At 41.3% G+C, this 57,671-nt stretch carries 51 protein-coding genes and 2 tRNA genes (1 of these 53 running past the window's edge); 30 read left to right on the top strand and 23 right to left on the bottom strand.

The genetic code is table 11. The features are described 5' to 3' along the window. Window positions 1-750 carry the 5' portion of a putative porin gene (locus CYK47_RS08090; protein ID WP_122900623.1) on the bottom strand. 39 nt of this gene lie to the left of the window's left edge, so the window shows 750 of its 789 coding nt (coding positions 1-750); its start codon is at window positions 748-750; its stop codon lies off the left edge, out of view. Between the two features lie 385 nt (window positions 751-1,135). On the opposite strand from CYK47_RS08090, the gene prfB reads away from it, so the two are divergent. From prfB to CYK47_RS08060, 6 genes are all read left to right on the top strand, one after another. Beyond that, a protein-coding gene (prfB, locus tag CYK47_RS08085; protein WP_122900621.1) for a peptide chain release factor 2 occupies window positions 1,136-2,231 on the top strand; the annotation gives its coding sequence in 2 pieces (ribosomal slippage) (window positions 1,136-1,207 and window positions 1,209-2,231; 1,095 coding nt in all). A gap of 131 nt (window positions 2,232-2,362) precedes the next feature. Next, complete coding sequence (locus tag CYK47_RS08080) at window positions 2,363-2,662, top strand: ArsR/SmtB family transcription factor (protein WP_122900620.1); 300 nt, start codon at window positions 2,363-2,365, stop codon at window positions 2,660-2,662. Between the two features lie 19 nt (window positions 2,663-2,681). Next, window positions 2,682-3,746, top strand: coding sequence for an alkene reductase (locus tag CYK47_RS08075; protein WP_122900617.1), 1,065 nt, complete (start codon window positions 2,682-2,684; stop codon window positions 3,744-3,746). Between the two features lie 282 nt (window positions 3,747-4,028). After that, window positions 4,029-5,099, top strand: a complete 1,071-nt coding sequence (locus CYK47_RS08070) for an alkene reductase (RefSeq protein WP_122900615.1) — start codon at window positions 4,029-4,031, stop codon at window positions 5,097-5,099. Between the two features lie 126 nt (window positions 5,100-5,225). Further along, a complete protein-coding gene (locus CYK47_RS08065; protein ID WP_122900613.1) occupies window positions 5,226-6,506 on the top strand; it encodes a 3-deoxy-D-manno-octulosonic acid transferase in 1,281 nt (426 codons plus the stop codon). A 9-nt stretch (window positions 6,507-6,515) separates the two neighbouring features. Beyond that, window positions 6,516-7,226 carry a 16S rRNA (uracil(1498)-N(3))-methyltransferase gene (locus tag CYK47_RS08060; protein WP_122900611.1) on the top strand — a complete coding sequence of 237 codons (711 nt, stop codon included), beginning with the start codon at window positions 6,516-6,518 and terminating at the stop codon, window positions 7,224-7,226. On the opposite strand, the gene CYK47_RS08055 is transcribed toward CYK47_RS08060, so the two are convergent. Both CYK47_RS08055 and CYK47_RS08050 read right to left on the bottom strand, forming a co-directional pair. Beyond that, complete coding sequence (locus CYK47_RS08055) at window positions 7,212-8,177, bottom strand: mechanosensitive ion channel family protein (RefSeq protein ID WP_122900609.1); 966 nt, start codon at window positions 8,175-8,177, stop codon at window positions 7,212-7,214. The genes CYK47_RS08060 and CYK47_RS08055 overlap by 15 nt on opposite strands. Window positions 8,178-8,285: 108 nt before the next feature. Continuing rightward, window positions 8,286-8,846, bottom strand: a complete 561-nt coding sequence (locus tag CYK47_RS08050) for a DUF805 domain-containing protein (RefSeq protein ID WP_122900607.1) — start codon at window positions 8,844-8,846, stop codon at window positions 8,286-8,288. Between the two features lie 133 nt (window positions 8,847-8,979). Here CYK47_RS08050 and acs point away from each other — a divergent pair, with 133 nt between their 5' ends. Continuing rightward, complete coding sequence (gene acs / locus CYK47_RS08045; protein ID WP_122900605.1) at window positions 8,980-10,926, top strand: acetate--CoA ligase; 1,947 nt, start codon at window positions 8,980-8,982, stop codon at window positions 10,924-10,926. A 123-nt stretch (window positions 10,927-11,049) separates the two neighbouring features. Then, a complete protein-coding gene (locus CYK47_RS08040; protein ID WP_122900603.1) occupies window positions 11,050-12,228 on the top strand; it encodes an acyl-CoA dehydrogenase family protein in 1,179 nt (392 codons plus the stop codon). A 32-nt stretch (window positions 12,229-12,260) separates the two neighbouring features. Here CYK47_RS08040 and CYK47_RS08035 read toward each other — a convergent pair whose 3' ends face one another. From CYK47_RS08035 to msuE, 3 genes are all read right to left on the bottom strand, one after another. Next, window positions 12,261-12,917 carry a hypothetical protein gene (locus tag CYK47_RS08035; protein ID WP_122900601.1) on the bottom strand — a complete coding sequence of 219 codons (657 nt, stop codon included), beginning with the start codon at window positions 12,915-12,917 and terminating at the stop codon, window positions 12,261-12,263. Window positions 12,918-13,166: 249 nt separating this feature from the next. After that, complete coding sequence (sfnG, locus tag CYK47_RS08030) at window positions 13,167-14,252, bottom strand: dimethylsulfone monooxygenase SfnG (protein ID WP_122900599.1); 1,086 nt, start codon at window positions 14,250-14,252, stop codon at window positions 13,167-13,169. A 30-nt stretch (window positions 14,253-14,282) separates the two neighbouring features. Then, window positions 14,283-15,011 carry an FMN reductase gene (msuE, locus tag CYK47_RS08025; protein WP_122900597.1) on the bottom strand — a complete coding sequence of 243 codons (729 nt, stop codon included), beginning with the start codon at window positions 15,009-15,011 and terminating at the stop codon, window positions 14,283-14,285. A 373-nt stretch (window positions 15,012-15,384) separates the two neighbouring features. On the opposite strand from msuE, the gene CYK47_RS08020 reads away from it, so the two are divergent. Next, window positions 15,385-16,035, top strand: a complete 651-nt coding sequence (locus CYK47_RS08020; protein ID WP_122900595.1) for a response regulator — start codon at window positions 15,385-15,387, stop codon at window positions 16,033-16,035. A gap of 49 nt (window positions 16,036-16,084) precedes the next feature. On the opposite strand, the gene CYK47_RS08015 is transcribed toward CYK47_RS08020, so the two are convergent. Then, entirely contained in the window at window positions 16,085-19,576 is a 3,492-nt protein-coding gene (locus CYK47_RS08015; RefSeq protein ID WP_122900593.1) for a PAS domain-containing hybrid sensor histidine kinase/response regulator, read from the bottom strand. Window positions 19,577-19,758: 182 nt separating this feature from the next. Here CYK47_RS08015 and CYK47_RS08010 point away from each other — a divergent pair, with 182 nt between their 5' ends. Then, on the top strand, window positions 19,759-20,094 hold the full coding sequence (locus CYK47_RS08010; RefSeq protein ID WP_122900591.1) for a DUF485 domain-containing protein: 336 nt from the start codon (window positions 19,759-19,761) through the stop codon (window positions 20,092-20,094). Beyond that, entirely contained in the window at window positions 20,091-21,797 is a 1,707-nt protein-coding gene (locus tag CYK47_RS08005) for a cation acetate symporter (protein ID WP_122900589.1), read from the top strand. Before CYK47_RS08010 ends, CYK47_RS08005 begins: the two co-directional genes overlap by 4 nt. A gap of 73 nt (window positions 21,798-21,870) precedes the next feature. On the opposite strand, the gene CYK47_RS08000 is transcribed toward CYK47_RS08005, so the two are convergent. The 3 genes from CYK47_RS08000 to CYK47_RS07990 all read right to left on the bottom strand — a co-directional run bounded on the left by CYK47_RS08000 (window position 21,871) and on the right by CYK47_RS07990 (window position 23,611). Beyond that, window positions 21,871-22,137, bottom strand: a complete 267-nt coding sequence (locus CYK47_RS08000; protein WP_164709167.1) for a hypothetical protein — start codon at window positions 22,135-22,137, stop codon at window positions 21,871-21,873. Between the two features lie 85 nt (window positions 22,138-22,222). Beyond that, window positions 22,223-23,095, bottom strand: a complete 873-nt coding sequence (locus CYK47_RS07995; RefSeq protein WP_122900585.1) for a hypothetical protein — start codon at window positions 23,093-23,095, stop codon at window positions 22,223-22,225. Further along, window positions 23,096-23,611 (bottom strand): hypothetical protein, encoded by a 516-nt coding sequence (locus CYK47_RS07990; RefSeq protein ID WP_122900583.1) that lies wholly within the window; start codon window positions 23,609-23,611, stop codon window positions 23,096-23,098. Window positions 23,612-23,685: 74 nt separating this feature from the next. Between CYK47_RS07990 and CYK47_RS07985 the strand changes: the two genes are divergently transcribed. Beyond that, a complete protein-coding gene (locus CYK47_RS07985) occupies window positions 23,686-24,363 on the top strand; it encodes an ion channel (RefSeq protein ID WP_122900581.1) in 678 nt (225 codons plus the stop codon). Window positions 24,364-24,510: 147 nt separating this feature from the next. Next, a complete protein-coding gene (locus CYK47_RS07980; protein WP_122900579.1) occupies window positions 24,511-26,472 on the top strand; it encodes a glycine betaine transporter in 1,962 nt (653 codons plus the stop codon). Window positions 26,473-26,517: 45 nt separating this feature from the next. On the opposite strand, the gene omp33-36 is transcribed toward CYK47_RS07980, so the two are convergent. Then, window positions 26,518-27,408: a porin Omp33-36 gene (omp33-36, locus tag CYK47_RS07975; protein ID WP_122900577.1), complete on the bottom strand. Its 891-nt coding sequence runs from the start codon at window positions 27,406-27,408 to the stop codon at window positions 26,518-26,520. 1,385 nt (window positions 27,409-28,793) lie between these two features. Here omp33-36 and CYK47_RS07965 point away from each other — a divergent pair. Then, window positions 28,794-30,485 carry a GGDEF domain-containing protein gene (locus tag CYK47_RS07965; RefSeq protein ID WP_122900573.1) on the top strand — a complete coding sequence of 564 codons (1,692 nt, stop codon included), beginning with the start codon at window positions 28,794-28,796 and terminating at the stop codon, window positions 30,483-30,485. A 99-nt stretch (window positions 30,486-30,584) separates the two neighbouring features. After that, window positions 30,585-31,931, top strand: a complete 1,347-nt coding sequence (locus tag CYK47_RS07960; RefSeq protein WP_122900571.1) for an MFS transporter — start codon at window positions 30,585-30,587, stop codon at window positions 31,929-31,931. 80 nt (window positions 31,932-32,011) lie between these two features. On the opposite strand, the gene uvrA is transcribed toward CYK47_RS07960, so the two are convergent. Both uvrA and tenA read right to left on the bottom strand, forming a co-directional pair. Further along, window positions 32,012-34,843, bottom strand: a complete 2,832-nt coding sequence (gene uvrA / locus CYK47_RS07955; RefSeq protein ID WP_122900569.1) for an excinuclease ABC subunit UvrA — start codon at window positions 34,841-34,843, stop codon at window positions 32,012-32,014. 200 nt (window positions 34,844-35,043) lie between these two features. Further along, a complete protein-coding gene (gene tenA, locus CYK47_RS07950) occupies window positions 35,044-35,706 on the bottom strand; it encodes a thiaminase II (RefSeq protein WP_122900568.1) in 663 nt (220 codons plus the stop codon). Window positions 35,707-35,907: 201 nt separating this feature from the next. Between tenA and CYK47_RS07945 the strand changes: the two genes are divergently transcribed. The 4 genes from CYK47_RS07945 (at window position 35,908) to ahpC (ending at window position 39,852) form a co-directional block, all read left to right on the top strand. Beyond that, window positions 35,908-36,996 carry a DUF475 domain-containing protein gene (locus CYK47_RS07945; RefSeq protein WP_122900566.1) on the top strand — a complete coding sequence of 363 codons (1,089 nt, stop codon included), beginning with the start codon at window positions 35,908-35,910 and terminating at the stop codon, window positions 36,994-36,996. Window positions 36,997-37,107: 111 nt separating this feature from the next. Further along, complete coding sequence (locus CYK47_RS07940; protein WP_122900564.1) at window positions 37,108-38,472, top strand: MFS transporter; 1,365 nt, start codon at window positions 37,108-37,110, stop codon at window positions 38,470-38,472. 55 nt (window positions 38,473-38,527) lie between these two features. After that, window positions 38,528-39,124: a single-stranded DNA-binding protein gene (gene ssb, locus CYK47_RS07935; RefSeq protein WP_122900562.1), complete on the top strand. Its 597-nt coding sequence runs from the start codon at window positions 38,528-38,530 to the stop codon at window positions 39,122-39,124. Window positions 39,125-39,288: 164 nt separating this feature from the next. Next, window positions 39,289-39,852, top strand: coding sequence for an alkyl hydroperoxide reductase subunit C (gene ahpC, locus CYK47_RS07930; protein ID WP_122900560.1), 564 nt, complete (start codon window positions 39,289-39,291; stop codon window positions 39,850-39,852). 54 nt (window positions 39,853-39,906) lie between these two features. On the opposite strand, the gene CYK47_RS07925 is transcribed toward ahpC, so the two are convergent. Together CYK47_RS07925 and ycaC are read right to left on the bottom strand one after the other, a co-directional pair. After that, window positions 39,907-40,827: a LysR substrate-binding domain-containing protein gene (locus CYK47_RS07925; RefSeq protein WP_122900558.1), complete on the bottom strand. Its 921-nt coding sequence runs from the start codon at window positions 40,825-40,827 to the stop codon at window positions 39,907-39,909. 77 nt (window positions 40,828-40,904) lie between these two features. Continuing rightward, complete coding sequence (ycaC, locus tag CYK47_RS07920) at window positions 40,905-41,531, bottom strand: isochorismate family cysteine hydrolase YcaC (protein ID WP_122900556.1); 627 nt, start codon at window positions 41,529-41,531, stop codon at window positions 40,905-40,907. A 241-nt stretch (window positions 41,532-41,772) separates the two neighbouring features. Here ycaC and CYK47_RS07915 point away from each other — a divergent pair, with 241 nt between their 5' ends. From CYK47_RS07915 to CYK47_RS07905, 3 genes are all read left to right on the top strand, one after another. Continuing rightward, window positions 41,773-42,630 carry a pirin family protein gene (locus tag CYK47_RS07915; protein WP_122900554.1) on the top strand — a complete coding sequence of 286 codons (858 nt, stop codon included), beginning with the start codon at window positions 41,773-41,775 and terminating at the stop codon, window positions 42,628-42,630. Window positions 42,631-43,052: 422 nt separating this feature from the next. Next, complete coding sequence (locus CYK47_RS07910; RefSeq protein WP_122900553.1) at window positions 43,053-44,351, top strand: FAD-dependent oxidoreductase; 1,299 nt, start codon at window positions 43,053-43,055, stop codon at window positions 44,349-44,351. Between the two features lie 3 nt (window positions 44,352-44,354). Then, complete coding sequence (locus CYK47_RS07905; protein ID WP_122900551.1) at window positions 44,355-45,161, top strand: SAM-dependent methyltransferase; 807 nt, start codon at window positions 44,355-44,357, stop codon at window positions 45,159-45,161. 49 nt (window positions 45,162-45,210) lie between these two features. On the opposite strand, the gene CYK47_RS07900 is transcribed toward CYK47_RS07905, so the two are convergent. Together CYK47_RS07900 and CYK47_RS07895 are read right to left on the bottom strand one after the other, a co-directional pair. After that, window positions 45,211-45,286: transfer RNA gene (locus CYK47_RS07900), tRNA-Thr, on the bottom strand. Window positions 45,287-45,412: 126 nt separating this feature from the next. Then, entirely contained in the window at window positions 45,413-45,646 is a 234-nt protein-coding gene (locus tag CYK47_RS07895; protein ID WP_122900549.1) for a hypothetical protein, read from the bottom strand. 283 nt (window positions 45,647-45,929) lie between these two features. Between CYK47_RS07895 and CYK47_RS07890 the strand changes: the two genes are divergently transcribed. Continuing rightward, on the top strand, window positions 45,930-46,865 hold the full coding sequence (locus CYK47_RS07890; RefSeq protein WP_122900547.1) for a YDG/SRA domain-containing protein: 936 nt from the start codon (window positions 45,930-45,932) through the stop codon (window positions 46,863-46,865). 47 nt (window positions 46,866-46,912) lie between these two features. On the opposite strand, the gene CYK47_RS07885 is transcribed toward CYK47_RS07890, so the two are convergent. Continuing rightward, window positions 46,913-47,003: transfer RNA gene (locus CYK47_RS07885), tRNA-Ser, on the bottom strand. Window positions 47,004-47,124: 121 nt separating this feature from the next. On the opposite strand from CYK47_RS07885, the gene CYK47_RS07880 reads away from it, so the two are divergent. The 4 genes from CYK47_RS07880 (at window position 47,125) to CYK47_RS07865 (ending at window position 51,515) form a co-directional block, all read left to right on the top strand. Next, window positions 47,125-49,005: a potassium transporter Kup gene (locus CYK47_RS07880; protein ID WP_122900545.1), complete on the top strand. Its 1,881-nt coding sequence runs from the start codon at window positions 47,125-47,127 to the stop codon at window positions 49,003-49,005. A 113-nt stretch (window positions 49,006-49,118) separates the two neighbouring features. Beyond that, window positions 49,119-50,084 carry a DNA/RNA non-specific endonuclease gene (locus CYK47_RS07875; RefSeq protein ID WP_164709166.1) on the top strand — a complete coding sequence of 322 codons (966 nt, stop codon included), beginning with the start codon at window positions 49,119-49,121 and terminating at the stop codon, window positions 50,082-50,084. Window positions 50,085-50,177: 93 nt separating this feature from the next. After that, complete coding sequence (locus CYK47_RS07870) at window positions 50,178-51,218, top strand: DNA/RNA non-specific endonuclease (RefSeq protein WP_252150265.1); 1,041 nt, start codon at window positions 50,178-50,180, stop codon at window positions 51,216-51,218. A gap of 51 nt (window positions 51,219-51,269) precedes the next feature. Continuing rightward, the gene (locus tag CYK47_RS07865) at window positions 51,270-51,515 is read left to right on the top strand and encodes a hypothetical protein (protein ID WP_122900539.1); all 246 of its coding nucleotides are present in this window, start codon (window positions 51,270-51,272) and stop codon (window positions 51,513-51,515) included. Between the two features lie 40 nt (window positions 51,516-51,555). On the opposite strand, the gene aqpZ is transcribed toward CYK47_RS07865, so the two are convergent. Continuing rightward, window positions 51,556-52,245: an aquaporin Z gene (gene aqpZ / locus CYK47_RS07860; RefSeq protein ID WP_122900537.1), complete on the bottom strand. Its 690-nt coding sequence runs from the start codon at window positions 52,243-52,245 to the stop codon at window positions 51,556-51,558. Between the two features lie 161 nt (window positions 52,246-52,406). Then, a complete protein-coding gene (gene hisF / locus CYK47_RS07855) occupies window positions 52,407-53,165 on the bottom strand; it encodes an imidazole glycerol phosphate synthase subunit HisF (RefSeq protein WP_122900535.1) in 759 nt (252 codons plus the stop codon). 113 nt (window positions 53,166-53,278) lie between these two features. Between hisF and CYK47_RS07850 the strand changes: the two genes are divergently transcribed. Genes CYK47_RS07850 through CYK47_RS07840 form a run of 3 tightly spaced genes read left to right on the top strand, consistent with a single transcriptional unit; the run spans window position 53,279 to window position 55,269 of the window. Continuing rightward, window positions 53,279-54,229 carry a homoserine kinase gene (locus CYK47_RS07850; RefSeq protein ID WP_122900533.1) on the top strand — a complete coding sequence of 317 codons (951 nt, stop codon included), beginning with the start codon at window positions 53,279-53,281 and terminating at the stop codon, window positions 54,227-54,229. A gap of 18 nt (window positions 54,230-54,247) precedes the next feature. Next, window positions 54,248-54,862 carry a DUF1294 domain-containing protein gene (locus CYK47_RS07845; protein ID WP_122900532.1) on the top strand — a complete coding sequence of 205 codons (615 nt, stop codon included), beginning with the start codon at window positions 54,248-54,250 and terminating at the stop codon, window positions 54,860-54,862. Window positions 54,863-54,882: 20 nt separating this feature from the next. Further along, window positions 54,883-55,269 (top strand): DUF4870 family protein, encoded by a 387-nt coding sequence (locus CYK47_RS07840; protein ID WP_122900530.1) that lies wholly within the window; start codon window positions 54,883-54,885, stop codon window positions 55,267-55,269. 28 nt (window positions 55,270-55,297) lie between these two features. Here the strand turns inward: CYK47_RS07840 and CYK47_RS07835 are convergent, their stop codons facing one another. From CYK47_RS07835 to CYK47_RS07825, 3 genes are all read right to left on the bottom strand, one after another. Further along, entirely contained in the window at window positions 55,298-56,209 is a 912-nt protein-coding gene (locus tag CYK47_RS07835) for a DMT family transporter (RefSeq protein WP_122900528.1), read from the bottom strand. Between the two features lie 81 nt (window positions 56,210-56,290). Then, complete coding sequence (gene hisA, locus CYK47_RS07830; protein WP_122900526.1) at window positions 56,291-57,013, bottom strand: 1-(5-phosphoribosyl)-5-[(5-phosphoribosylamino)methylideneamino]imidazole-4-carboxamide isomerase; 723 nt, start codon at window positions 57,011-57,013, stop codon at window positions 56,291-56,293. A gap of 105 nt (window positions 57,014-57,118) precedes the next feature. After that, window positions 57,119-57,505, bottom strand: a complete 387-nt coding sequence (locus CYK47_RS07825) for a hypothetical protein (protein WP_122900524.1) — start codon at window positions 57,503-57,505, stop codon at window positions 57,119-57,121. Between the last annotated feature and the right edge of the window lie 166 nt (window positions 57,506-57,671).

Raw genomic sequence — 57,671 nt, 5'->3', positions numbered from 1 at the left:
GTCATTGTTATAGATTTCACCGAAACCTACACGACCTTCAACGCTCAGTTGTGGGTTAATAAATTTACGCGCTTTGATACCAAACTCACTTTCTTCTGCGAGATCATTATCGTAGTAATCTGCACCAATACTTAAAGTCTTGTCGATGTAGTAATCACCAGCGATACGGTATTCATCTAAATCACCAAATGCAGCACCTGCCTCTAAATTAATGTCTTTACCATTACTTAAAGTTGTTACGTATTTAGCACGTAATGTTGGGTCTGTGCCATCATGAATATCATTGTCGTAGCCTTTAAGACCTGCGGCAACTAATAAACCTGGGGCAAAGAAATAACCGACTTCAGCACCATAAGTAGTAGTATCATTTGAGAACTTACCTAGAGACGTTTTAAGTTCTGCTTCGGTACGTCCAACATTAGCACTCACATAAAAATCTGAATTAGGTACGAAGTACTCACCACCAATACCATATTTAGTGTATTCGCTCGCCCCAACATCATCGTAGCTGACTTGCGCATTGACGTTGCTCGCACGATCTAAATAAGCAGCTTCGGCAAGCGGTGCATTACGAGTTTGTACAGGGTTAAAGTAATACGTACCATTTAAACCGTAAGCTTCGCCTGAACTACCACGATCTGGATCGGTATAAGCGAATGAACCACCAACTTCAGCTTGATATGCATGCGCTGCAGTACCTGTTAAAGCCATTGTAGTCAGAAGCGCAGATGCAATTGCTAATTTTTTCATGGAATTCCTCCCCCTATAAACTGTCTTAAAATAATACATTTCTTGTTACAACTTTCAGTCTAGAGTAATTTCAAGTTTGGTCAATCACTGCAAAGTTACCGTTTTGTGACTTTGGTAATATTGTGTAAATTTTAATTAATAAGTTTTTGATTTTAAAAGACAGTATTTTTATCAGGCTTTTTATTGAGATATGTAAATATAGCAACTAAAGGGCAAAATCCGCTTAATTTTTGGCATATTTTCATCCCCAAATGATCCGTGTAAGCAAAATACTAAATTTACTTATGTGGCAAAGCAAACTGCTTGAATTGGCATTCAAAATCTAAATAAGCACTGTGATATAATATCGGGCTATTTAAAGCTTACATTTGTTTGAGAGACGAACGTGGAAATTAATCCTTATCTATTACAGCTAAAAGACTTAAGCGACCGTGGTCAAACACTACGGGGGTATCTTTGACTACGATCTAAAGAAAGAGCGTTTAGAAGAGGTTCTACGCGAGTTAGAAGATCCTGCAATTTGGAATGACCAAGACCGCGCCCAAGCGATGGCCAAAGAAAAAGGCGAACTCGAAAACGTCTTAAATGTTTTAGATGGCTTAAGCACTCAGCTTGAAGATGCGCAAGCGATGCTAGATTTAGCCGTGGAAGCAGACGAAGAGGAAATGCTTGCAGATGTACAAGCTGAGCTTGATTCAGCAGAAGCTGAACTGGCTAAACTTGAATTCCGCCGTATGTTTAGCAATCCAATGGATCCAAATCCATGTTATGTCGAGATTCAAGCGGGTTCGGGTGGTACAGAAGCGCAAGACTGGGCATCCATGCTACTGCGTATGTACTTACGTTGGATTGAGCGTCATGGTTTTAAAGCTGAAGTGATGGAAGAATCTGACGGTGACGTGGCAGGGATTAAGTCGGCAACCATCCGTGTAGAAGGTGAGTATGCTTACGGTTGGTTACGTACCGAATCAGGTGTACACCGCCTCGTACGTAAGTCACCATTTGACTCGGGTAACCGTCGTCATACTTCATTCTCTGCGGTATTTGTATCACCTGAAGTCGATGACAATATCGAAATTGATATTAACCCTGCTGATGTGCGTACCGATACCTACCGTGCGTCAGGCGCGGGTGGTCAGCACATTAACAAAACTGACTCTGCGGTTCGTTTAACCCACGCACCAACGGGTATTGTGGTGGCCTGTCAGAACCAACGTTCACAGCACGCCAACCGTGACCATGCGTGGAAACAATTACGTGCCAAACTCTATGAATTAGAAATGAAAAAACGTAATGAAGCTGCTCAAGCCTTAGAAGATACTAAATCTGATATTGGTTGGGGTAGCCAAATTCGTTCATACGTTTTGGATGATTCACGGATTAAAGACTTACGTACCAGTGTTGAAACATCAAACACGGGTGCAGTACTTGATGGTGATTTAGATAAATTTATTGAAGCCAGCTTAAAGCAAGGTTTATAAGTTTTAATAAAGGCCTCAGTTCGGGTTTTAGTTATTTATCGTAAAAAATAGATATTAATATCTAAAAAATACGATATATTAAGCTAAATGCTGAATGAGGCCTTTGTGCAATTTGAAGAGTGTCTATGTCTATGGATGTTGATTTAATCTTTAAAGCCTTAGCGAATCCTACGCGTCGGCAGATTCTAATGTGGCTCAAAAACCCTGCAGCATATTTGTCAGCAGAAGAGTGCGGTAACTTTGAACGTGGCGTATGTGCTGGACAAATTGAACGTCTAGGCAATGTGTCGCAATCGACAATGTCGAATCATTTATCCGTGCTACAGCAAGCAGGCTTAATCCAAGCACAAAAGCATGGTCAGTGGTCATATTTCTCCCGTAACGAAGCCTTAATTCAGCAATATATTGATCATTTACAACACTCGCTTTAATTCGAGTGATGAGGTAATTATGGCTGAACTCAATACTCCCTTAACCTTGGGCGAATTAAAACTTAAAAACCGTGTGGTGATGGCACCTTTAACGCGTAGTCGTGCCACTGCTGATCGTGTACCAACGCCAATGATGGCAGAATACTATGCCCAGCGTGCCAGCGCAGGTTTAATTATTGCAGAAGCAACTGTCATTTCAGAACAAGCCAATGGCTACTTAAATACCCCGGGCTTGTTTAACCAAGCACAGGTGGATGGGTGGAAGTTAGTCACCGATGCAGTGCATGCCAAAGGGGGATTAATCGTATCGCAATTATGGCATGTAGGGCGTGTATCACATCCTGATTTACTTGCAGGTGAAACCCCTGTTTCGGCAAGTTCTGTGCAACAAGCAGGACATGTCAGCTTATTACGCCCAAAACGCCCTTATGTGTTGCCACGTCCTTTACAAATTGCAGAAATTCACGCGATTACCGAGCAATATAAACAAGCGGCTATTTATGCCAAACAAGCAGGCTTTGATGGGGTTGAATTACATGCTGCCAATGGTTATTTAATTGACCAATTCTTACAAAGCAGCACCAATTTACGTGAAGATGAATACGGCGGCTCAATTGAAAATCGTGCCCGTTTCTTATTAGAAGTAGTAGATGCGTTAATTGAAGTTTGGGGTGCAGGTCGTGTCGGGGTACATCTAGCACCGCGTGGTGATGAGCATGATATGGGCGATGCGACTCCACGTGAAACATTTGGTTATGTCATGCAAGAATTGGGTAAACGTCAGATTGCATTTTTCTTTACCCGAGAATACTTGGCAGAAGATAGCATTTCTGAAGACATGAAAGCACGTGCGAATGGTGTGCCATATATTGCCAATATGCGTCTAAGCCGTGAGGATGCTATTGATTTATTAGCATCGGGCAAAGCCGATGCTGTATCTTTTGGTAAAGCCTATATTGCTAATCCAGATTTATACGAGCGTTTATTGGTAGATGCACCGTTAAATGAATTAAAGCTTGAAAATATGATTGGAACAGATGTAGCAGAAGGTTATATCGACTATCCAACACTCGAACAGATTTAAGCCTCAATTGCTTATTTCAGCGTCAAGCAATCGCTTGGCGCTTTTTTATGCCTGATTTTCATGATGTTGCATGGATTTATCCTCTAAACTGGTGGCCTGTTGCTAGATGCTATGTCAGAACACCCGCAGATGATTTTGATCCATTTGAGTTGGTATCGGTTGTTTATTAAATAGACATCATTCAGCATTGCAGTATTAATCTGCGCTAAATTTTAATTTTAGACAGATTTTTTATTTAAACACTTGATAATTTTTAACTTTAAAATCTTTCATGGGGGCAGCATGGCTGAACTTTCTTCTGCAATCACTTTTGGTGAATTGAATCTTAAAAACCGCGTGGTTATGGCACCATTAACACGTACTCGAGTGGCAGATGATTTAATCCCAACGCCAATGATGGCAGAGTACTATGCGCAGCGCGCCAGTGCTGGCTTGATTATCTCTGAGGCGATTATTGTCTCGCAGCAGGCAATTGATTATGCCAACACACCTGCGTTATTTACCGATGAGCAGATTGCGGGCTGGCAATGTGTAACCAAGGCTGTACATGATAAAGGCGGCTTAATTATGGCGCAGCTCTGGCATGTTGGTCGTATTTCACATCCGCATTTTCAAAGTGGCAATCTGCCTGTTTCTGCAAGTGATGTAAAACCCGCAGGTCAGTTAAGTCTGTTACGACCTAAGCAAGATTATGTCGCACCGCGTCCACTCACGATTGCTGAAATTAAAACCACCATTGCCGACTTTAAACAAGCTGCAATCCATGCCAAAGCAGCAGGCTTTGACGGGGTAGAGCTGCATGCTGCCAATGGTTATTTAGTTGACCAATTCTTACAAAGTAGCACTAACTTGCGCGACGATGAGTATGGCGGTTCAGTTGAAAATCGTGTGCGCTTTTTACTAGAAGTTGTCGATGCTTTAATTGAGGTTTGGGGTGCGGGTCGTGTAGGTGTACATTTAGCACCACGTTGTGATGAAAATGACATGGGCGATGCTGATCCAAAAGAAACCTTTGGTTATGCAGTAGAAGCGCTTGCGCAACGTAAGATTGCCTTTTTCTTTACCCGTGAATATTTGGCAGATGACAGTATCTCAGGTTATATGAAATCGCGTGCCAACGGTTTGCCATATATCGCCAATATGCGTTTAACCCGTCAAGATGCGATTGATTTACTGGCTTCCAATAAAGCCGATGCAGTGGCATTTGGTAAAGCTTATATTGCCAATCCTGACTTGTATGAGCGTTTAGTTGCAGATGCGGAGTTAAATGAGGTACAGCTCGATAAAATGATTGGTACAGATGTAGCAGAAGGTTATATCGACTATCCAACCTTACAACACGCAGAAGCTTAAATTGATATTCAAGCGTCAAGCAATCGCTTGGCGCTTTTATGCTTGGGGTAGATTGGGCTTTCTATTCTTCTGGCTGCTTCTCTGCTATATTCTGCGCTTTCCTTTATTGTTATTTGAGGCGAATTCTTGGCTACTCCGTTTTGGTATAACGCAGCGCTCACTTTGATTAAGCCGATCTATCGTGCCCGTATTAAAAAACGTGCCACTAGCCCAGAACAACTTCAGCAAGAATTAATCGAGCGCTTTGGACCATTCCAAGCACCTAAAAATAAGCAAGCCATTTGGTTTCATGTGGTGTCAGTTGGTGAGACCAATGCCGCGCAGCCCATTATCGAACATTATTTAAAGCACGGTCACGCAGTTTTGGTAACGAATACCACTAAAACTGGTCAGGCGCGTGCCAAAACTTTATTTTTAAAACCAGAATTTGAACACTTATTTCAAGCGGTGTATTTACCCGCAGATCAACGTGACTTAGTACGTGATTTTTACCAAAAATATCAACCTAAAATGTTGGCACTCATGGAAACTGAGCTATGGCCTAATTTAATTGATATTGCTCAAGAGTTTAAAGTGCCGTGCATCTTGCTCAATGCACGTTTATCGGCTAAATCGGCGCAAGGTTATGCCAAAGTTAAGCGTTTAACTCAAGGGATGCTTAATGGCTTAACTGTGCTATTAGCACAAGATCACGCGACTCAGCAGCGCTTTATTGAACTTGGAATCTCTGCAAAGCACACGCAAGTTTTGGGTAATGTTAAATTTGATATTAGTCCACCAAAACAGTTTTTAGATCAAGCTAAAAAGTTACGCGGTGATTGGCAATTACAAGCGCGTAAAATAATCACCCTTGCCAGTACCCATGCCCCAGAAGAGGCTGAATTATTGGCACATTTAGCACAGGCTTTAGCTCAAGACCCAGCTTTGCTATGTATTGTGGTACCGCGCCATCCTGAACGGTTTGATGAAGTCTTTGCTGCAAGTTGTGCTTTAGGTTTAAACACCCAGCGCCGTAGTTTGGGTGAAGAAATTCAAAACAATACTCAAGTTTATTTAGCGGATTCGATGGGTGAAATGTGGCTATGGTATGCCTTGAGCCAAGCTTGTTATGTAGGTGGATCTTTGAATCAACCAGGCGGTGGGCATAATATTCTAGAGCCAATTGCTTTAAATGTGCCAACGATTTTAGGGAGAAATTATTTTAATTTTCAAACGATTGTTGATGAATTTGTTGCGGTTAATGGTGTCAAAGTTGTGGCAGACTTTGAGGCTGCTACGACCACATTGTTGGCACTGATTGCCGATCAAACTCAAGCAGAGCAATTAAATCGCCATGCCCAGCAAGTGATGCATAATAACCAAGGTGCATTACACAAACATATTCAGATCATCGATCAATATTTATAAGGAAAACACATGAACATTGTTCTCCTTGATCCACGTCAAACCACGCATGAGATGTGGACGATTAGCAGTCAACGCCAAGTCACACATTTAAAAACGCATCTAGATGTGCAAGTAGGAGATACCTTAAAGGTTGGTGTGGCTGGAGCGCAGCGCTATTTAACCGAAGTCATTGAAGTGACTGAAAATATGATTCGAGTTAAAGCTTTACATGAAGAAAGCGTACCGCAAAAATTGCCTGTAACTTTGATTGTGGCATTACCACGTCCTAAAGTATTGCGGCGCCTGATTATGGATGCAGTCACGCTAGGTGTGGAAAAAATTATTTTAATTCATAGCTATCGCGTGGATAAAAGCTATTGGCAAACACCTTTTTTACAGCAAATTGAACATTATGTCACGTTGGGGTTAGAGCAGGCAGGAGATACTATTGCGCCACAAGTTGAATGCCATAAACGTTTTAAACCCTTTGTCGAAGATGTATTACCGAGCATCATTACACCAGAGAAACCTGCTTTTTTAGCACATCCTTATGTCAGCGAGGCAATGCCATCTGCGCTGAATCAGCCATGCAGTATTGTGATTGGCCCAGAGGGTGGTTTTATTCCGTATGAAGTGGACTTACTGATTAAAAACGGTTGCCAAGCAGCACACTTAGGCAACCGTATTATCCGTACCGAAACGGTCATTCCTTATTTGATTGGACGCTTATTTAGTAGTTGATTCTGCTGCCTGTTCACCGCGATAAACTTTAACTTCCTGTACAGGATAAGGAATAGAAATCCCGTGTTCAGCAAAGGCATGGATAACGCGTTGTTGTACGTCACTGATAGAGGCTGACATAGTGGTTTCTGAGGTATTCACCCACCAAGTCACGGTCAAGTTAACTGAGAAATCAGCCAAAGCATTGACGTTGACGCTAAAGCCAGGTTGACTCAAGATCGCTTGGTCTTTATCTAAAATCGCCAAGATCACATCTTTGGCTTTTTGAACATCATCTTCATAGCCAATACCCACCACAAATTGACAGCGACGACGTGGATAAGCGGTATTTACCGTCACAGGGCTGGTATAAACGGTGGCATTTGGGATCACAATACGACGACCATCAGGTGAGCGTAAGAATGTGGCGCGGATCTGAATATCTTCGACAGTTCCTTCCATCCCTGAAACAATAATGTCATCACCAATTTTAAATGGTTCACCCAGTAAAATTAAAATACCAGACAATAGGTTTTGGAAAATGTCTTTAAACGCAAAACCAATCGCAACCGAGCCAATCCCTAGGGCACTCATTAACTGACCTGGGGTAAAGCCTGGAATGGCAATCACCATAGCAATTAAAAAGCCAAAGAAGATAATAGCTGAGCTACCGACGCGGTTTAAGACCAAGACTAAGTTTTGTTTGGTATAGCTACGATCCGACAGCACCTTACGTATAAATAATTTAAACACCTTAGACAGCATATAAAATACTGTAAATACCACAAGCGCAATACAGATATACGGTAAGCGTTCCCAAAACAGGTTAATGAAATGGTCAATAGTCGAATAGGCTTCAAGCGATTTATCGGTATATTCAGCTACAGTTTTTGCGGTTTTGGCGGTTGCTTCTTGTAACAGCTCAGAGGTGCCCTGAGTTACCTCTTTTAAGGTATTTTCTTGTTCAGCCACACGTTTTCCAGTCGAAATTATTTTGTCATTATTGTGCCTGAAAAAGCTTAAAAACTTAATAATACTTGTGCGTTGACTGTGTAATTATGCCGCAGATTTAAGGCATTTTTAAAAGAAGCCGCTGCCTTTTTCCACAATCTCTTGGGTAGGTAAAATTGTGACACTTTGATCATAAAAACCCAGTAGCATGAATAGACTCAGCAGCATCAGTAATAGCATCAAGATACACAACCACGCTACTAATTTTTCCCAAAATGGTGTGACCCGAGCAGGTGCATACATATTACTTCTAGGATGACCTTTTTTTAACAATAAATAGCCATAAAAAAATAGATTGATGAATGGCATTAGGCTGAGCAACGACCACCAACCGCTGGCATTGACATCATGTAAACGACGAATAGTGATTACAAAAGCAAAATAGGTATACAGCACAAAAAACAGTAAACTAAAAAGATTATTTATGGTAGCTAAAAGGTAGGCTGCTGAATCGAGTGACCATGTGGCAAAATTAAATACACCCAAACTGAACAATAAGCCCAAACCAATACAACAACTTGCCCACCACAGCACAGCATGCCACGCAATAAAGCTTAAACGCCCAAAACGCCCTTGATAGCTTTTTAAACGCGGGGTTGCGGGGAATGGAGGTGTATCAAGAGGACTCATAACAGATTATTTTTAACCTAATTTGACAAATGATGCTTACGCATCTTAAACATAGCAAAATTATAAGAGTAAATGTTAGACAAGTAAAAAATCAGGGCGACGCGATGTTGCCATTCGATCAAGGAAGTTCGCTATGCAAGAAATTTATCCTGTTCCTGAACATCTCAAAAAAACAGCGCGTACCAATGAACAACAATATTTTGCGCGCTATCAACAGTCCATCACTGACCCAGAAGGATTCTGGCGTGAACAAGCCCTAAAACTTGATTGGATGAAGCCTTTTACGCAAGTCAAAAACACCAGTTTTAATAAAGATAGTTTTAAAATTGAGTGGTTTAGTGATGGTGAACTCAATGTCTCCTATAACTGTTTAGATCGGCATTTAAAAGAGCATCCACATAAACCTGCCATTATTTGGGAAGGGGATCATCCATCACGGCATAAAGTGATTTCCTTTGTGTCTTTACACGATGAAGTGTGTCGCTTTGCCAATGTATTAAAGAAAAATGGCATTCAAAAAGGCGACCGCGTCATGCTGTATATGCCGATGGTGCCAGAAGCTGCGATTGCGATGTTGGCCTGTAGTCGTATTGGCGCGGTGCATTGTGTGGTATTTGGCGGCTTTTCGCCAGATGCGCTGGCCAGTCGCATTGAAGATTGCCAAGCCAAAATGGTGATTACCGCAGATTCTGCTATGCGTGGTGGTAAACCGATTTACTTAAAAGCCAATGTGGATATCGCACTTGAGCAAGCCAATACCCAATCCATTGAACAAGTCATTGTGGTACATCGTACAGGCAATGCTATTCACATGCAGACCGGTCGTGATGTGTGGTATCACATTGAAATTATGCAGGTGAGTGATGATTGCCCGCCTGAACCCATGAACGCCGAAGACCCTTTATTTATTTTATATACCTCAGGTTCTACAGGTAAACCCAAAGGCGTATTGCATACCACTGGCGGCTATTTAACCTATGTCAATTGTACCTTCCGTGAAGTGTTTGATATTAAACAAGACGATGTGTTTTGGTGTACTGCAGATGTCGGCTGGATTACAGGGCATTCTTATGTTCTATATGGCCCTTTATCCAATGGTACTTCAACCGTGATGTATGAAGGCGTGCCGCAATATCCTTCTTGGGCGCGTACAGGACATATTGTTGATAAACATGATATTAGCATTTTATATACTGCACCCACAGCCATTCGCTCGATGATGCGTGAAGGTGATGCCTTTGTGCGTGAAAGTGACCGTAGTTCATTACGTCTGTTAGGTTCTGTAGGCGAACCGATTAACCCTGAAGCATGGAATTGGTATTACAACGTGGTGGGCGAAGGACGCTGCCCGATTGTAGATACGTGGTGGCAGACCGAAACCGGCGGTTTTATGATTAGTCCTCTACCTGGTGCTACAGCACTTAAACCAGGCTCAGCGACACGGCCATTTTTTGGTGTGCAACCCGCGATTGTAGATGCAGATGGCAATGAGTTAGCAGGTGAGGCAGAGGGTAACTTGATTATTAAAGACTCATGGCCAGGGCAAATGCGCGGTATTTGGGGTGATCCAGCACGTTTTATTGAAGCCTATTTTAGTACCTATGCCAATAGTTACTTTACTGGCGATGGCGCACGCCGTGACAAAGATGGCTATTACTGGATTACTGGACGAGTGGATGATGTACTCAATATTTCCGGGCATCGCTTGGGTACAGCAGAAGTAGAAAGTGCCTTGGTGGCGCATGAGGCAGTCGCAGAAGCTGCAGTTGTGGGAATGCCACATGAAATTAAAGGACAAGGTATTTGTACCTTTGTGACTTTACAGGCAGGTGTAGAAGCTACTAAGCAACTGCATGATGAGCTGATTCAATGGGTGCGTAAAATTTTAGGCCCAGTGGCCACACCTGATGCCCTGTATTGGGCGCCAGCCTTACCAAAAACCCGCTCGGGTAAAATCATGCGGCGTATTTTAAGAAAAATTGCTGCCAATGAACTCGATAGTTTAGGTGATACCTCTACATTAGCAGAGCCACAGGTGGTCGAAAATCTGATTCAAACTGTGTATCCCAATCGTAATTAATCTCATGATGCCGTTTACTTGCAAGCGGCATTTAATTTTTTCCCATAAGCACAGCAGGCATTTAGCTAAAGATGAGTTAGCAGTTCTGCTAAGCTAAAATTATCGGAACAATCTCTTATAATGATGAATATTGCACATAATCCACTCACCGATCCATTAAAAATTGCTAAAGATTTAGCCCAAGAATTTGCCCAAACAGCAGCCGAGCGCGACAAGCAAGGCGGCAACCCTAAACATGAACGTGACCTGATTCGTGCCAGTGGTTTGCTCACTTTGTCCATTAAGCAAGAATTTGGCGGACAAGGTGCAGATTGGGCAACGATTTTTAATAGCATTCAAATTATTGCCCGTGCGGATAGCTCATTGGCGCACGTTTATGGTTTTCATCATTTATTGATTGCCACGGTAGAATTATTCGCTCAAAAACAACAATATGAGCCGTGGTTTAAACAAACGGTGCAACAAAATTTATTTTGGGGCAATACCTTAAACCCGCTGGATCGTCGTACAAGTGCGACCCAAATTTCCGAAACAGAATATATTTTTCATGGTGATAAAAGCTTTTGCTCAGGCTCAATCGATTCGGATATGTTGTTGTGTTCAGCCTATAATCCAGAAGGTAAATTACTTATTGGCGTGATTCCAACCCAACGTAAAGGCGTGAGCTTTTTAGGTGATTGGAACAATATGGGGCAACGCCAAACCGACAGTGGTAGTAGCTATTTTGAAAACGTTAAAATTCATGTGAATGAATTGCTGCTCAACCCAGGCCCCTTGAGTACACCGTATTCAAGTTTACGCCCGCTCATTGCGCAGCTTATTTTTGTGCATATGTTCTTAGGTGTAGCTGAAGGTGCATTTAATACGGCCAAAGAAACCGTACAAGGCCAAAAAGCATGGTCAAAATCATTGGTAGAACATGCAGTGAATGATCCGTATACGCAACGCCATTTTGCTGAGTTTTATGTGCAACTTGAAAGTGTACGTTTATTGGCAAACAAGGCAGTAGCCGCTCTGCAACAGGCATGGGACATTGGTGAGGCTTTAACGCCAGAGCAACGTGGCGAAGTCTCAATTGCCATTGCAACAGCTAAAATTGCCGCGACCAATACCTCATTGGCGATTACCCAAAATATGTTCCAAGTTATGGGTGCGCGTGCCACGACCGCGCAACTGAATTTAGATCGTTTTTGGCGTAATGTACGGACGCAAACCCTGCATGATCCAATCGATTATAAATATCAAGAAGTGGGTGAATGGGTGTTAACCAATCAAGTGCCTCAGCCAAGTTTTTATGCTTAAATAAAAAGCCCGCAACTGCGGGCTTTTTTATATTAGGCTGCGCGAGCCAAGATTCCTTCTTGCCCCACAAAGTAATTGTCACTATTAGATAGATGCAATTGATACACAGGTAATACTAAGGTCTTTTTGTTAATGTTATGCCAATTTACGCTATTGAGCGACAGCGGCGCGGTGACTTTGGCAAACGAATATTGGTTGCTATTAGGTTGATGATGAATTAAACCCTCTGGAGAAATATAAATAAATTCATCATCTTGACCATTGAGTTGAATATCTTGGCTAAAGGTTGCGGCATTTAAACCAAAAGTTTGTTGTTTACGATTGCTGGCAGCAAAAACGGGTTTGGGTTGCCATAAGCTTAACGGTTGTTGGCTTAAATTATAGGTGTTACAACGGTATTCTTCACTTTCAAGCACTTTAATCCAATCGCTGTCGGCAAAAATTTGTTGCTCAGCAGTGGTAAATAGATAATGTACAGTGCATTGTTGGTCTGCTTGTTGTGCTAACAGGGTGCAACGGTAAATAGCTTGCACTGTTTTATCAATTTGCGTAATAGGCTTATAGCTGGTTTCACCTTGAGGTGAACGTGTTAAAACTAAATCACCAATTTGTAAGGCTTGAATAGGTTTTAAACCACATGGAGTATGCACCACAGTACCACTGACAAATCCTGTTTTTTGATTTTTCACGCTCTTATTCTCTTAATGATGCTGTTGCAGGGCTATTGTAATAGAATGTTAAAAAATGCACAATTTATGCCAAGAAAATAAGCAATTTAACTAAAAGTTGTAGATAAAATCCACATTGGTTTAATTGCTCTTTAAATTATTTTTAATAAATTAGATTAATAATCGAGGAAATAAAAAAATCCCTTAAGCCGAGTCTTAAGGGATAAGATTACTCACATTGTTTTATTGTTATTAGGCTTATCAGAATCTTTAAGCAGATTTTCGTTGCTGTTGCTGCTCAAGCTCACGTACTAAAGGTAAAACCTTTGCACCAAAATATTCTATCTCCTCAATAAAGTGTAAAAAGCCAGAGAGAATTAAATCAACCCCAATGCTTTTTAACTGCACAATGCGTTCGGCAATTTGTTGTGGGGTACCAATTAAATTGGTTTTAAAGCCATCGTTATATTGTACTAAATCTTCAAAAGTTGATTTTGCCCAGTTACCTTCGCCCTCAAGCGTTGCAGCACCTGCTTCACGCGTAGCATCTGCAAAGGAGTTCACTGCCTGAATATGGGCTTTATCAATAATCTCTTGTAATACCGCTTGTGCTTCTTCTTCGGTATCACGGGCAATAATAAAGGCATTTACCCCGACTTTAATCTCGTGATTATTGGCCTTGGCTTTGGCACGTAAATCATCAATTTGTTTTTTAAGCTCATCTGGAGTGTTGCCATTGGTGAAGTACCAATCGGAGACACGGGATGCCATATCACGCGCAGCACGCGAACTGCCACCTTGGAAAATTTCAATATGCGGTTTTTGCACAGGTTTTGGACTTAAAGTGTAGTCTTTAAACTGATAGAATTTACCGTCAAAGCTGTAATTATCTTGCGTCCAAACACCTTTTAAGGTGCGGATAAATTCTTCCGAACGCTGATAACGGACATCATGCTCAGGCCACTCTTCACCAATCGCATCAAATTCACCACGGAACCAACCACTGACCACATTAATCGCGATACGACCATTGGTGAGATGATCAATGGTGGCCAATTGTTTAGCTGCAAGGGCAGGTTTCCAAGGCCCTGGTAAAATAGCAGCAATCACTTTTAAACGTTCAGTTTTGGCTAGCAAAGCATGACTGAAGCTGACCGATTCATGCTGATTTTCTGCGTTATAGCCAGCAGTAAAACGAATTTGGGTCAGAGCATAGTCAAAACCAGCCTGTTCAGCGCTTTGTGCTAAACGCACATTGTAGTCATAGCTCCAATCGGTACGTTGTTCAATGCTACTGACCACTAAACCACCGCTGACATTGGGTACCCAGTAAGCAAAAGTAATTGGTTGAGACATATGCAGACCCTCATTAAGTATGGTGATGGATTAAGCCACTTCAGGTGTAACTTTTTTGCCATGCAAACGTGCTTCAGCTGCATCTAGGCTTGGTACTGCAGCAGAGGGCAACACTTCTTCTTGTTCGATTTGCTTGTTAATCCCAAGATGTTGGCTGGCTTGTACGGTTTTCTCTTTGACCACTTCTGCACGCTGACCTTTAGCAGGCGCCCACTCTAAAATTGGTAAAGCACGCGCCACTGCTAAAGTAATACGGTCGCGGAGTAGTTCGCTTTTTACCGTGTATTCAGGAGTAAAATCTTTGTCAGTTGCATAAACGCCAATTGGTAAAGTTTGTGCTTGGAAGAAGCTAAACAACGGACGTAATTGATGTTCTAGGACTAAGGCATGACGCTCTGAACCACCAGAAGCAGCCAATAAAACAGGAACATCAACAAGGGCAGTTTGTTCAACAAAGTCAAAGAAGTGTTTGAATAAACCAGTAAATGATGCACGGTAAACTGGTGTACCTACAATTAGGGCATCTGCTGCTTCAACCGCTGCTAAATCATCTTGAACGCGCTGTGGCAATTGGTTGCGGTAAATGGCGCCACCGAGTAAATGTCCAATTTCGCTAAACTTAATGAAATGCACATGAATTGGCGTGGCATCACCAAGTTCGTTGAGGATTTCTTGGACTAAGGCTTCAGTTTTTGAAGGATGATTGAGACCGCCAGAAACAGCCACAATATTTAAAGGTTTTTGAGTTAAAGTTGTCATAATAAAACAGCCTAATTACTTTTAATCTTGGATTGCTGTTTATTAATCAACACATCAGATTTTGTGTAAAATAAGCAAAAAAAAATAGGTTATCTGTTTTTAAGATATAAACTTTTTTTAAGATTTTTATAAATAAAAATAAATATAAGTATTTGAATAATAAATTTATATTTCATAGGTATAAGGATTGCATTACCAAGAATAAAATTTATATAAAAATCTGCTTAGATTATTCATAAATGCTGCAAAAAGCTGCTTTTGTGTACTAAAAAGACGGCTTTAGTGAAAAATAATCAATTCTTGCGTATCGCTTCGCGTCGATGTGTGGTTAGAATAGAGCCTAATGTGCACCAGATCTTTCGCGTCACTACTTATGAATATTTTAATCGTTGATGATCATCCGTTATTCCGTCATGCGCTGATTCAAGCCGTGCGTTATAGCTTACCGCAAGCCCAAATTCATGAGACTGCTGCTGTAAATGAATTTTACGAACGCTTAGAAAATGGCCCCGAACCTGATCTTGTTTTATTAGACTTAAACTTGCCAGGTGCATCCGGCTTTTCGGCGCTGGTGCATGTGCGTGCGCAATATCCAGCACTCCCGATTATTGTCGTGTCTGCGCATGAAGAAGTATCTATTATTCAACGTTCTATCGCGCATGGTGCGATGGGTTATATCCCAAAATCTGCGCATCCTAGCCATATTGGTGAAGCGATTCGTCAAGTCTTAGAAGGCGAGATTTGGTTACCACCAAATTTACCTGCCAATATGAATTTTGACCCGCGTGCGGCGGATGAAACTGCTTTAGCAGAACGAATTCAATCTTTGACCCCACAGCAATTCCGTGTTTTGATGATGGTGGCAGAAGGTTTACTCAATAAACAAATTGCCTATGAGTTGGATGTGTCTGAAGCGACCATTAAAGCGCATGTAACAGCAATTTTCCGTAAATTGGGTGTGCAAAATCGTACCCAAGCGGTATTGGCTATTAATGCTTTAAATATTGAAGAACGTAAAGTTTAAGCATTGATACATTCATAAAAAAAGACCGCAATTGCGGTCTTTTTTTGTTTTAGTTGTTGGAGATTTTTAAACCTGACAACCAAGCACGTAAGCCTGCTGGTTTAAGTGGTTTACGTAGCAACATAATATTCAGCTCTTTAAGACGCTGCGGTAATTCTGGGTCAGAATCGGCAGTAATTAAGGCCACAGGTACTTTGTCTTGACGATGTGCTAGAATAAAATCTAAACCAATTTTGTCATTGTTTAAGTGTTGATCGACCAACCAAACTTGAATGTTTTCTTGCTGAATCATCTCGGCAGCTTGTTCGGGTTCGGTGGCTTTAAACACTTGATACCCCCATTTGGTGAGAAGGGTACTCATACCTTCTAAAATGGTTTCATCATTGTCTAAGCATAGAATCTTATAGGCTTTGGTTTTCAGCGGTACAGCTTGTACAGGCTGTGCCACGACTTTTGGGGCAGGCACGACTGGCACTTCAATCATAAAACATGAGCCTTTACCATATTCCGAATATACATGCACAGGATAATTCAACATGCTGGTCATACGTTGTACGATGGCCAATCCCAATCCTAGACCTTGCTCACCCCAAGGCGAGGTATGCCCACAGCGTTCAAATTCTTGGAACAATTTGATGCGTTGCTCTTCGGCAATACCAGGGCCAGTATCCCAAACGCCTATACGAATATGATTGGCGCGCTCTGCTGAACGTAATACCCCAACCACGACTCGGCCTTTAGCGGTATAACGCAATGCATTGCTGACAAAGTTTTGAATAATACGACGAATCCATTGCGGGTCGGTATCAATCCAAAATTGCACATCATGGACATGAAATTGAATGCCACGCTGTGCAGCAATCGATTTAAATTGTAGTTCTAAATCGCTGAGTAAATCATGTAAAGGATAAGGTTGACGATTCGGTTGAATAGTTCCACCTTCTAAACGTGCAATATCCAAAAGTGCAGAGAGCATACTTTCGGCCCCATGCAAAGAACGATCTAATTGCTGTAGCGTTTTACGGTCTTCTTCCGACTGCATACTTTGTTCTAATGCAGTACTAAATAAGCGTGCTGCATGCATCGGTTGCAATAAGTCATGACTGGCGGCAGCAATGAAACGACTTTTCGACATATTGGCTTTATCGGCTTGTTCACGCGCCAATTGTTGTTCGGCTAGTGCATCAGCAAGTTGTTGCGTACGATCTTGCACCCGACCTTCCAGTAAGGCTTCGTTTTCACGGAATGCGGTAATATCGGCAAAGGTCGTCACAAAACCACCGCCTTCAATTGGATTACCGCGCATTTGAATCACGCGCCCATCTTTACGCACACGTTCAAATTCGTGTGCGCTACCGACTTTCATCCAGTGAATGCGTTTACGTACATGCTCTTCAATTGAACCCGGACCACACTCACCACGTTCGGCGTTATAACGAATTAAATCGGCAATTGGACAGCCGACATAAACAATATCTTTTGGATAATCGAATAGTTTTAAATATTGATTATTCCAAGCAACTAGACACATATTTTCATCGACCACACTCACCCCTTGGGTCATATGATCAATCATGGTCATAATCAGATTTTGGTTAAAGCGTTGCCATTGTGAGGCTTGGTCTAAAATATTGGCCACCTGACCTAAAGCTAAACCGTTATTGACCATGGCTGTGGTGAGCAAAGTACGTGCCGAAGCTGCGCCAATAGTGCCTGCTAAATATTGTTCGGTAAAACGCCACCACATGCCATTGGCACTGCTGTTTTCATTTAAGATGACATTGTTTTGCGCACAAAATTGCTGGAAGGCTTGAATGGTTGGACCATCGCCAGTAATACGTTTGGCTAGGGCTATCAGGTCACCTACTTTAAGACGCGCTACATCATGCTGTAAATAGCTCATTTCAGTTGAGATGCTTTGCGCTGGCAACGGTTTGGTTTCGTAATAAAAGAAGCTCTCTGCTTGAATTTGCTCTGCAATACTTGGACGGAAAATTCTAGATACCCAAATATACAGCAAGATGTTTAAGCCCAAAGCCCAAATCACACCATGGGTAAGTGGGGCAAAAGATTGAAATCCAAATAAAGCTTCAGGACGTAACCAAACTAAACCTAAAGGACCTTGGTTCAAAAAGGCTTCGCTCATCAGCGCATAGTCAAGTGGTAGGCTGCGTAATACCGTGGGCAAAAATAGGGTGTAGGCCCACATAGCAAAGCCAGCAATTAAACCTGCATAAACTCCTTGTTTACTACCACCGCGCCAATACAAGCCGCCAATTAAAGCAGGGGCAAACTGAGCCACAGCACTAAAGGCGAGTAAACCAAATACTGATAACTGGTCGATATCATTAAAGAAATGAAAGAATAAAAAGCCCAGTAGCATAACTGCCAAAATACATACACGGCGCGTGAATTTAAGTACCAAAGGCAAGCGTTTGTCATGACGTGACAGTAAACCTAAACGCCATAAAGCAGGCATAATTAAGTCATTGCTGAGCATAATCGACAGCGCCACTGAAGAAACCAAGAGCATGCCTGTCGACGCAGAGAAACCACCTAAAAATGCCAAGATGGTTAGCCAATCCTGATTATAGCTTAAAGGTAGGGACAACACTGCTACATCTGGAATAGCCAAATACCCAGGTGCAGCATGTAAAGCCCAACTGGCAATTGGAATAATGGCGATTGTAGTTAAAATTAAATAGGTTGCAAACCAACGTCTAGCCCCACGAATATGCTTTTCATCGCGTAATTCAACCACAGCAACATGGAACTGACGCGGTAAACAGATAATCGCTAGTGCGGCCAATAAAGTTTGAATCCAAAAGGTATCGGGTACACCAAATAATTGTACTTGTCGGAAAGTATGCGCAGCATCGCTGGAAATTTGTTGTAAATTACCTGGTTCTGCAAAAATAAAAAACAGAGCGACCGCAAGTAACGCAAATAATTTAACGAAGGATTCAAATGCCACTGCCAGCATTAAACCGCCGTGTTGTTCGGTATTAGCAATCTGCCGTGTACCAAAAATCATGGCCAAGATAGCTAAAATGGCAGTTAAAAACAGTACCCCGTTACTTGTGGCAGCTAGGCTGGTGTCCTGATCCATAATCACGGTGGCACTTAGGGCAATTGCGCGTAGCTGCAAGGCTAAATATGGAATAATCGCGATAACCGCAAGAATGGTCACCAATGATGCCAATGAACCACTTTTGCCATAACGTGCTGCGACAAAGTCGGCAATTGATGAAATAGCATGATGCTGGCGTACTCGTCCAAGGCGACGCCAAATGTCATAGCCGAGTGCCACAAACAATAATGGGCCTAAATAGATGGGTAAAAAGATGATCCCTTCACGTACCGCAGCACCTGTTGCGCCATAAAAAGTCCAAGATGAACAGTACACACCTAAAGTTAGACTAAACAATAGCATACGGCCGCGAGTGCTTAAGCGGCTGGCATGTTTTTCACCAAAGAATGCACAGATAAAGAGGAGTGCGATATAGAGGGCCAGCACCCCCATGATAAGCCAACTGTTCATATTGCCTACAGGGTACAAATTATGCGGCTATGATAACCGATTGCTGAACTGCTCAGTCAGAATTGCTTAATTTTTAACGACCAAAGTCTAAATTACAAGCCCAGCGCAGATTGCTACTTTGGCAACATAGATAATTCGAATTAAAAAATCGCGCTGAATGGTTTTCGCGCAGGGAGTACAACATGGATCAAGTACAAGTAGAACGTATTCTACAGAATCCAAAATTCAAAGAAATGGTGGCACGAAAAAGTCGCTTGAGCTGGACGCTCACGGCTATCATGCTTTTTGTTTACGTCGGTTTTATGCTTCTTGTAGGCTATAACAAAGAATTCTTATTGCAGTCCTTAGGTGGCGGTGTCACGACCATTGGTATTCCTTTAGGTTTAGGCATCATCGTACTGTCATTTGTGTTGTGTGGTGTGTATTCCTACATTGCTAACAACAAACTTGACAGTTTAAACAACGACGCGATTCGCGAAGTTGAAGCCATTGCTCAGGAAAAAGGACCGCAACTATGATGAAATCTAAAGTTTTTGCCGCAGCAACATTGCTTTTAAGCTCAGGCATGGCATTTGCTGGTCCTGACTTAGGTGCAGCAGAGCAACAACCAACCAACTGGCCTGCAATTATCATGTTTATGATTTTTGTGGGGGCAACCTTATTTATTACCAAGTGGGCAGCCAAGCAAACCACCAATACCAATGATTTCTATACCGCAGGTGGTGGTATTTCAGGCTTCCAAAACGGTCTGGCAATTGCCGGTGACTATATGTCAGCTGCATCGTTCTTAGGGATCTCTGCTATGGTGTTTATGTCGGGCTTTGATGGCTTGCTATATTCACTAGGCTTTATGGTAGGGTGGCCAATTGTTCTATTTTTAGTGGCTGAACGTTTACGTAACTTAGGTAAATTTAACCTATCTGATGTGGTTTCGTTCCGTTTACAAGAAAAGCCTGTACGTACCATGGCTGCGTTTAGCTCGCTGGTTGTGGTGGCGTTTTATCTAATTGCACAGATGGTTGGTGCAGGCCAGCTAATTAAACTTCTGTTTGGTTTAAATTATAACTTAGCGGTTGTGATTGTTGGCCTATTAATGATGGCGTATGTGATGTTTGGCGGTATGTTAGCCACCACATGGGTACAGATCATTAAAGCAGTCATGCTATTGTCTGGTGCAACGTTCATGGCCTTTATGGTGATGAAAGGCGTGGGCTTTAGCTTTACCGGGATGTTTGAACAATCCATTCAAGTCTTTTCTAAAGTACATGACTTAAATCTAGATGATGCAGCAAAAATCATGGGCCCAGGAAGTTTAGCCTCTAACCCAATTGATGCGATTTCTTTAGGTTTAGCCTTGATGTTTGGTACAGCAGGTTTACCACATATCTTAATGCGCTTCTTTACAGTAAAAGATGCTAAAGAAGCACGTAAGTCTGTTGTAGTGGCAACAGGTTTCATTGGTTACTTCTACCTACTCACCTTTATTATTGGTTTTGGTGCGATCCTTTACGTGTCTAACAACCCACAGTTCCTTGATGTGGCTAAAATGGCACTAACAGGTAAATTAGAACTGGTAGGTGGTAACAACATGGCTGCGGTGCATTTGTCCGATGCAGTAGGCGGCGACTTATTTATGGGCTTTATTTCTGCAGTTGCTTTTGCCACAATTTTGGCGGTGGTTGCAGGTTTAACCCTATCTGGCGCTTCAGCCATCTCACATGACTTATATGCCAACGTATTTAAGAAAGGTCAAACCACCCCTGAGTCTGAACTACGTATGTCAAAAATTGCGACTTTAGGTTTAGCGATCTTTGCCATGATCTTGGGTATTTTGTTCGAAAAACAAAACGTGGCCTTTATGGTTGGCTTAGCCTTCTCTGTTGCGGCATGTGCGAACTTCCCAGTATTGGTACTTTCGATGTTCTGGAAAGGCTTGACCACGCGTGGTGCAGTGGTTGGTGGTCTAGTGGGTCTGATCCTAGCTGTGATCTTAATTATCTTATCTAAAGCAGTTTGGGTAGATACTTTAGGTATTTCGGATACAGCAGTGAATCCATTTAATGGCCCAGCTATCTTTGCGATGCCATTGGCCTTCATTTGCTGCTGGTTGTTCTCTGTAACAGATAACTCGCCACAAGCACAAGAAGAGCGCCGTGCTTTTGATGCGCAGTTTGTACGTTCACAAACGGGTATTGGTATCTCTGGTGCATCTGATCACTAAGAAATAAAGATGCCAAAAAAGCCCCATCTGGGGCTTTTTTTTATTTGAGAATACGCTATTGGCTCGGTTCAATTCAAATATGACACCAATATACCCTCAGATTTTGCGCCACAATTTGAGTGGCGGAGTAGGCAGAATAAAGGGTTTGTTTGGGCTGCTGGATGGCTTGTAATACTAAATATTTTCTTGCATCTGCCACATCTTGAATTTTTAATTCATCTGCACTGATGCTTTTAGGGTCATCTTGGGGAAGCGTAGATAGCATTTTTCTGCTGTCCGAACCACAACTGATCAGCAATAAGCTACTTATCGCCAAACTAAGATAAAGAGCTTGAGTCATGTTTCTAGCCTGAATTTATTATTGTTTAGTGTGTGCTGTGTGAAATTTAAGTAAAAAATACAAATTCAGGCCATGTATTACATAACTATTCTGATGATTTACTTTGTCTTTGGCGTTTCAATTTCTGTTGTATATCACGGTATAAGGCACTGTCTTGATCAAACCATGTGGCTTTAGCATTCAGTAATAAGCGTGTCACTAAATAGGCACCTGTGACTTGTCCAATGACAGGTAAACCCAGCATTAAGCCAATGGCAGCAATTTTACTCACTTTTAAGCCAGAAACTTTGGCGGCCATCCATTTAAACTCTTGCCAACTAATCTCTTGTTGTTGATAGCGTTTAAATAATTCATAAATTGCCAAAGATACGCTAACAAGAGAAATAGCAGGGAAATAATCCCAAAAATGCTCATCGTTGGGATCTTTGGCAGTGACCCAAAGATCGACGGCATCTTCTACACTTTGTGCGAGTACTTTATGTTCAGGGCTTTGCGCTGGATCGAGGGTGGTTAAAATTTCTTGTGTGGCAATTAAATGCGCTTCGGATTGTTTGAGTTGCCATGTGGGTTGCGGGAGTTGGCTATTGAGTTGCAGGGTTAACAACATGCTATCGCCCCAAAGGGTTTGTATACACACATCAAGCTGCTGGGTTTGATCTTTTAAATAAGCGACATACACTGCATCTTGTTCATATTGTAGCTTTAATACTTGCATCCGTGTCAGTTGTTGTTTGATTTGAGTCACCAAGCTGACAATCTGTTCACTTTCAATCTGCTCTAAAAAAGCATGGATGGTGCTTAGATCAGCAGATTTTAAATGCGGTTGAGCCAAACGTAATGCCAACAGCACTGTATGCATATGCGGCGTGAAGGGCTGCTGTTGGCGGAGGTGAACTAAGCTTTGCGTAATACTTAAGCTATTGATATGGGTGTCTAAATAACAATATGGTTTTGGCACTTAGTCATCCTTTTGCTGTTGTTGTGCTTCGCCCTGTTGTTTACCTTGTTGAAAGGCGTGTTGCCAAATCGCTTTAATTTGCGCTTCGCTCAGGCTTTCATTACGGGCTTTACGGGCAAAATATACATCTGCCACTTTCATAATGGCATAGGTCAACCCATAGACCAGTGGTATAGACAGCAAACCACCAAAGCCAAAGGTCACGGTTTTCCAAACGCCAAGTGCCAATTGCTGCGCCAACATTCCTAAACCCATTAAACCAATAATTTCTTTGACCCAATCTAAGGCTTGATTTTCCGTTAATGGTACGCCATGAATAGCCGCAATACGGCTGGCAAAATAACCTTGTAAGGGGGTGAGCACTAAAATATCGGCAAAGGGTAATGGTTGAATGGATACACCTGCACAACTAGCACAAGCAATATGAATGATATTAGAATTTTTTTTATCTTTGGATAAATCATCCCGTAATTCAATCTGTGTGATCTCTTGACGGATTTTGGCTGTGATTTTCATACAATATTGTGCTCATTGGCCGATTAGATTCATGCTAAGTTAGCATTGCATAAAAACCAAGCGGTGAAAATAATATGCAGGCATTTGTAGATTTTTGGCGGAGCTTTCAGCGTTTACCTTCAGCATGGTTGTTGGCTTTACAGTGCTTGATGTTGTTATTGGCACTATTTAGTAATTATAGCCAATCTTACCGTACTTTAATGTGGTTACTTGGCGTGTTGGTATTGTTGGTGATTGCCAAAGTCATTCGTCAGACGCCTGTGTTTACTATCTTGGGGCTTACTTTTGTGGGTATGGCAGTGGTGCTGTCATGTTTGATTATGTTGGGTGCATCCTCAACTTTGCTACAAATGAGCGCACATATTTTTGAAGCGCTTGCCTATTTTAGTGCAGCTTATGGCTTGCTGCGTTATATGTTTGAAGATCGTTATTTAACTCTAGACGAGCTGTTTGCTGCTGGCGCTGTATTTACCTTATTGGCATGGGGTTTTGCCTTTTTATATAGCGCATGTCAGTTATTTATTCCAAATAGCTTTAGTCATTCTAGTGCAGCAGAACTGCAAAATTGGCTCGATTTATTGTTTTTAAGTTTTAGTCTGCAATCAGCAACGGGCCTGTCCGATATTATGCCGGTTAGTCCACTCGCGCGTGTGCTTGCCATGTTACAAATGTTTTGTGGTGTGATGTATCTAGCGGTGATTGTCTCGCGCTTAATTGCTTTGCAATATATTCGCCATTCACCAAAATCTTAAGCGTTACAGTAAGCTTACTGCTTTTTGAGCCTCATTAGTCTAGGCTAGATTTGAGTTTATTTTTTGCGCTGAACTCGTCTTTTGTTCTTTTGAACGCTGTCTGTGACCGTCTGGTCTATCCTTTATAAAATAATATTTGGAGGAGTTATGCCCTCAAAAAACACATCTTGGTCGAGTAATATTAAGCCAAATGTTTTTTTTAGTACTGTTGCCATTATTGTTATTTTCTTAGCAAGTTTGCTTTTGGCACCCAATAGTTTTGATCTACTTACTCAACGTTTAAACCAGTGGATTACCCATTCCTTTAGTTGGTTTTATGTGCTGAGTGTTGCCATTTTTCTAATCCTGCTGATTTATATTGCTGCCTCTAAAATGGGCAAAATCAAACTTGGACCTGATCATAGTCAGCCCGAATATAGCAATGCTTCGTGGTTCGCCATGCTATTTACCGCAGGCATGGGGATTGGATTGATGTTCTTTGGCGTGGCTGAACCTGTGATGCATTATGTGTCACCACCGCTTGGTGAAGGGGAAACCTTAGCTGCCGCACAGCAAGCCATGCGAGTCACATTTTTCCATTGGGGTTTACATGCTTGGGCAATTTACGCGATTGTAGCGTTGTCTTTGGCTTATTTTGCATATCGACATCAATTACCGTTAAAGATTCGTTCTGCGCTGTATCCGCTTATTGGTAATAAGATTTATGGGCCAATTGGTGATGGGATAGATACCTTTGCCACCATAGGCACAGTCTTTGGCGTGGCCACCACCTTAGGTTTTGGGGTTACCCAAATTAATTCGGGTCTCAATTATTTATTTGGCTTACCTCAGTCTAGTACGATGCAAGTGCTGCTCATTGTTGTGGTGAGTACTATGGCAGCGACATCAGTCTGTCTAGGTCTAGATAAGGGGGTAAAGCGCTTAGCTGAACTGAATTTGTTACTTGCTATCATCTTATTACTATTTGTATTTTTGAGTGGACCAAGTATTTACTTGCTGCAAACCACCATTCAAAACATTGGACAGTACAGCTCTAACTTATTTGCCATGACCTTTAATTTATATGCTTATCAATCTGATGATTGGATTGGTGGTTGGACGATTATGTATTGGGCTTGGTGGATTTCATGGTCACCTTTTGTGGGGATGTTTATTGCCCGCGTGTCTAAAGGGCGTCAAATTCGCGAATTTATTGTAGGGGTAATGCTGATTCCTACTGGATTTACGCTCATTTGGATGGGCTTTATGGGGAATGCTGCGCTATATAGTATTTTGCATGAGGGGAATACGACACTCATGGCTGTAGTACAACGTGACTCATCTATGGCACTGTTTGAGTTTTTACAGCATTTACCGCTCAGTCAAGTTATGAGCATCTTAGCCACCTTGTTGATTACGTTATTTTTTGTGACCTCGGCCGATTCAGGTGCCTTAGTGATCGACTACCTCACAGCCGAATCTGAACACTCTCCTATTTGGCAACGTCTGTTTTGGATTGTGGTGATGGCAACATTGGCCATTACTTTGCTATTGGTGGGTGGCCTAGGTGCTTTACAATCAGCAACGATTATGAGTGCTTTGCCTTTTACCTTAATTATGCTTTTGATTTGTTGGGGATTAATTAGAGCGCTCCATTTAGATGCCACCAAAATGCAAGCCTTAGCTGAAGCAAGAATTACCCCGCGTGCCATTCAAAATCCACGCAGTTGGCAACAGCGTTTAGGTTTAATTATGCATTATCCACATACCCAAGCCGAGGTAGATGCCTACATTCAACATCAAGTTTGCCGTGCTTTTAAGCAAATTCAAGCCGAATTTCATCGGCGTGGTTTGCAGGTTAAGATTATAAAGATCGAACATGGTTTGCAACTACGCGTTAATCATCAAAACGAGATGAACTTTGTTTATCAAGTGGTGACACGCGAAACCTTAGCGCCAAGTTTTATGCCGCAACATCAGCAAAATAGTTATTACCAAGCTGAGGTATTTTTACGCGAAGGTGGTCAAAACTATGATGTGATGGAGTGGACTGAAGAAGATTTATTGCAAGATATTATTGATCAATATGAACGACATTTACACTTTTTAAGCTTGGTTCGCCAAGAATAGAAAAAGGACGCATTAGCGTCCTTTTTTAGATTCAGTTTCTAAATATTAGAAACGGAATTTAGCATTTAAGCCAACAGTTTCTGTATCAAGAGAAGAGTTGTCTTCTGCATTTGCTTTCACAAATGACGCGCCTACAGCAACAGCTGGAGTGATGAAGTAGTTTACGTTTGCGCCTAAAGCTGAGTCTGGAGAAGTAGCAAAGCTAGATTCATAGTAAGACACGCCTAAACCTAATTTAGGAGTTACATAAAGCGTAGAACCTAAGTTAAATGCAGTGTCATCGCCATAAACTAAGCCAGATTCAAACGCAACTGACATGTTAGTACCGTCGATACCACCTACGTATTTAGTACGTGCAGTTACTGCGTCTTGGTCTTCACCTAAAGTTAATGCTTCACCGTAACCTGCAACAACACCGTTGTTCGCTACTTTGAATGCATCATAAGCAGCTTGGTTAGCAGCGCTTGTATAACCAACAGCAACTAAGAAGTTAGGTAATGCTAAAGCACCAAGTTCTAATGCATAACGGTCGCCATTGTCTTCAAGGCCAACAGCTTTAGTTAGTTGGTTTTTAGCATCAGCGATTGTTGCGCTGTAAGATGCGCTTGCATATACAGGAACAACTGAAGTTGGGATGTAAGCTTCACCTTTGGCACCAAAGTTGTGTGCTACAAGGTCGATACCGTCGTTGCCTAATTCAGCATAGTTATATGCAACTGCAACGTTAGAAGCATGGTTTAAGAACGCAGCTTCAGCTAAAGGACCTTTAGTCGCATCCACATTTTTAAAGTAGTAAGTACCTTGAACACCACCAACAAAATCTTTGTCATTTACTGTAGTGTCTACGTATTCAGCTTGACCTTGTACTTCGAATTGGTAAGCTTGAGCACCGGTTACGGCTAATAATAGAGCAGTGGCTAAACCGAGTTTTTTCATAAGAGATACCAGTTATATTTAAAAATGTATTAAATTTACACTAGTAATTGTATTGTAACATTTTATTAAGTCAATGAAGTAAAAGAAGATTGTATTTTGATTATTTACTCTAAAATATGATAAAGGACAAAAAATAATCAGATAGAAAAACTGATGTCAACCAAGAAAAAACTTTTTAGAACAAAAGAATAAGTAAAATTGATCCGCCAAAAACTAAAAAAATGTGAAAAATAGTGTGAAAAATAATCATGATAAAAACGATTGTTTTTTTATAATTTATCGTTAAAAACTCTTATAGTGTTGTATTCATGTAACAAAGTTCACTGAATATGAGCGATAAATTTAGAAAATATCGCTATTCAATTAACATCTTTAAGATCAAAAAGAGGCACTAAAAAATTTTTTCAAAAATTATGTGAACTGTACCACATTTTTCTTAAAAAATATGCTTAAAAAAAATACATACCGTTTTAGTAGGCTTTACTTCACTTAAATTTTATTTCATAATTTTCCACATAAAGTTGACTAGTTTAGTTGGCTTTTATGGGTTATAAATATTTTGTAACTCAGCAGATCACGAGCCCCTAAACCTTGTGATTCTCCACAAATTGATATTGTTTTTATCCGCCCAGCTTTCCCCAAGGCTGGGCTTTTTTTTGTCTTCAATGTTGAAACCTATATAACTTAATATATGTTGAACTTTTGCTTGTTTAAGCTGACTCGTCTGCTGTTCGAGTAATATCTATTATCTAGAGTGTTTCTTATAATCTTATACAGTTCACACATTTTTGAATGCTGCTTCGACTCTTTATAAAAAAAGTATCACTTGTTGGCTTAAATCAATGCAATATGTTTTTGGCATGATCATTCAAGCCGAGTGTTTTTCTATTCCAGTTGATATTCAGTTTTTAGCTAGAATAAAAAATCTGAGTAATAGTGCCCTAATTTGGTGCAAAATACAGTTTGATTTAAGTTTTAATTTGCATAAAAAAAACCCACTTTTCAAAGAAAAGTGGGTTTTTTAGCCAAAATCTGCGGGTAAATTAAAAAATCTGCTGAGGAATATTTTTAACTCGCCCTAATACGGTGCATTATGCACTTGTTTGTGGCAGCTGTAAATATTTTCTTAAGAAAAAAATATAAAAAAAATCAGGTTCTAAATCATTTTATTGCCTATAAAAAAAGCATATTTATTTAAGATTTTGATTTTTATTAAAACTTTAAAAGGGTAAACCAAAGCAGCATTATTTTATTTGAGTAAATGCGCAACAATAATATCAACAGATAGGTTTATCACTAGTCCTCAGACACTTTTCGTTTTAAAGTAACAGGAATAAACACTGTATGTATTGTTTAATTTTATTGGCTTTAGGGCGTATAGATCGATGTTTAAGCTACGTTCTGAGCGTATTCGCATGCATTTGCAGGTCTCAATCTTGGTGGTTGTCCTGTGCCTGATGGGGTTGGCTGTGCCATGGATTGTCACTAGCTATCGTGATTATCAACAAGCCAAGCATACCGTGTTAGAACTCCAAGCATTAGTTGCTATGTCAAATTTCTCTGAAGCAATGTTGGCAGAACGCTTGCCTAGCAATCGACTGAATCATAGTCCTCAAGATAGCCAGCTCAAGTATCAATTACAACTACAACAATACCGTAACTATGTTGATTTAAAACTGCAACGTACCATCCATGCCTTACAAATCGCTGGTTTTGACGAGATTGCCGATAAAGCGCGACGACAAACTGTGCCAGCACTGCTGCAAGCACGTACTAGTTTTGATAACTATGTTAAGCAACCTCGTGCTGAGCGTAAAATTGAACAACTCAATGAAGAAATTCAAAAGTTGTTTACAGTTTGGGATCAGGTGAATGCTTTGCTTAAGCAAACTCTAATTGCATCACATGCTTATGGGCATGATACAACCAATCACTATGCCATGATTTTAATCACTTGCGATTTACAAGATGATGCGAGTCGGATTGTGTCGTATATTAAAGCACCTCTAACCTTTAATCAGCCGATTAATGAGCAACAAATCTCGCAAACGTTACAAACCTATAATCGTTCTAAATATTTATGGAATTTAATCGCCAATATTCAGCCCAATCAAGAACGTAATCTTGAGTTTGAGCATTTACATCGGCGTATTGAGACAGATTTTTTAGCCCCAAGTCAGCTTATGATTGCCACGGTGTTACAAGAGAGTAAAACGGGGCAAAGTTATAGTTATTCTTCTCAGCAAGTCACTGAATTGGCAGTGAATAACTTTACTGTAATATTTGATTTACAACGCTATATTTTAAATAAGCGCTTAGAAATTGTAGAAACAAGGAAACATGATACGCAACAAGTGTTTATCTTTTCGTGTTTAGTGGCAATGGTCTGTTTATTGGCTTTGTTGTTTACCTTTTTTTATGCCCGTTATCAGGTGTTTTTGCCATTAATTTTAGCGCGAAATATGTTGCTAGATTTAATTGATCCTGAATGTAAACGTGTTTTAAACAATTCGCTTACTATTATTGATGCGATTGAAAAGATGAAAGAAACTTTAAAGCAACGAGATGCTTTAGCTTTTCAACTTAAAAATTTAGCCAATACCGATGCGCTAACAGGTGTCTCTAACCGTGTGGCTTTAGAAGAATATTTAAATTTAAAAGCTTATCAAGAGCAGCCTTTTGAACATACTGCCTTGATTGTTCTAGATATTGATAATTTTAAGCAAGTGAATGATCAGTATGGGCATTTGGTAGGGGATGATGTGATTCGGCATATTGCAGAGCAACTCAAAGCCAATGTACGCAATAGTGATTTGGTGGTGCGCTATGGTGGGGATGAGTTTTTAGTGATTTTAGAAAACTGTGCTTCTGGTGCGGCTTTATATATTGCTGATCAGATGCGCTGTGCGATTAGTCATACACCTGTCAATGTTGAAGGGCATCCGAGTTTATATGTGTCGGTGAGTGCTGGCGTGGCTGTAGGTGCAGATTCTTGGAAAGCTTTATTAGATAAAGCCGATCAAAGTTTATTAAGGGTTAAAGCCAGTGGCAAAAATGCAGTCGAGGGAAATACTTAGCTGCATACTTTAAATATATAAGAATATACTTTGTTTGGGATTGCACTTATGAACTAGGCGTTAAATGATGACACCATTATCTATAAGGAAAATAAGGTAATGGAATTACAGCAAAATAAAATTACACAGGTTTTGGATCAGGGATTTTCTTTTTATCAATGTTTAGTCATCTTATTATGTTTCCTTATCGCATTGCTTGATGGTTTTGATACTCAAGCCGTAGCTTTTACAGGGCCTGCAATTATTGAAGCTTTTAATCTTGAGGCCAAAGCTTTAGCACCAGTGTTAACCGCAGGCATTATTGGTATGACTGTGGGCGCTATGGGGATGGGTATTCTTGGTGATCGATGGGGCAGACGTAATACCTTAATGGCATGCGTTTTTGTCTTTGGTTTAGCCACTTTACTTACGGCTTATGTGAGTACACTCGAACATATTTTTATTCTTCGGGTGATTGCTGGCTTAGGCATGGGAGGTGCTACGCCTGTACTTTTGGCCTTAGCAGCAGAGTATTCACCATCACGTTTTAAGGGTTTGGTGACTACTGGTGTATTGCTAGCATTACCCGCAGGTGCAATGCTCGGTGGTCTATTGGCAGCGAAAATTATTCCAATTTGGGGATGGCAAAGCATTTATTTAATTGGTGGTGCTATTCCGCTATTGCTACTGATCCTTTTATTTTTCATTTTACCTGAGTCTTTGCAATATCTTAGTCAAAAGAAATCAGCACAAAGTCATCAGGCTATCACCCTAATTCTTAATCGTATCAGTAGAGAGTCGGTGAAGTTATCAATCCATGATTATCAAAATAATCAGATTGAAACTGTAAAAGCAGGGCACTTAAATAGCTTATTTCAACAAGGCTTAGCTAAGACGACATTAGCTGTTTGGTGTACTTATTTCTTTAATTGGATTGCTTGGTTTATGTTGTTGTCATGGTTGCCTACCATTTTAAAGCAGGCAGGTTTAGATCCATTACAAGCACCTTATGCTTCTGTTACAGTAAATGCGGCGTTTATTTTATTTGCTTTGCCTTTAGCTTATTACTTACCAAAATTAAATACGATTAAGATTCTATCTTTCATGTTTGTTTGCGGAATTGGGATCGCTTGTGCTTTAGGTTTAACTATTCTAACTCAACAATGGAGCCTGATTTTTGTGCTAATTGCTTTGGCTGGCTTTGGTATTGGTGGGCAGCAACTTGCACTTAATTATTTAGTGATTGCATCTTATCCAACTGAAGTACGTGCCACGGCTACAGGGTGGGCAATTGGTATGGGGCGCTTGGGTGCAATTGCAGGTTCAGCAATTGGAGGAATGGTTTTGGCTTGGTCAGGGGTAAATGGTTATTTCTTTACATTAGCTGTGCCATTAGCTATCGCTTTGATTTGTGTAATTACACTACACAAAAAGCAACAGCCTACATATATTGCTGAGGCAAACTAATGATTTGCTTTGCTTAAACAAAAAGAGGGGCAACATCCCCTCTTTTGTAAAGATCATGAGCATTGCCCCACACGGGGAAATTACTTCAGCATTGGCTTTAAGAAACGTCCTGTATGTGAAAGCTCAACTTGAACAATCTCTTCAGGTGTACCTTCGGCAATAATCATACCGCCACCTGAGCCGCCTTCAGGGCCTAAGTCCACAATCCAATCTGCAGTTTTAATCACATCCAAATTATGCTCAATCACCACAATGGTATTACCTTTATTGCGTAGCTCATGCAGAATATCTAAAAGCTTAGCAATATCATGGAAATGTAAACCTGTAGTTGGCTCATCCAGTACATACAAGGTTTTACCTGTATCGCGCTTGGCTAATTCACGCGCCAACTTCACACGCTGTGCTTCACCACCTGACAACGTAGTCGCAGATTGACCCAAACGGATATAGCCTAAACCCACTTGGTTTAGGGTTTCTAAACGACGATGAATCACTGGAATCGCATCAAAGAAATGCATCGCATCTTCAACGGTCATCTCTAAAACATCGGCAATGTTTTTGCCTTTATAACCCACTTCTAAGGTTTCGCGGTTATAGCGTTTGCCATGACAAGCATCGCACGGCACATACATATCCGGTAAGAAATGCATCGCCACTTTAATCATGCCATCGCCTTCACAGGCTTCACAGCGACCGCCTTTGACGTTAAACGAGAAACGACCGGCAGTATAACCACGCGCTTTGGCTTCAGGGGTTTGTGCAAACAATTCACGAATCGGGGTAAACAAGCCTGTATAAGTGGCAGGGTTGGAACGCGGAGTGCGACCAATCGGGCTTTGGTCAATATCCACCACTTTATCTAAGAATTGCAAACCGTCAATCGAATCAAATTTTTCAGCAGTTAAAGTGGTGGCACCGTTTAATTGCGTAGCTGCAAGTGGTAACAAGGTACGGTTAATTAAGGTGGATTTACCTGAACCTGACACACCCGTCACACAAGTCATTACGCCCAAAGGCAAGGTTAAATCCACATTTTTCAGGTTATGACCTGCTGCACCCATCAGCTTAATTTGCTCATTCGGTTTGGGTGGTTGCACACGTACTTTAGGCACGTCAATTTTTAACTTGCCTGATAGATATTGACCTGTGAGTGAGTTTTCATTGGCAGCTAGTTCATCATAGGTGCCTTCGGCAATCACATGACCGCCATGAATCCCAGCTCCAGGCCCAATATCAATAATATGGTCAGCAGCACGAATCGCATCTTCATCATGCTCAACGACTAAAACGGTATTACCCAAATCACGTAAACGCACTAAAGTTTCAAGCAGGCGGTCGTTATCACGTTGATGCAAACCGATCGAAGGTTCATCGAGCACGTACATCACGCCCATTAAGCCGGCACCAATTTGTGACGCTAAACGAATTCGCTGCGCTTCACCGCCCGATAAAGTTTCGGCAGAACGCGATAGACTTAAATAATTTAAACCCACAGACACCAAAAAGTGCAGACGGTCACGAATCTCTTTAAAGATTTTATCGGCAATTTCACCTTTAGCGCCTTGCAGCTCTAAGCCTTGGTAATATTGCTCCGCGTCGCCAATCGACATTTTGGTGATTTCGGCAATGGTCTTGTCTAAAATTTTTACGTGACGTGAAATTTCATTTAGACGTGAACCATCACAGGCATCACAAGCGGTATTGGATAAATATTGTGATAAATCATCACGCACGTAATTACTTTCAGTTTCGCGGTAACGACGTTCTAAATGCGGCAAAATCCCTTCAAACGCCATGACGCGATTATGACGACGACCACGTTCATCAATATAGCTTAAGTCAATTTTGTCACGACCGGTGCCGTATAAGAATTTCTTTTGCGTGTCTTTACTTAGCTCATTCCATGGCGTTTCCATCGAAAAACCATAATGATCCGCGACTTTTTGTAGCATGCTGTAATAGTAAGGACGCTGACGATCCCAACCACGAATCGCACCTTGGCTAATCGAGAGTTCTTGATTATGAATCAGTTTGTCTGCGCTAAAATGATTACGTGTGCCTAAACCATCACAGACAGGGCAGGCACCAAATGGATTGTTAAACGAGAACAGACGTGGCTCAAGTTCTGCCACCGCGCGTTCACATTCAGGGCAAGAGTGTTTCGCTGAAAACACGCGATCCGGATGTTCGCCATTCATCCATGACAAAATGGCAATATCGCCACCTAAACGTAAGGCAGTTTCAAAACTTTCGGCAATACGATTGCCTAAATCATCACGGACTTTAAAACGATCCACCACCACTTCAATGCTGTGTTTTTTCTTTTTGTCCAATTCTGGGATTGGATCTAAATCAACAATTTCACCATCGACACGGGCGCGAACAAAGCCTTGACCTTGCAGTTGTTCAAATAAATTTGAATATTCACCTTTACGCTCACGTACCACAGGTGCAAGTAGCATCAGGGCGGTACCTTCTTCTAGCCCTTTTACTGCATCCACCATTTCCGACACAGTTTGCGCCACCATCGGTAGGTCATGCTCAGGGCAATGCGGTGTGCCGACACGGGCATACAATAAACGTAAATAGTCGTAAATTTCTGTGATTGTTCCTACTGTTGAACGCGGGTTATGGCTCGTGGATTTTTGCTCAATGGCAATTGCAGGACTTAAACCTTCAATCGAATCAACTTCGGGTTTTTCCATTTGCGATAAAAATTGACGCGCATATGCCGAGAGTGATTCGACATAACGACGCTGACCTTCGGCATATAAGGTATCAAAGGCAAGGGATGATTTACCTGAACCCGAAAGCCCCGTAATCACCACAAACTTGTCGCGTGGAATATCAAGGTTCACATTCTTTAAGTTATGGGTACGTGCACCTCGAATACGGATATGACTTTGGCTCATGTAATGATCCTAAACACTAATCTTGAGAGGTGTATATGATAGCGCATGAAAAATGTTCAAGTGGGCTTTGACTACATTTGTACGTCAAATTATGACGGATCGTTTTGTTTGTAGGCAAAATGCTGGGGTTAACTAAAAAGCCTGAGGATAGATCATCAGGCTTGGTCTGCTTGATTTAGATGATTTTTATGTTAGTCGGTTTAGAGTGGCCAAGTGCGCTCATGGTAAGCACTGTCCCAGAATAACCATTCTAATTCTGCACCACGGCGATAAGCTTGATGCATTTTAGCTAAGGTGTCAGCATCACAACGTGCTGCTACACGGTCAATGGTAGCCACCACTTCACGTACTGCACTGTGGAATTCTTCGCCAGCATAGGTATCAATCCATGCTTGATATGGATTATTGGCTACCGATTGCGCCACAATATCACGGCCCACTTCAGCGTAAATCCAAAAACATGGTAACAACGAGGCGAGCACCACAGGATAACTTTCTGACCATGCTGTTGCTGTTAAAAAGCTGGTGTAATGATGGCAAGCTAAGGTCAGTGGGGTTCGCTCAAATTCTGCTTGGCTAATTTGAAATTGACCTAAAAAGCTATCATGCATTTCCCGCTCAAATACAATCGCCAGTTTGGCAGCTTCGGCAAATTGAATTACATCTTGCGTTTCAAAGGCTTTGGCTGCACACACGGCAAGTGCACGTCCATAGGCCACTAAATAATGCGCATCTTGAATAATATAATGCTGGAAAGCACTTTTAGTTAAGGTCCCTTGGCTTAAACTTTGATTAAATGGATGTGCTAAGATTTTTTGATAAAGATCGGCGTGTTGTTGCCACAATTCGGCTGAAAAAAGCATTGTTCAGTCTCATGGATAAAAATGCTTTGACTATAGCAAATAACCCTTAACCCGCCATAGGGTAAAAAATGCCGTGCTTTGAGTAATAAAAGCAGCGGGTATTTTGGCCTTTGGGGGTACAATAGCAGCAAATATAAGCGTCTCTGAGTTGGTGTTTATCAGACGTTTTCTACTCTATTGATATTTTAAGGTCAAATTGTTATGTGGAAACATTTTGGTTTCTCGATCATTTTTACGATCATCTGCCTTGCTTTATCTGCCTATTGGGGCTACACCCATGGGCCAGAAGCGGGCGTCAAAACGATGCTTACTGCATTAACTGTCACTGCAATTTTGGCGGTGATGGAAGTATCATTATCCTTTGATAACGCCGTGGTAAATGCCTCGGTATTACGTGGTTGGGACCATTTTTGGAAAATGTTGTTCTTAACCGTGGGGATTGTAATTGCCGTATTTGGTATGCGTTTGATTTTCCCTGTAGTGATTGTGGCAGTCACGGCGGACATGGGCGCGATGGAAGTCGTAAATTTAGCCCTGAATGATCCAAAGAGCTATTCAGCAAAACTGATGGCACATCATGCTGAAATTGCTGCCTTTGGTGGTGCATTCTTATTGTTAGTGTTCTTAAACTTCTTCTTAGATGAAGAAAAAGACACGCATTGGTTCCGTTTTTTAGAGCGTCGTTTAGCACATTTGGCGAGCGTGCCTGCAATGTCGGTATTTGTGGCTTTAATTGCCTTATTGGTGATGGCAGCAAATATTGCCGAAGAAACCCGTTTAGCGGTGGTGATGGCCGGAATTTGGGGTATCGTGGTGTATATTGGGGTGCAAGTGCTGAGTCATTTATTGGGTGGTGAGCCTGAAATTGACGAAAATGGCAATGCCATTGCACATGATTCAAACGGTGCGCCAACAGGCGTAGTCAAAGCAGGTTTTGGTGGTTTTTTATATTTAGAAGTGCTTGATGCCTCATTTAGTTTTGATGGAGTAATTGGTGCGTTTGCGATTACTTCTGATGTTGTCATCATTATGCTCGGTCTTGCGATTGGGGCGATGTTTGTACGTTCGATGACGATTTATCTAGTCGATAAAGGTACTTTAGATGCATATATTTATTTAGAGCATGGCGCACATTATGCCATTGGTGCTTTAGCTTTCATTATGATTGCCAGCGGCACAGGCTTACACATTCCTGAAGTGATTACAGGCCTGATTGGTGTGGCATTTATTGTTTGGGCAGTGATTGCATCCATCCAATATCGTAAACAACAAGAAAAGTTGAATTCGTAAAACCGATATTCACTATGGCGCATTTCAATGCGCCTTTTTTGTGCCTGAAATAGCAGCTTGATGCTGAATGATGTAGCATATCGCTGACCTTGACATAAAATCCCAAACCCTATGATGAATGCCTTAGAACGCCGCTCAACTTTTGCCTTAAGCAGTATTTTTGCTTTACGCATGTTGGGCTTATTCATGATTATTCCGGTATTTTCAGTGGCGGGGCAGCAGTATGCACATGCCACACCGATGCTGATTGGTTTAGCTGTTGGGGTATATGGCCTGACTCAAGCCCTGTTACAAATTCCCTTTAGCCTGATTGCGGATCGTTATAGCCGTAAACCATTAGTGGTATTGGGTCTGCTCATGTTTGCTTTGGGTGGTGCGGTCGCAGCCATGTCAGAGAGTATTTACGGGGTGATTATTGGTCGTGCTATTGCAGGTGGTGGCGCGGTGTCTGCGGTGGTGATGGCATTACTTGCTGACGTTACCCGTGAAGAACAACGCTCTAAAGCGATGGCGATGATGGGTATGAGTATTGGCTTATCTTTTGTCGTGGCTTTTAGCTTGGGGCCGTGGCTGACCAGCTTAGTGGGAATTTCAGGTTTATTTTGGGTCACGACCATTATGGGTTTAGCTGCAATTGCGATGCTGACCTTAGTGCCAAAAGTGACGCGTCATCATAAAAAATTCCAACAAGGCTATGTTGAACAGCTCAAGCAAGTGCTCAGAATGGGCGATCTAAATCGTTTGCATGTGTCAGTATTTAGCTTGCATTTGCTACTCACCGCGATGTTTATTTATATGCCATCACAGCTGATCAGCATGGCAGATTTGCCGCTATCGAGTCATGGTTTAGTCTACTTGCCACTGTTAGTGTTAAGTCTGTTTTTTGCTTTTCCTAGCATTATCTTGGCAGAAAAATATCGCAAAATGCGCGGGATTTTCTTAACTGCCATTGCTGGCATTATTTTAGGTTTACTGGTGCTGATTTTTGGCTTTGAATCCAAATATATTTTGTTATTGGGCTTAGGATTATTCTTTATTGCCTTTAATGTCATGGAAGCGTTATTACCATCTTGGCTGTCTAAATCTGCACCGATTCAGTCTAAGGCAACCGCGATGGGCGTGAATGCCTCTAGCCAATTCTTGGGCGCATTTTTTGGTGGTTTGTTGGGTGGGCAATTGTTGTTACTCAACAACACAGCGCTAGGTTGGAGCATTTTAAGCGGCATTGCTATACTTTGGTTGCTGATCAGCTTTGGTTTAAAACAACCACGTTATTTGTCTTCAATGGTATTTCGTTTACCTGAGCAACATAATACTCAAGACTGGACGGCAGAATTATTGGCAATTCGTGGTATCGAAGAAGTGCTGATTATGCCAGAGCAAAACGTGGCTTATGTGAAGGTTGAAAAACAGCTGATCGATGATGCAGCGCGACAACAATTAACGCACTTGTTAGGGAAAGATATAGCCATTTAGGCTGAAGTCTTATAAAGTAAAACTAGCAAAAAACAGTATATTAGGTATAAAGCTCATGCGTGGTGTAAATAAAGTTATTTTAGTGGGTACGTTGGGTAAAGATCCGGAAACTAAACAGTTTCCAAACGGCGGCTCAATTACTCAATTTTCTATCGCAACTAGCGAATCTTGGGTAGACAAAGCGACAGGTGAACGTAAAGAACAAACCGAATGGCACCGTATTGTATTAAATAACCGTTTAGGTGAAATTGCGCAGCAATATTTACGTAAAGGTTCAAAAGTTTACATTGAAGGTTCTTTACGTACCCGTAAATGGACAGATCAAAACGGTCAAGAGCGTTACAGTACAGAAATCCGTGGTGACCAAATGCAAATGCTTGATTCGCGTGGTCAAAATGATGGCGCGCAAGACGGTGGTTTTGCTCAGCCACGTTTTAACAATAACCAAGCTAACCAAGGCGGTTATAACAACAACCAAGGTGGTTATGGCAATGCTAATCAAGGTGGCTATAACAATAATAACCAAGGCGGTTTTAATAACAACCAAGCAGGTTATGGCAACAATAATCCAGGTGGTTTTGCACCACAAGCTGCACCTAAAGCGCCTGCGTCTCAGCCACCAGCGGATATGGATGACGACTTACCATTTTAACTCCAAACGCAAAGGGCTCATCTTTGGATGAGCTTTTTTATAAACTCTTAAATCTAATAATCCGATCATTTTTATAAAAACAAACTGTTTTACCTATTTTTAAATCCGACGTATTCTAGCTTCACAGATAAGCAATCTCCGAAATTAAACTAAAGGAACATCTCATGAGTTTGATCAATACTGAAGTTAAACCGTTTAACGCAACAGCTTACCAAAACGGTCAATTCATTGAAGTGTCTGAAGCAGACATGAAAGGCAAATGGTCTGTGGTTTTCTTCTATCCAGCTGACTTTACTTTCGTTTGCCCAACTGAGCTTGGCGATCTTGCAGATAACTATGCCGAATTCCAAAAATTAGGTGTGGAAATCTATGGTGTATCTACAGATACCCACTTCACGCACAAAGCTTGGCACGATACTTCTGACGTGATTGGTAAAATCCAATACCCATTAATTGGTGACCCAACTTGGACTTTAGCTAAAAACTTTGACGTTTTAATTGAATCTGAAGGTTTAGCTGACCGTGGTACTTTTGTGATTGACCCAGAAGGCAAAATCCAAATCGTGGAAATCAATGCAGGCGGTATTGGTCGTGACGCGCAAGAGCTTCTTCGTAAAGTTAAAGCGGCTCAGTATGTACATGCACATCCAGGTGAAGTGTGCCCAGCAAAATGGAAAGAAGGCGAAGCAACCCTTGCACCTTCAATTGACTTAGTCGGTAAAATCTAAGTCAAGATAGAGGAAATAAAAAGCCAAAACCCAAAGCATATTGCTTTGGGTTTTTTATGCTTGGTAGCCAGGTAATTGTTTTAGATGGCGTAAGCCATCAATTAAAAAATCGATTAATAAGCGCATACTTAAACGTTGACCTTTACGTGAGGCATAGACCAGTTGCACGGTGCCTACATTAGAGCACCATTCGGGTAATAGATGAATTAAACGTCCTGCAGCAATATCTTGTTCCACGGCTAAATAAGGCAAATCAGCAATCCCTAAAGCATCTAAAGTGGCGTAATATACTCCAGCCAAATCATTGCTTTTAATTCTTGGGTGTAAGGGTATAACAAAGCTTTCTGGGGTATGAATATGCTGCAGATGCCAACTGTAGTGACTTTGTTGGGTGCCTAATACAATACTGGGAAAATGCTGTAGGTCTGCAAAATTTGTAATGCTTTGTCCTTTGAGTAAATGAGGACTGGCAACCAGACAATGTTGAGTTTTAATTACATCACGCACAATTAAACTTGAATCTTCATTGCTTTGAAAATTAGTACGAATCGCAAGATCGATATCATCATGAATGAGATCAACACGGCGACTGGTAAGTTCGAGTTCGATCTGTACCTTAGAATATTGTTTTAAAAAATCATTGAGTAAATGGCGAATCTGAAACTGCATCATCATGTTTGGGCAGCTAATTTTAATTAAGCCTTCAGGTTCACTATGTTGTTTCAGTAGGACGTTATCGGCACATTGCGTTTGAGCCACTAACTTGGCGCATTCTTCAAAAAAATCTTGCCCTAAGGGCGTCACTTTAAAGTGGCGCGTTGAACGTTGAATAAGACTGACATTATGTTGTTGTTCTAAAGCCAAGATCCGACGGCTGAGTTTAGACTTGGTGATCAAGCTCGCTTCACTGGCTGCACTAAAACCACCATGCTTGACCACCAAATAAAAATAGTAATAGTCATCTAAGCTATGCATGTTTTTGGCTGCTCTGAGTTAAACAAACGAAGAGTATAGCAGCCTCAAGCTGAGGGAAAGCTTGAGGCTAAATTGAATTATTTATCTTGATTAAAATAGCTATAGCTATTCATTAGGTTGCGGTAGTCTGGAATATGTTGAGAGAACAGTGCACCTAAGCCTTCGACATCATTACGCCAATCGCGGTGTAATTCACACGCCATACCAAACCAAGTCATGAGCTGTGCACCAGATTGGCTCATGCGTTGCCAAGCAGAGTCACGGGTTAAATGGTTAAAAGTGCCAGAAGCATCGGTCACCACAAATACATCATAATCTTCTGCTAAAGCTGAAAGTGTTGGGAATGCCACACATACTTCAGTCACCACACCAGCAATAATAATTTGTTTTTTACCTGTGGCTTTGACTGCATCAACAAAATCTTGATTATCCCAGGCGTTAATTTGACCCGGACGGGCAATATATGGTGCATCTGGGAACATTTCTTTAAGTTCAGGAACTAATGGACCATTTGGACCTTGTTCAAAGCTGGTGGTTAAAATGGTGGGTAAATTAAAATATTTTGCAGCTGCAGCAAGTGCTAACACATTATTTTTAAATTTATCAGGATCAATATCGCGCACTAAAGATAATAGACCAGTTTGATGATCGACCAAAAGTACAACCGCATTATCTTTATCTAAACGTACATAAGGCTTAGCCATGATGAAATTCCTCATTGTTGTGAGCAGCATCGCGCTGCAGTTGTAATGACTTTAAAATCTAAACAGAAAAAGCAGAAGACATAAAAATGTGATAGTTATTTTCAAAATTAGGATAATTAAAAACCCTACCCAGTACAGTCATTTATTGTATTAAAAATATGACGCAGTATCTCAGTTGTGGCTCTAGCTGAGTAGAGCACAGACTTTTAACATAGGCTGATTCATAGATTGGGAGTAGAACATGAAAAAAGTCATTGGGGTGTATCGTAATCAGCAGACCCATTGGGTGGGTGATGGCTTTTTAGTAAAAAGCTTGTTCTCCTATGATCGTTTAGGTCAAGCCATTAGCCCATTTTTATTACTCGATTATGCTGCGCCACATAGCTTTATTCCGACCCAAAAACAGCGTGGTGTAGGTTCACATCCGCATCGTGGTTTTGAAACGGTGACTTTGGCTTATCAAGGTGAAGTCAGTCATCAAGACTCCAGTGGTGGTGGAGGGACGATTCATGCAGGTGATGTACAGTGGATGACCGCGGGTGCTGGTATCGTGCATGAAGAATTTCATAGCCCGGCATTTGCTGCACAGGGCGGTATCTTTGAAATGGTACAACTTTGGATTAACTTACCTGCCAAAGACAAAATGACTCCAGCACACTATCAGGCATTAAAAGCTGAAAATATTCCAATGATTAGGTTTGCCAATCAAACGGGACATTTACGTGTGATTGCAGGGCACTATGCACAGCAACATGGCCCAGCCAGTACTTTTAGCCCAGTTAATGTATGGGACGGTGCATTGAAACAAAATGCGAGTTACACCTTACATGTACCGCGTGAGCATACGACGCTGTTGTTGGTATTGCAGGGCGAGCTTGTCATTAATGGCACACAACAGGTACAAGATAGCTCAGTGGTGATGTTTGCCCGTGATGCAGATCCTCAAATTGAGCTGTTTGCCAATATAGATACGTGCTTTGTGATATTAACGGGTGAACCACTGCATGAACCTATTCAAGGATATGGGCCTTTTGTCATGAATACTAAGCAAGAAATTGTGCAGGCATTCAATGATTTTAACCAAGGTAAATTTGGTTAACTCAAGGTTGCCGAAAAAATCAGTTAATCTTTAGCATGCAAAAAAAGAATAGACTCCGCGATTAAGCGGAGTCTATTGTTACGCTGTAAACATGTAAAAAATTAAATATTATTATTAAATTATGTGACTTAAATCATCATTTAAAGCACGGTGCATCATACCTATTTTTTACCATGTTGTAAAATTCATACTTTGATTTCATAGAAATTTTAACTTAAATATTGTTATGTAGTCATAAATAAAGCCTTGCTGAGTTCAGCGAACAAGCATACTAAAGCACAGCACAACCTGTTAATAATCATTTGAATGATCTCTTAGCTTGACGTTCACAAAAAAACTGAATATGGCATTTTTTAATAGCCAGTTTTGCTAAAGCTTGGTTCATAATTTTGAAATGTGTTTTTTGACGGACGGATAATAATTTGGATATTGCAATTATTGGTAGTGGCATGGCTGGCCTTGCTACCGCAAGAATTCTTAAAGATGCAGGACATAACATAACAATTTTTGAAGCACTGCCAGGCCGCGGTATGGACAGCCATAGTACCGAGTTTGAAGGTGGTTTAATTGATGCACCTTTACGTGTCATGAATCCTCACTTATGGAAAAACACCTTAAGTTTGGCCACTTATTTAGGCATTAGCACTTTCCCAGTACGTACCTATATGGCATGTAGCTGGTTATTTGAAGATCGTACCGAAACATGGCTCACCACCACGCGCACCAAAATTGGTAACTTCCCGATTATTAATAACCGTAAAGGCATTCAGCAATACGGTTGGCGTTTAGTTAAAGGCATGTTGCAGTTAAAAACCGCTTTGGCACAGTTCTTTAAGTCAGATCATCAAGACATCACTTTAGCTGAATTTATTAATCAGCATGATATTGAAGAAGTGTTTTGGCATGGTGCAGTGATGCCTGTGCTATATACCATCTGTACCTGTAATCCAAAAACCATTGGTGATTGGCCAGCAAAACCATTACTGACTTTCTTACGTCAATTGACTGATGGCGATGCGTTACTGCGTATTCAAGGTGGCACACCGGCTTTAGTCAATAAATTGATTGAAGGCGTGACCATTAAGAGTGGCTCACCGATTACTTATGTATCCGAGCAAGGTGAACAAGTTGTGGTGAAAAATGCCGATGGTGAGCTTGAGTATTTTGACCGTGTGGTTGTAGCGACGCCAACCACCAAGATCGAAGATTTCTTAGACAATGAGCAATTTAAAGATGACATTGAGTTGTTGAAGAAATTTAAATTTGAACAAGGTGATTTAGTCATTCATACCGATAACACGGTAATGCCACCTAAACGTAAAGATTGGGCTGTGCTCAGTTATATGATGGATCGTAAATTTACCCGTCAACAATTTACCGTTTGGCTGAATGCGGTAGAACCAAGTTTAGTGGGTAAAAATCCAGTCTTCCAAACTTGGCGTCCGGTGACTGAAATTGATCCGAAGAAAATCATTTCGCGTGTGACCTTAACTCGCGCTGTGGTGGACTCGGACACAGTTGAGTTAAACAAACAAATTCAAGCAAGTCATCGTAGTCCAGATCGTAAAGTATTTTACTGCGGTTCATGGTCATGCGATGGTTTACCAATTTTAGAATCTGCGGTGACATCAGCGATGCACATTGCAGAAATCTTTGGTGCGCCATTGCCGTTTGTTGGCTTAAAGCCTAAAGTTGAGGTTGCTCCACAACTCGGCTACTAAAGCATGTTCCAAGCGCTACACGCACAACTGTTACAACATAAATATGCCATTAATACGGCAATGTTAGGTGATGAAAATGCGTTAGCTTGGAGTAATTTAGGCCTTTGGCAAGCAGGCGATGGTTATCGTACTGCTTGTCAGGCATTGGCCATGCAACTGGCCCATGCCATCAATTTAAATTCAAACGACATTTTGCTCGATTTAGCTTGTGGACAAGGTGCAAGCCTAAGCCTTTGGTATCATTATTATAAAATTCAAAATATTAGTGCAGTTGAGTTACAGGCTCAGCATGTGCAGCATATTCAAACTCATGCTACATTTTTAAATTCAATTCTTTGTGATTCTTTTTTAAATTTAAACTCAAACAGCTTTAGTCAAAAATTTACTGCAGTGGTGTGTATTGATGCGGCTTATCACGTCAATTTAAATTCATTTCTTACTGCGGTGCAGCAGGTGTTGCAGCCTCAAGGACGCTTGGCTTTTCATACGTTGGTGCTGAGTGATCATTTTTTAAATTTAAACGCGTGGCAGCAAAAAAAATATGCCTATTTGCTTAAAGCCGCAGATGTAAATTTAAAAGATTTAATGACTCAAAATGAACTGCACAGCACCATCATGCAGCATGATTTTCAGCAGGTGAGAGTAACCGATTTAAGCGCGCAAGTATTGGCAGGCTTTGCTGATTTTGTCGCAGCAAGCAATTTAAATTTAGTCGGTTTAGATGGTTTGAAAATTAAGATGGCCGCTAGGCTGTGCCAAAAGTTATGGCAAGACGGCTTAGTGCGCTATGTGGCTGTAGCAGCTTTTTAAAGCGTTAAAAACAACAAAGCCTCACTAAAAAGCGAGGCTGAGTATAAGATGGTGCCGGCACACGGATTCGAACTGTGGACCTACTGATTACAAGTCAGTTGCTCTACCAACTGAGCTATGCCGGCATCTTGGAATCGCATTATAGAGAGTTTTTAAAACTGTGCAAGCCAAAAAATAAACAATCAAATCAGATATTAAAAAAAACTCAGCTTAAATGGTATTTAAGCTGAGTTTTGTGGGTCTTTTAAGCATTAATAGGATTTTTTACGTAAGATTTGGTCAAGGTCGTGGGCACATTCTTCGAGGGTTAACGCCATATCAATTTGCATTTGTGGTTTAAGCTCATTGGCCAGTTTTCTCCATTGTTCGATGAGGCGTAGCGCTTTTTGTACTTTATGTTTGTTTACGTCTTTAGCAATGGTTGGGGTATAGCCGCCACGTTTGGCATTTTTTATTTGTTTTGCATAGTTTGCGCTGGTATTCATTGCAGCTCCTATAACATTTGTTTTTGTATGCTGGGTTAACCCAAGTAGATTGTGGTTTAGGATTGTTGCAGTGATATGAATTTATAGACCTTTTTTCTCCTTAAACATTTTATTGTTTTTAAGATTTACTATGCAGAGTTTGTGCCAAATGATGATTTTGAGCTTTGATAAGATCAATGAGCTTAAGCGACATGTTGTGACGTGATGGGCTGTTTAAAATAATTTAGAGTGTACATAATTTATCAAACTTAAATACTTCATTACATAATTCAATCGAGTCACTATGAAAAAAGAAAACGCGCAAAAAATGCAATTTGGTCACTTTAATGAGTTTCCTGTGGGTACTATTTTCAAGGGTAGAATGCTTTTAAAACATCTCGGCTTACATTTTCATATTCAAAATGGAATTAGTTATACCGTAGATGATGCAGCAGATGCGATTGTATTATCTGGTGGCTATATTGATGATGAAGATCGAGGTGATAGCATTGTATATACAGGTATGGGAGGGCGCAGTACAGACGGTCGTTGCCAGATTCAAGATCAAACTTTTACTAAAGGCAATCGAGCTTTGCTCCTTAATCATGAACAGAATATCCCTGTACGTGTATTTAGTCATGTAGAGGGAATCAGTAGTGATTACTTATACCGTGGTCTCTACGAGGTGAATCGCTGTTGGTTAATGCCAGGTCAAGACGGTTTTAATATATGTAGATATCAACTTAATAAGATAGATGAGTTGGCTTTTGTCCATCCTGATCACACTCATCTAGCTGAAAAGAATATAGAGCATGAAGGAATAGTACTTCCTACCAAAAGAAAAACTACAACTCATTCATTTATTGTGCGTGATATTAAGCAAACGAGAAAAGTGAAAAATTTATATCAGTATGCTTGCCAAATATGTGGAGTTCACATTGAAAACTTTAGAGGAAAAAAGCATGCAGATGGTGCGCATATTCGAGGCTTAGGTACACCACATCATGGCCCAGACGTATCTAGCAATATTCTTTGTCTTTGTCCTAATCATCATAAAATGTTCGATTTTGGTTCCATCGTTGTAAGAGATGATTTAAAAGTAATAGATTTACTTTCCGGTCAAGAAACAGATGACTACCTATACATCAAAGATGATCATCGATTAGATCGAGAGCAACTTCAGTATCATTACGATTTCTTTACATCATCAAAAAATACTTACTTGGATGAAATTGCATAAAGCATAAAAAAATCCCCAAACCTTACGATTTGGGGATTTTAGAATTTTGGCGGTGAGAGAGGGATTCGAACCCTCGATACGCTATAAACGTATACACACTTTCCAGGCGTGCTCCTTCAGCCACTCGGACACCTCACCATGCGCGGTGGATAATAACTAAAAAGCAGCACGCTGCCAAGACAATAACAATTGATTTAGAGAAAAACTTTAGTGGCAGTGCTATGATTCGCAAAAATAGTCTGCAAAACGAAGACATAATATGCAAAGTACTGCAAAAAAAGCCGCGTTGCCTGTCATTACCTTGGCTGCACTTGGCGTAGTATTTGGAGACATTGGTACCAGTCCACTGTATGCGCTCAGACAATGCTTCCAAACCGCACATTTAGCCATTACCGAGGCCAGTGTTCTAGGGATCTTATCGCTGATTTTTTGGTGCATCATGCTCACCATCAGCTTTAAATACATCACCATTATTATGCGTGCGGATAACAATGGCGAGGGCGGTATTATGTCGCTATTGGCACTGATCCTACGTGCCACCAAAATCGGTGAAAAAAAGCGACTATATATTATTGCTTTAGGCTTTATCGGTGCGTCCTTATTCTTTGGTGATGGCATCATCACACCCGCCATTTCGGTGCTGTCCGCAATTGAAGGCTTAAGTATTGCTACACCTATGTTTAATGATTGGTTAGAACCTTTAGCGATAGGGATTTTGGCAGGACTGTTTTTTGTACAGCGTCATGGTACAGCTACTATGGGCAAATTCTTTGGTCCATTAACCTTGCTGTGGTTTAGTTCAATTGGCGCAGCGGGCTTATGGAGTATTCTGCAAACGCCCCAAGTGCTGCATATGATCAATCCTTATTGGGCTTATCATTTTGTTGCAGATCAGCCGTATTTAGCCTTTTTAACCATGGGCGCGGTGATTCTTACCATGACTGGTGGTGAGGCGATTTATGCCGATATGGGGCATTTTGGTCGCCTACCGATTCGTTTGGCGTGGTTTATTGTGGTGTTGCCATGTTTACTTTTGAATTATGCTGGACAAGGCGCATTGTTATTACGTGATGCAAGCGCGATTGCCAATCCGTTTTATATGCTGGTGCCTGAATGGGCGCTGTATCCAATGATTGGTCTCGCTACAGCCGCAGCGGTCATTGCCTCACAAGCGGTGATTACTGGGGTTTTCTCTATGACCAATCAGGCGATTCAGTTACGTTATTTACCGCGTCTGACGGTACATCACACGTCTGATGTCGAGCAAGGGCAGATCTATTTGCCGTTTATTAACTGGGTGTTGTTTATCTCGGTGGTGATTTTGATCTTACTATTTGAAAATAGTGCGAATTTAGCCAGTGCTTATGGTGTGGCAGTCACCATGACCATGCTATGCGGCACAATATTAATTAGTGTATTGGCTTATAGTTATTGGAAATGGCCACTGTGGAAAGTGATTGTTTTTGCCACGCCGTTTTTATTGCTCGACTTTGTATTTGTGGCCTCTACCTCAGTTAAAATTATCTCAGGTGGCTGGGTGCCTATTTTAATTGGTGCAGTGGCTTATACTTTGCTGATGACGTGGAAAGATGGGCGCGAGATTGTCCTTAAACGGCTCTCTAGTGATGCGCTACCCATGTCTTTATTTATTAAAAGTATTGGCTATAGCAACGAAACCCAATTTGTACCGGGCACAGCAGTCTTTTTAACGGGTACACCTGATTTAGTGCCACACGCCATGTTGCATAATATTAAGCACAATAAAGTGCTGCATGAAATGAATATTATGGTCACAGTCATTACCCAAGATATCCCTTATGTTGATGATAACGCGCGTTTTATGACTGAAAAAATGAGCGAGCGTTTTTATCGGGTTAGCTTGTATTATGGTTTTAAAGATCAACCCAATATTCCAAATGCGCTGCAACAGGCTTTAGCTCAGGTAAATTTAGAATATGATTTGATGCAAATTAGCTTCTTTATCTCGCGTGATCGTTTGATTCATAGTGTGGGAGATGGTTTAGCGCCGTGGCGAGAAAAATTATTTATTTCCATGCAGCGTAATACCAGTCCAGTGAGTGATTTTTATAAAATCCCACCTAACCGCGTGGTGGAGTTAGGTAGTCAAATCGAAATTTAAACCGCAGTTTAACCATAAAAAATCAGTGTCTTGGCACTGATTTTTTTGCTGTACTTGCGCTAGGGGGCTTGTTAAGCTAGCTTTCGCTGTAACTCACTCCGACGATTTTTGCTGTGCCTGCACCTCCGCGTTCCAAATATTTTTGGCTTAAAATCATTCTTGCTATGATTGCCAGTTTAAGCTTTGCCATTGTGATAGGTGAAGATCGTTTGAGTACATGGTGGCAACAACGCAATTTGTGTCAAAGCAGTGTCTATGTGCAGCAAACGCCATTTTTTTACCGTGACGAGATTTACACCGAAAGTTATCGTGTTTGCGCAAAACATCTAACCTTGCTGTATTCAGGGATTACAAAAACGCCGTTATGGGTGAGTCAATATTTTGCCGCCACAGCAGCAGTGCCTGAAGTGCCAGCAAAGCCCAATATTGCGCCCAATCATGTAGCGCACTTATCGGCTGCGCAACGTCAAGAGCAGCATTATCAAAGTTTACTGGCTTTGCCAAAGCAGGATCAGCATCTAGAAACCCTGCTCCGTGTCCCTTTTGCCTCAGAACGGCAAGCCCAACAATGGCAGGCGATAGACCAAAGCTTAAAGTACTTAAGCCGTGCTTATCATCAGGATATTTATGTGGTGACAGGTAGCAATTACCATGCTGCAGATATCAAGCAAATAGCAGGGCACATTTGGCAGCCAGTCGGCGTGTATAAAGCGGTTTATATCCCTGAAACAGGAGTGATGGGTGCTTACTATTTGGCGCAACAGCCCAATAGTCAAATTGAATATTTAAGTATTTGTGCCTTAGAACAAAAACTGAATATGCAGCTGTTTCCGAGTCTAAGCAGCGAACAAAAACGCGATGTTTATCAGTTGCCTTTAACCCCAAAATCTGACTTTGATTGGCAATATGCTTATTGGGACAGCAAAAGTCAATGTGAAGTAGACCGCTTAAAAAAAGCCGCGCAACAAGCGCCTGAGCAAGCTATTTTTGTCGCAACGCCGTGGTTAGAGCGTGTCGAAACTGCACTGTTAAGTCTGGTATTTGAAGGTTTACATTGGTTGCTGACTCAGCTTCAATAAGATAGCTTTTAGCCTATGTTGCGCCTATACTGCTTGCTCTTTTCTGATCTGAAATTGATGTTTAACATGAAAAAGTTTAGTCCTCTTTCTGGTATGTTATTTTTAGCTGTAGCGGGGGCGACTGCTACATCAACGGCTTTAGCAGCAACTAGCCAACCTAAAGCTTGTTTAGATCAGTTTTATCAAAATACTGCGCCTGAATTACAACGCGAAAGCTTAAAAAAAGATACCACAGCACTATGTTTAAATGGCTTTAACGCCATGCATTCAGGCGTTTCAAAAACCTCATTTTGGGTGGCAGAGTATTTAACGCCCGAACGTTTAAGTGTAAAAATTAAACGTGAAGATAGCTTTCACGAAGAAGATTTAGTTAAAGGCGCGCGTGCCACTTTAAAAGACTACCGTGGTTCGGGTTATGACCGTGGTCATATGGCACCCAATGCCGATATGCCAACCAAAGCTGCGCAACATGACAGTTTCTCTTTAGCCAATATGGTGCCGCAAACCCCACAAAATAACCAACAGGTGTGGCGTGAGCTAGAAGAAGGTGTGCGTGCGGTGGTTACTAAGCAAAAACAAGATGTTTACGTGGTCACTGGCCCTGAATATTCAGGTAAAAATATTAAGCGTTTAGGTGATGGTTTACTTGTGCCAACAGCCACCTATAAAGCCATCTATGCACCTCAAACTGGGGTGATTGGCGCATATTATGTGAGCAATGATATGAATGTGGCCAAGCCAAAAGTTGAGCTGATGAGTATTTGTGCTTTAGAGCAAAAAATTGGCATTAACTTATTTCCAAAATTAAGCGATGCAGAAAAACGAAAAGTGTATGACTTACCGTTAAATGCCTCTGCGGTAAAAGCTAATCAAACGATTGGTTTAAAAAGCACAGATCAAAAGAGTAATTGTGCCGCGCCTGTATCAACGCAGCAAATCAATGCCACCAAAAAACTGTTTAAACCTAGTGCCAGCTATGAAGGCACCATGGAAGAAGTTTTAGCAAAAAAGCCACAACAGGACGTGAGTACACCTGAGCCACAAGCCAAAGCGGATACAAGTTCGACAGAAAGTTCAGGCATTTTAAAAATTATCTTGGAGATCGTGCAATTTATCGTGCAGTTACTCAAATAAATGAGTAAGGTAGAATAAATTTCGCCAATAACCAACAATAAGAGCTGCGTTATGTTTAAAGCATTTCATCAAGGTACAGAGTCAGATGCCATTTATGATTTGACCTTAGAAAACGATGTTGATCGGGTCAGTATTTATGGTAATTTACAGATTCATAAGGATCAACAAGGTTTAGCAGCAGCCAAAAAACTGCAAGCTTTACTTAATGATATTGTGACACAATTAGAAGCTGAAACGGATTTACCAGAAAAGCTGAACCGCCCAGATAGCGACGAAGTCGAGAATCCATTTTTATAAAAAAAGCCCAGTTGTACTGGGCTTTTTTATTGCGAGATGCTTAGAGTTTAGCAGGTTTAGCCACCACTTTATAAATGAGCGCTCCGAATATGCCGCCAATGATTGGTGCAAGCCAAAATAACCATAACTGACTCAATGCTGCAGTTTCGGCAAAAAAGGCCACGCCTGTACTACGTGCAGGGTTCACTGAGGTATTGGTGACAGGAATAGAAATTAAATGAATTAATGTTAAGGCCAAACCAATTGCAATTGGGGCAAAGCCTGCTGGTGCACGCTTATCGGTTGAGCCTAAAATCACAATTAAAAAGATTGCAGTTAGGACAATCTCAATCAGTAACGCAGATAGCATGGAGTATTTACCGGGTGATAACTCAGCAAAGCCGTTGCTGGCAAAGCCACCTGCACTAAAACCTGCTTGACCTGAGGCAATCACAAATAAAATCCATGCAGCAACTACAGCACCTATGACTTGGGCAATGATATAAGGCAGTAGCTCTTTGGCTTCAAAGCGTCCACCTATCCATAAACCGACCGAAACAGCAGGGTTAAAATGCCCGCCTGAGATATGCCCTAAGGCATAAGCACCTGTGAGTACAGTCAAACCAAAGGCTAGCGATACACCGACAAAGCCAATACCGAGTTCAGGAAAAGCTGCGGCCAGTACAGCACTGCCACAACCGCCAAAGACTAACCAAAAAGTACCAATAAATTCAGCAAGATATTTATTCATGCCTTTACTCCATAGTGATTTTTTATTGTATGTATCTTGTTGTTATCCTTGTAATCTAAAACGCAAAACAGGCAAGTGCAAAATAAAACAGATTAATGGTCAACCCATTTTTTAAATATAAAAAAAAGAGCACCTTAAGTGCTCTTATTTTTAAGCTATGTTTAGAGGCGCATTTCAATACCTTGCGCAGCTAAATATTGTTTTGCTTCTGGAATAGTATGCTGACCAAAATGGAAGATGGAAGCCGCAAGTACTGCATCTGCACCACCTTGGATAATGCCATCGGCTAAATGTTGTAAGTTACCTACACCACCTGATGCAATCGTTGGAATGCTCACGCGGTTGTTAATTTCACGCATTAAGGCGAGGTCATAACCAGCTTTGGTCCCGTCGGCATCCATTGAAGTAATGAGCAGTTCACCTGCGCCAAAATCAGCCATTTTGACCGCCCAATCAATGGCATCAATGCCAGTTTCTTTACGACCACCGTGGGTAAAGATTTCCCATTTATTGTCGCCAGTTTTTTTGGCATCAATGGCAACAACAATACACTGTGCGCCAAATCGTTGCGATGCTTCTTGTACAAATTCAGGGTTATAAATTGCTGCTGAGTTAATGCTGACTTTATCGGCACCTGCATTGAGCAATAAACGGATATCTTCAACTTTACGCACACCACCGCCAACAGTCAGTGGAACAAATACGCTCTCTGCCATACGTTCAACGGTACGATAGGTGGTATCACGACCATTGGAGGTAGCTGTAATGTCAAGGAAGGTAATTTCATCAGCACCTTGTTCGTTATAACGACGGGCAACTTCTACAGGATCGCCTGCATCACGAATGTCTAGGAACTGTACACCCTTCACAACACGACCGTTATCTACGTCTAGGCAGGGAATAATACGTTTAGCAAGCATAATTTTTTCCAATAATTACAGCCAATTATAAAACTAACCCGCCTAAGAGCTACACCTTGGCAGATTGACACGCTATTCTAGCAAACTTGAGTAAAATTTATCGCAGGTTTTGTATGTCGGTCTATACCACTTTGACTTTAAAGGAAGTTCAGGATTTTGCAGCGCCGTATGGCTTAGAGGTGGTCGACCTGATTCCCATTCAAGGCGGTATTCAAAATACCAATTATTTTTTAGTCTGCCAGGATGGCAATCAGTTTGTGTTAACACTGTTTGAAGAATTAGATGCCCAAGCCGCTGGGGAGCTTGTGCCGGTACTTGAGCACTTAGGTCAGCATGGGGTGGCTGTACCTGTACCATTAAATGTCAATGGCGCGGCAATTTTAACGCTAAAAGGCAAACCAGCCCAAATTGCACCACGTATGCGAGGTGAGCATCCAATGCCATCAACGCTGGGTCAAGTACGTGAAATTGCCATCGCTCAGGCAAAAATGCATGTGGCATTAACAGATTTTCCTTTGCAGCGTTCAGAAGTACGTGATCATGCCTACTGGATGAATGTAGCACAGCAGCTCAAACCAAGCTTAAGTCAGCCTGATCAAGTGCTATTAAATGAACTATTAGGCTTATTTGATGCATTAACAGCCATGTACCCAAACCGTCCTAAAGGCTTGATTCACTCAGACTTGTTCCGTGATAACACTTTATTTACGGGTGATGAATTGGCAGGCATCTTAGATTTTTATGAAATGAATCAAGATGAATTATTGCTCGATATTGCGATTACTTTAAATGACTTCTGTACCGAGTATCCTGAAGTTCATTTAAATGAAGACAAAGCACTTGCCTATTTAGAAGCTTATGAAACAGTACGTAAATTGACAGATGATGAGCGTGCATGTTTAGAGATCTATCTTGCGATGGCAGCAGGACGTTTTTGGATGATGCGTTTACGCGTTGCAGCTAAAAATGCCGAAATGGGCTTAACTGGCGCTGATATTTTGCAAAAAAATCCCGATGAAATGCGAAATATGCTGATTGATCGCTTAAAATTTGTGACTGCATAACTTTAATTTGGGGTAACAATGCGCGATCAAGGGCGATTAGTCGAATGGTTTGATGAAAAAGGCTATGGTTTTATCCAACCGACCGACAGTGAAAAAGATCGGGTATTCTTACACATTAAAGATTTTGCTCGGCCCGGCCCACGTCCAGTCGTGGGCTGCGCTTTGGAATATGTGCCTTTAATCGATGGCAAAGGACGTATGCGTGCTCAACAAGTCACGTATTTAAAAGCCGCACAAGTGAAAAAAAGCACGGCTAAAGTGACGCAAAAGCCACAAGCCAAGCAGCATCCATTGAATATGCTGAGTATTATTTATATCTTGTTGCTTGCAGGATTGGTAATTTTTGGCTTGCTGCCAAGCTTATCTCTGTTGATTATCAGCCTGATGAATGTTCTGAGTTATTGGTTATATGTTCAAGATAAACAAGCTGCCCAACAAGGTGAGCGCCGTGTTGCAGAAAACAATCTGCATATTTTGGCATTTTTAGGCGGTTGGCCTGCGGCGCATTTAGCCCAGCAAAGGCTACGTCATAAAACACAAAAACAACCCTTTAGAAATATCTATTTTGCGATGATTGGGTTAAATATAGCTTTGATTGTTTTATTTATTTCGCCATTTAATCCCTTGTTATAGTGGATGATTGAGGTCTGACGATGAATTATTCTATAGATAAAGATCCAAATCGTACCTTAACCTTTGTGTTATATGTTTTATATATCGTGGCAATTTTTAGCGCAGGGATTTTAGCGCTCGTCGCATTACTCATTAATTACTTAAAATTAGACGCAGTCAAAGGCTCAATTTTTGAAAGCCATTTTCGCTTTCAAATTCGTACCTTTTGGTGGTATTTGATTTGGACGGTATTGGCTTTTGTACCGTTTATCTTTGTCTTCTTTACGGGTCAAGATCCTGCACTTTTTGCGGGTGTGACTTTAGGGGCGAGTGCTTTTTGTGTTGCCGTGTTGGCCTTATCGTGGTTATGGATCGTGTATCGTGCCATTAAAGGTATCATGCGTTTAAATGATAATTTAGCCATTTAAAAAATCCCCTCATGTTGAGGGGATTCTTTTAGCTTTGGCTGTGTTGTCTCTTTTGTAAAAATTTAGGTCGCCATTCACTGGCAATCACGCCAAGCACCACCAATAATCCACCTAGCAAGGCTAAAGCAGGCAAGCGTTCACCGGCAAGGCGTCCAAAAAGACTGGCCCAAATTGGTTCACCCGCATAGATAATCGCAGCTTGCGATGGATCGACCATTTCTTGTGCCCAGTTCATCACCAATTGAATACAGGCACTGGCAATCCCAAGCCCCACTAAGATCATCACTAAATGTGGATGAAAGTCGGGAAGCTGTGTTTCACCTACCATGGGTGCAAACATAAAACAAAACACTGAGGCAAAGATCAGTTGCAGCACGGTGACACGACGGGTATTTACTCTAGGTGCGAAATAACTAATAAAGATAATTTCCAGCGCAATAGCAATAGAGCCTAATAGGGTCAGGACTTGACCAGAGCTTAGTTGGATTGCACCAAAGCCATTGCCTGTTAAAAACACTAATCCTAAAAAGGCCAAGCCTGCACCAAGCCAAGTCATGACATATGGTTTTTTACGGAACAGTAACCACAATAAAATGGGTACCAGTGGCACATACAGCGCGGTTAAAAATGCCGATTCACTGCTACTAATCGTTTGTAAGCCTACCGTTTGTGTGCCATAGCCAAGTGTAATGGTTAAGCCAATCACAGCGCCTGCAAAAACTTCAAAAGTAGTCATGCCTTTGAGGTGTTTCCATGAAATTAATGTGACTGCAATGGCAGCCGCCATAAAGCGCAATGCAACAAAAAGTACAGGACTGGAAAAACTCAGACCATATTTCACCACCACAAAGGTCGTGCCCCAAATGATGGTAATTAAAATGAGTGACAGTTGCGGAAGTTTAGCTTTCCACATGGGAAGTTTAGTTGCTTGCATGGACATGGCAGAGAGATCAAAATTAAAAATACACAAAACAAAAAGAGGTCCGAAGACCTCTTTAAAAAGCAAAATCAGTAATTTAGATTAAGCATCAAGTACAGCTTGTGCTTCGCGAAGGTTTAAAGTGCCTTCATAGATTGCACGACCTGTAATCGCACCTAAAATACCAGGCTGACTTTTTAAGCCGTGAACGTCATCAATATTGGTTACGCCACCAGAAGCAATCACAGGTAGACCTGAGTAAGTCGCAAGATTGACAGTTTGTTCGATGTTGACACCTTGCATCATACCGTCACGCGCAATGTCAGTATAGACAATACTAGATACACCCGCATCAGCAAAACGTTTTGCCAGCTCAGTCGCTTTAACGTCAGTCACATTGGCCCAACCATCGGTTGCTACCATACCGTTCATGGCATCAATACCAACAATGATGTGACCTGCAAATTGTTTGCATGCTTGTTCAACAAATTCAGGCTCTTTCACTGCTTTAGTACCAATAATCACATAAGATACGCCTGCATCTAAGTAGTGTTCAATGGTTTCAAGTGAGCGAATACCGCCACCAATTTGAATAGGTAAATTTGGCTGTGCTTTAGCAATCGCTTCAACCACAGGTTTATGGATTGGCGTACCTGCGAAAGCACCATTTAAATCTACTAAATGTAAACGACGTGCGCCTTCATTTACCCAATGCTGTGCAGTTGCAACTGGGTCATCAGAAAATACGGTATCGTCTTCCATACGACCTTGTTTTAAACGTACGCATTTGCCGTCTTTAAGGTCAATTGCAGGAATGATTAGCATGCTTTCGCTCCTAGCCTAATCGTATTAAATAGAGTGTTTGGCATCTTAACAAACAAATGCGTAATGTCTAAATAAAAAACTGTAAAAAGCATGTATTTAAATGCTTTAAGTATAGGGTTTTTTGCTGCTCTCTAAGCTGGCCAATAAATCGCTGACTTCTGGAAAATGCTCCGCCTCGGCTGCATAAACATGCAGTAAATTTTCTGCTGCAATTAAATTTTGGGTCAGCTCACTGGCATCGGGTTGTGGTAATTCTTGTGTATTGACCTCAATCACAGGCGTTTTCTTATGTGATGCCACTACCAAAACACGATGAAGATTAGGCTCACGGTTGTTCACTTTAGGTTTAGGTGCTTTTAAATGGATGACTTTGTGACGCTGACGGGGTTTGGCTTTTGTGTGACTGTCTGGCACACGAAACTGGCAAGAGAGTTTAGTTTGATAGGGATTTTGTAGGGCATGCTGTGACCCACCATAAAAGGGACGATACATAGTGCCTCCTTAATTTTATTATTGTGTGTATATATTCTTAATTAACCCGAATCATGGATAAGAAATTCAGTTGAAAAAAAAGATGACTGAGTTGATAAGTGAGTTACGACACAAACCATTCAACCAGCCATCCTATGTTCGAGTTTACAACTTTATTCTGCACGAT

The organism is Acinetobacter sp. B51(2017) (genome assembly GCF_003711395.1).
GTDB lineage: Bacteria > Pseudomonadota > Gammaproteobacteria > Pseudomonadales > Moraxellaceae > Acinetobacter.
The sequence above is the reverse complement of the archived record's forward strand: the minus strand, read 5'-3'. Positions and strand labels throughout refer to the sequence as shown.

Coding starts and splice junctions, on each gene's coding strand:
- CYK47_RS07845 (WP_122900532.1), top strand. CDS start 54,248: ATGCGCGATCAAGGGCGATTAGTCGAATGGTTTGATGAAAAAGGCTAT.
- CYK47_RS07940 (WP_122900564.1), top strand. CDS start 37,108: ATGATGAATGCCTTAGAACGCCGCTCAACTTTTGCCTTAAGCAGTATT.
- msuE (WP_122900597.1), bottom strand. CDS start 15,011: ATGACAACTTTAACTCAAAAACCTTTAAATATTGTGGCTGTTTCTGGC.
- aqpZ (WP_122900537.1), bottom strand. CDS start 52,245: ATGAATAAATATCTTGCTGAATTTATTGGTACTTTTTGGTTAGTCTTT.
- omp33-36 (WP_122900577.1), bottom strand. CDS start 27,408: ATGAAAAAACTCGGTTTAGCCACTGCTCTATTATTAGCCGTAACCGGT.
- CYK47_RS08060 (WP_122900611.1), top strand. CDS start 6,516: ATGAACATTGTTCTCCTTGATCCACGTCAAACCACGCATGAGATGTGG.
- ycaC (WP_122900556.1), bottom strand. CDS start 41,531: ATGGCTAAGCCTTATGTACGTTTAGATAAAGATAATGCGGTTGTACTT.
- CYK47_RS08040 (WP_122900603.1), top strand. CDS start 11,050: ATGAATATTGCACATAATCCACTCACCGATCCATTAAAAATTGCTAAA.
- CYK47_RS07865 (WP_122900539.1), top strand. CDS start 51,270: ATGTTTAAAGCATTTCATCAAGGTACAGAGTCAGATGCCATTTATGAT.
- CYK47_RS07840 (WP_122900530.1), top strand. CDS start 54,883: ATGAATTATTCTATAGATAAAGATCCAAATCGTACCTTAACCTTTGTG.
- CYK47_RS07915 (WP_122900554.1), top strand. CDS start 41,773: ATGAAAAAAGTCATTGGGGTGTATCGTAATCAGCAGACCCATTGGGTG.
- CYK47_RS08015 (WP_122900593.1), bottom strand. CDS start 19,576: ATGAACAGTTGGCTTATCATGGGGGTGCTGGCCCTCTATATCGCACTC.
- ssb (WP_122900562.1), top strand. CDS start 38,528: ATGCGTGGTGTAAATAAAGTTATTTTAGTGGGTACGTTGGGTAAAGAT.
- CYK47_RS07980 (WP_122900579.1), top strand. CDS start 24,511: ATGCCCTCAAAAAACACATCTTGGTCGAGTAATATTAAGCCAAATGTT.
- ahpC (WP_122900560.1), top strand. CDS start 39,289: ATGAGTTTGATCAATACTGAAGTTAAACCGTTTAACGCAACAGCTTAC.
- CYK47_RS07960 (WP_122900571.1), top strand. CDS start 30,585: ATGGAATTACAGCAAAATAAAATTACACAGGTTTTGGATCAGGGATTT.
- CYK47_RS08050 (WP_122900607.1), bottom strand. CDS start 8,846: ATGAGTCCTCTTGATACACCTCCATTCCCCGCAACCCCGCGTTTAAAA.
- CYK47_RS07825 (WP_122900524.1), bottom strand. CDS start 57,505: ATGTATCGTCCCTTTTATGGTGGGTCACAGCATGCCCTACAAAATCCC.
- tenA (WP_122900568.1), bottom strand. CDS start 35,706: ATGCTTTTTTCAGCCGAATTGTGGCAACAACACGCCGATCTTTATCAA.
- CYK47_RS08005 (WP_122900589.1), top strand. CDS start 20,091: ATGATGAAATCTAAAGTTTTTGCCGCAGCAACATTGCTTTTAAGCTCA.
- CYK47_RS07895 (WP_122900549.1), bottom strand. CDS start 45,646: ATGAATACCAGCGCAAACTATGCAAAACAAATAAAAAATGCCAAACGT.
- CYK47_RS08010 (WP_122900591.1), top strand. CDS start 19,759: ATGGATCAAGTACAAGTAGAACGTATTCTACAGAATCCAAAATTCAAA.
- CYK47_RS07880 (WP_122900545.1), top strand. CDS start 47,125: ATGCAAAGTACTGCAAAAAAAGCCGCGTTGCCTGTCATTACCTTGGCT.
- CYK47_RS08020 (WP_122900595.1), top strand. CDS start 15,385: ATGAATATTTTAATCGTTGATGATCATCCGTTATTCCGTCATGCGCTG.
- CYK47_RS07945 (WP_122900566.1), top strand. CDS start 35,908: ATGTGGAAACATTTTGGTTTCTCGATCATTTTTACGATCATCTGCCTT.
- CYK47_RS07965 (WP_122900573.1), top strand. CDS start 28,794: ATGTTTAAGCTACGTTCTGAGCGTATTCGCATGCATTTGCAGGTCTCA.
- sfnG (WP_122900599.1), bottom strand. CDS start 14,252: ATGTCTCAACCAATTACTTTTGCTTACTGGGTACCCAATGTCAGCGGT.
- CYK47_RS07905 (WP_122900551.1), top strand. CDS start 44,355: ATGTTCCAAGCGCTACACGCACAACTGTTACAACATAAATATGCCATT.
- CYK47_RS08070 (WP_122900615.1), top strand. CDS start 4,029: ATGGCTGAACTTTCTTCTGCAATCACTTTTGGTGAATTGAATCTTAAA.
- CYK47_RS07925 (WP_122900558.1), bottom strand. CDS start 40,827: ATGCATAGCTTAGATGACTATTACTATTTTTATTTGGTGGTCAAGCAT.
- CYK47_RS07835 (WP_122900528.1), bottom strand. CDS start 56,209: ATGTCCATGCAAGCAACTAAACTTCCCATGTGGAAAGCTAAACTTCCG.
- acs (WP_122900605.1), top strand. CDS start 8,980: ATGCAAGAAATTTATCCTGTTCCTGAACATCTCAAAAAAACAGCGCGT.
- CYK47_RS07850 (WP_122900533.1), top strand. CDS start 53,279: ATGTCGGTCTATACCACTTTGACTTTAAAGGAAGTTCAGGATTTTGCA.
- CYK47_RS07990 (WP_122900583.1), bottom strand. CDS start 23,611: ATGAAAATCACAGCCAAAATCCGTCAAGAGATCACACAGATTGAATTA.
- CYK47_RS07890 (WP_122900547.1), top strand. CDS start 45,930: ATGAAAAAAGAAAACGCGCAAAAAATGCAATTTGGTCACTTTAATGAG.
- CYK47_RS08075 (WP_122900617.1), top strand. CDS start 2,682: ATGGCTGAACTCAATACTCCCTTAACCTTGGGCGAATTAAAACTTAAA.
- CYK47_RS08000 (WP_164709167.1), bottom strand. CDS start 22,137: ATGACTCAAGCTCTTTATCTTAGTTTGGCGATAAGTAGCTTATTGCTG.
- CYK47_RS08080 (WP_122900620.1), top strand. CDS start 2,363: ATGGATGTTGATTTAATCTTTAAAGCCTTAGCGAATCCTACGCGTCGG.
- CYK47_RS07985 (WP_122900581.1), top strand. CDS start 23,686: ATGCAGGCATTTGTAGATTTTTGGCGGAGCTTTCAGCGTTTACCTTCA.
- CYK47_RS07870 (WP_252150265.1), top strand. CDS start 50,178: ATGTTATTTTTAGCTGTAGCGGGGGCGACTGCTACATCAACGGCTTTA.
- hisA (WP_122900526.1), bottom strand. CDS start 57,013: ATGCTAATCATTCCTGCAATTGACCTTAAAGACGGCAAATGCGTACGT.
- uvrA (WP_122900569.1), bottom strand. CDS start 34,843: ATGAGCCAAAGTCATATCCGTATTCGAGGTGCACGTACCCATAACTTA.
- hisF (WP_122900535.1), bottom strand. CDS start 53,165: ATGCTTGCTAAACGTATTATTCCCTGCCTAGACGTAGATAACGGTCGT.